Here is a 57,671-nt window from a genome sequence, read left to right as displayed (position 1 = left end):
AATTCCAATTGTTCTGGATTAATCATTGCAAGTCTTCCAACTTCAACGGTAACTTCATTAACTTCAGTCGCATTATTTGCTTCTGCAGTTTCTAGAACTGCATTGATAATACCCTGAGCCATTGATAATTCGTGCATTTAACTACTCCTTATAAACTTTAATATTTTAATTTTATCGCTATTAATTAATAAAAGTTTTTAATACAAAAAATGAAAATTAGTAATATGGTAGATTTAATTGCAGGAAATTTAATTGCTAATCTAATATTAATCATATCATTAATTCTGATTTCAATTCCAGGACTGATATATTTCAAAAATAGAAAACTAACTAATAATCCATTGATTGTCCCGAATAATATTTCTTTCAACATAGATTTATGTCATTTAAACGGACTTTATCGGGAAAAATTAACTAAAAACAGGGGCATAATCACAACCTACGGATTAGTTATTGAAATAACACGATTAATCAGCTCAGGATATATTTCTGTAGAAATCAATGAAAATGCAAGTACTGCTTATGAAAAAATAACATTAAAAATCAATAATTCAAAAACAAAAAAGCTTAGTTCATCCGATAAATCAATTATAAACATTTTAAAATTATTTGATAATTCAAAAATTAATTTAAAATCGATGGACGATAAATTAAACAATAAGTCAACTATGAAAAAATTCATTAATAGTTATAGGGATTGGTTTTTGAAAGTTGAAAGAAAAAATACTTCTAAATCATATTACATTACAAAATATAGAAATTCATTTGTTTTTTTAACCATTGTGCTCATAATTTATTTGACATTAACAATTATTATTCTTGTAAATGATAATGCTCCTTTTACTTATATTTTAATTCAGTTTTCCACATTACTAACATATATCTTTTATAATTTTAAATTTGATAATATATTCGGACAGTACACCCCTGAAGGAAAAGAATTTTTAAATGTTTTAAATTCTCTTAAAAACTATTTAACATCTCATCCAACAATTGAAAAATATCCTCCAAGAGATTGGAATAGGTTTTTACTTTACAGCGTTTGCTTTGATGTTCATTATGAGTTTTTAGACCATATGAATCAATTGAGGACTTACAAAAAAGAGGATGTGCAAGTATTTATTGAAAATGATGGAATTCAAATTCTAAAAGATATTTTCAAGAAATCCAAAATCAATGAGTATACTTTTAGAAAAGATGAAAATAAAGGTAATGATGATGTGGATGTTTCTGAGTTGATTCCACCGGTGTATTATACTGATGTAATGTTGCTATTCTCAATATTTAAATAATTCAATAATTAAAAAATATCATAAGGAGATAATATTATGACTTACAAATCTAAATTCGGTTTTGGTTGTATGAGATTACCTCTAACCAACGCTGATGACCCAACATCAGTCAATCAGGAACTGTTCAATGAAATGGTTGATATCTATATGGAAAAAGGATTCAACTACTTTGACACTTCCTATGCCTACCATAACGGTACAAGCGAAACAGCCATGAGAAAAGCAATAGTTGAAAGATATCCGCGTGAATCATTTGAAATCTGTGACAAGATACCTACTTGGGCGCTGACAAGTGAAAGCGACAATGAAAAATTCGTTAATGAGATGCTAGAAAGACTGGGAATTGAATACTTTGACGTATTATTTATACACAATATCAATGTTCCATGGTTTAAATTGGCTGAAAAGCACAATTCATTTGAATTTTTAAAAGACATGAAAAAAAAGGGAATTGCCAAAAAAATTGGTTTCAGTTTCCACGACAAGGCAAATCTATTAGAAAAAGTTTTGGACAAATACGGTGAATATCTTGATGTTGTTCAGCTTGAACTTAACTATCTTGACTGGGAAGATGAATCAATCGAATCACACAAATGTTACGATTTATGTACCCAATATGGAATTGATGTCTATGTAATGGAACCACTAAAAGGCGGAGTTATCGTCAATCAATCCGAAGAAATCAACAGGGAATTTGAAAATTTTAATCCTGACAAATCAATTGCAAGCTTTGCATTAAGATTCTGCGCTTCACTTGATAATGTAAAAATGGTTTTATGCGGCATGAACAAGATGGAAGACATGATTGACAACTGCGATACCTTTGAGAATTTTGAAGTTTTAAGTGATGAAGAAAATCAATTTTTAGAAAAAATGGGCTTAAAACTAAAAGAGACTCTTGCTGTACCGTGCAGTGAATGTGGATATTGCATAAAAGAGTGCCCTTCAATGATTCCTATACCTGAATATTTCCATATCTACAATACCAGCAAAAATCAGCCCGAATCAAATATCTACAGATTATATTACGATAAACTGGCAGATGAAAAGGTTCCTGCTGAAGATTGTACATATTGTGGAACCTGTCTGGACTTCTGTACACAAAATATAGACATTCCGGAAGAGCTGGAAAATGTATGTAAACACTTTGAGGAAGGATTCAGCCCATACGGCTAGGAAACCCTCATTTTTAACTCACGGACCATTTCACCATTTTTATTTATTTTTGATGCCTTTTTATAATACTCAATCGCCTTTTGGAAAATGCCTGAATGATAATAAATCAATCCCATCAATGCCAATGCTTCTGAATTTTTATCATCAAAATCCAACAGTTTTTCCAATATTTCTGAGGAAGTTGCAAGATCGCCCTGTTCAAATAAATCATAAGCCTCTTCATATAATGTTTCTATATCATCAAGAGAATTCAGCTTAACTTCCTGTTTTTGGGGCTTATTGGTAAGAAGCACTTCAAGTTCATTTGCCATTTCATTTGACCTATCACATGAAAGTGCCTTTTTGGTAAATACCAATGCTATGTCTCTTTGGTCTTGCTCGTATAAAATCTGCGCCATAAGTGATAGTGCATTGGAGTGTTTATTGTCATGAGCCAAAATTGAATTGAGAACATCTTTTGAAGCGGAATAATCCCCTTTATTATATAATTCAAGGGCATCATCAAACTCATCGGGAATTTCCTCGTTTTCAATAGTGATTTCAGCTTCCACTTCCTCATCACTTCTAGCTATTAAATTCCTCATATATTCCAGAATATATTTAGTGGCATTTTTATGCAACGGCTTATTATCATTTCCACATTTTGGAGAATAAATGCAAGCGGGACAGCCGCTTTGGCATTGGCAATTATCCAATAAATCAATGGTTGAATTTAACAATTCTATAAACACATCAACAGCTTTCTCACAAATACCAATTCCACCTTCATAACCGTCATAAATGAATATTGTAGCTTCCTGTGTGTCTTCATGATAATTGGTTGAAAGTCCACCAATATCAAACCTGTCACACATTGTATGAAGTGGAAAGAGTCCGATTAAAGCATGTTCTGCACCATGCAATCCGCCCGCAAAGACTTCCTCCTCATTTGGAAACATATCCTCCAATGTGTCCTTAACCTGTTTTGGTATTGTAAACCACAATCCTTTGGTATTGAATTTTAATGGCGGCAAATCAAGAGGGTATGTTCCAACCGCCTTAGAAAATTGCATTTTTTTATATTTAAAGTAATCTTCACTAACTGTCAATTCGCCAAAGTGTATTGTCAGCTTGCCATATTTTGTTTTTGACAGTTTCTTTTTAATGTTAATGTCAGTCTGGTTTAAAACCATTGTATGATAATCAACTTCCTGTTTTGATACATTAACAAATCCATTCTTTAAATTAACACTATTTACAACATAAGTGTCCCCTTTGTTGATTAGAATTGCACCTTCATGAGCTTCACGATAGACCTGGGACCTTTCCATAGTTTCAAGAAGTTGACCATTATTCATTACCTTAAACTCTTCAGAAGATATTTGGTCAAGTGAATGGTCCATTGCAGGATTATCGTCGTACGGATAAATAAAGTCCCCTCTATGATTTTCATATAAATCCTTGCGGGAAACTAGCTTATCAACAACATCCTGTGAAATATCAAAGTACTTTTCCGCTTCACCTCTTTGCAAAGGAAGTTCTTTTGCAGCACATAGAAGGTGTGCATCCTGCAATATAGGATTTTTCAAATCAATGATTGCATTTTCATGAGCCTTGTCAAAGAAGAATTTAGGATTATTCATGAAGTATTGGTCAAGCTGGTTTTCAAAGGCAATCAGTACAGCCAGAGATTTTTGATTGCTCCTTCCTGCTCTTCCTGCCTGTTGCCATGTTGAAATCATTGTTCCGGGATATCCTGAGATGATTACAGCATCAAGTGATCCGATGTTTATTCCAAGCTCCAATGCATTGGTACATGTAACTCCAAGATATTTTCCGCTTTTAAGCCCATCTTCGATTTCTCGTCTTTCAGTTGCCTGATAGCCTGCACGGTAGGCTGCAATTCTATGAGCCAATTGCCCCTTTATTTGAGTCATGTCCTTTTTGGCCCACATGGCAATTAGTTCTGTTGTTTTTCTTGAAACGGTAAAACATAATGTCTGGATGTTTTTAAGCATCATGTACATGAATATGTTTTCAGTCTCCATGTGGACAGACGGTGCATTTTGTGTGTTAATCTTTTTTCTAACGTAATTTTTGAATGGATTATACAGGATGAAATCCTTTTCACCGCTTGGAGAGGTGTCATTGTCAACTAGTGCAAATTCTTCACCTGTCAATCTGTTTGCAAGCTCCAACGGATTGGCCAGTGTTGCAGATGATAAAATGAACTGAGGATATGATCCATAAAAGTTTGCAATTCTTTTAAGTCTTTTAATTAAAAATGCAACGTTTGAGCCAAAGACTCCTTTATAGTAATGTGATTCATCAATGACAATGAAACGCAGGTTTTTATAAAATCTTGACCATTGATGATGCCATGACAATATCAAATGAAGCTGATATGGATTTGTCAGTACAATCCTTGAATTTTCACGTATTCCCCTTTTTTCTGTCCTTGGAGTGTCCCCATCATATGTTCGGGGTTTTAGCTTAATGTCCAATTCTTTTTCCAGGTTCTCCAAAACGTGCAGCTGGTCATTTGACAGAGCCTTTGCTGGGTAAATGTAAAGGGCTGTTGCATCCTTATCCTCAATCATTGTCTCCATTATCGGTAGATTGAAAGCAAGAGTTTTACCTGAAGCGGTCGGTGTTGTTATAATTACATTTTCACCGTTTTGGATTGCTTCATATGTCTCGGCTTGGTGCTGGTACAACTTAACGCCTCTGGAATCAAGATAGTCCACTATTTTTTCATTTAAATTATCAACTTTTTTAAAACTAGCTTTTTTAGCTGGTATAGTTTCAATATGGGCAATATTTTCCCTATATCTCACATCATTTTTAAACATATCAATATGGTTTACCTCAGACATAATATCAGCTAAAATTAATTATATCATTATTTTGGTAATTTATTATATTTAAATCAAATCAGAGAGCATTTGAAAAGTAATAAGAATTAGAAATTATTTGAAGTTAGAAGCAATTGCTCCTAACTTATGCATATTATGGAGAAATTATTACCCCATGTTAAATAATTTGTACATCACTATAAATAAATTTTTGGTTAACCTAAATAAACTTTAAATTTAAAAATTACTTTTCAAATGCTCTCTCAATTACTTTATTAAGTATTAACTTAATAAATAAAACCATATTTAATGAGTGAGGGAAAAAATGATTACTCAAGAAGAATTTGAAGAGATTGTAGTGAAAGTACTTGAAAGAGACATTTCTTCAAATGAAGACCAAAAAAAAGCAATTATCGCCAAAGCAAATGAATCATTATTCTTGGTTGCAGGTCCCGGAAGCGGAAAAACTACCGTAATGGTGTTAAAAATATTAAAATTCATATTTGTTGATGACATCAATCCTGAAGAGATTTTTGCAACAACTTTTACAAGAAAAGCGGCAGAAGAATTATATTCAAGAATCCTGGGCTGGGGAGATGAAATTAAAAATCATATATTTGACAGTACAGATGATTTTGACCTGATTGGAGATGTAAATCGGATTGACTTTAACCAGATAAAAGTTGGGACAATCGATAAGTTGGCAGAAGAAATAATGAGGCAAAACAAAGAGCCCGGAACCAACAATCCAATTGTCATAGAAAAATTTGTTTCAAACTCCGCAATGATAAAGATTCTAAGTGAAAATGAATTATATAAAAACGAAGCTCTTCAGGAATTCCTTAAAACACTGACAGGCCGAGAAAAATTTGATGAACCATCAAAAATGAGTGAAATTTTACTTGTAATTAAAGACAGAATCTATCAGGACAAGCTAGACATTGATGAGTTATCTAAAGAGATAACTCATGATAAAGGAATGGAAATCACACTGAATTGCATTAAGAAATATAGGGATTTGCTAATCGAGAGAAATACAATGGATTTTACAATCCTTGAATCTAGATTTTTAACAATGCTTAAAGAAAACAGACTGGATTTATTTTTAGATAATGTTAAAATCGTTTTAATCGATGAATATCAGGACACCAATTTGATTCAGGAAGAAATCTATTTCACAATTGCAAAATCCGCACTTAAAAACAATGGAAATATTACAGTTGTAGGAGACGATGACCAATCCCTTTATCGTTTCAGAGGAGCTACTGTAGATTTATTCACCAATTATAAGCAACGTGCGAATGATAAATTGGGGATTGATGTAGAAGAAATCAATCTTAAAACTAATTACCGTTCAACAGACAACATCATCAACCTTTGCAATCATTTTGTTGAACTCGATGACGATTATCAGCTTGCAAGGGTTAAAAACAAACCAAAAATCATAGCCCCTGATTTTGAAAAGGACACAATGCCAATACTGGGACTTTTTAGAAACAATGTGGAGATGCTGTCAAAATCATTGTCCAACTTACTTTCAAAACTTATCAATGAAGGAGAAGTGCATCCTAAGGTTTTAAAAGTCCTTGATGAAGATTATTTCAGACAAGTTGATGGAAACATTGATATTGCCAGATTACAGCAGATTAATCAGGAGCGTGAAAAGCAGGGAAAAAGAATTGAAAGGCTGACCCTCAAATTAGATGATGAATACGGATCCGCATCAGATGTTGCAATATTGTCATATTCTCCTAAAGAAAAACAGTTTGGGAACAATTCACTTTTATATTACTTGAGAAGACATTTAAAAAAGCAAAGAAATCCAATTGAAGTCTTTAATCCAAGAGGCATTGAACTTCAAAAGGTTGAAATTGTGGAAATATTCTGCGGACTGATGCTTGAATGCATTGACCCTGAAAGCAAAATTCAGTTAAGTGACAAAACTATTCCGAATCTTGCAAAGGTTACAATGACCAGATGGAGAGTCCGTGCACGAGAATACATTAAACTAAACCCAGAACCTCACGAACCGATTAACTTAAGCCAATTTGTCCTTTACTGGCAGAATAGAATTCCAAGGGGAAGTGACAAATGGCCACAAAAAGCCAGCCTAATGGAGCTTGCATACAAACTAGTTACTTGGATTGATGAACTGCAGGATGATGTTGAAGGAATAGTTTATCTTGAAGCGATTACCAAATCCATTACGCAGACCGGTTTTTTCAGCAAATACTATTCAAACATTTCATTTTACAATAAGGAAACTGAAAAGGAATCAATTTTAGAAGCCATCTGGAACATTTTCATTCCACTTGCAAGCGGAGGAATACAAATTGATGAATCATTACTTGAAACTCTGCCTGATGATAGGGTGAATGTTCTGTCAATACACCAGTCAAAAGGATTGGAATTTCCATTAGTAATTGTTGATGTGGGTTCGAAGTTTAAAGACAACAACATCAAAACACAGCACTTAAGATTCCCGAAAAAATCTGCCAAAAACATTACAATCGAAGACACCATACGCAGATACAGTGAATTGGGCGAATCCGAAAGAAGTGAAAAGGACCGCTCGTTCGATGATTTGACACGCCTTTACTTTGTTGCATTTTCAAGAGCAGAAAGTGTATTGCTGTTGGTGGGTTTAAATTCAGCGATTGAAGGATATACACGTAAAAAAGACCACTTCAACATACCTAATGTTGCCGTCGGATGGAGCAGAGATGAAAAATATCACGGATTTAATGAAATTTACTTAATATAGGAGATTAATTATGAAATTACCTTCAAGATCAAAATCATATATAATTCCAGAATACAGTCTAACTGGAGATTTGCTGTCATTTCTCACATGCAATCTGCAATATCGCTATCAAAACAAAGGAACCCTTCCTCCTTCAAAACCTGTTCAAAGATGGTTTGGAGAATTCATTCATGGCGTTTTGGAAGAGGCTTATCTTGAATGGGACACAAACAATAAGGAGTTTCCTTGGAACTGGAAAGAGGATATTCGCCCGATTGAGGACATGATTGACGTTAGATTGCAGGTGGACGGGCTTTACCCTTATGATGAGGATTTGTTTTACAGTCTGATGAATAGCGATTTGACCATTGAGGATTTGAATGAACACGACCATAAGAAATTAGCCAGTGCAAGAGCAGAAAAAGCCATCAATGTTTGGGGACCTCATTTGTTTCCTCTGATTGATTCAACAGAACTTCTGATTAAGGGAATTAGAAAAATGCCAAATTATGATGAAAATGTCAGCAGATCCAACTATTACGGCATTAACGGTGTTGTTGACGTTTTAAGCTCAATGAAAATTAATAAAAATCTTACTCAAAGCAATTTGGATAATTACAATAACAAGATTATAGAATTTCTCAAAAAAGATCCCGAATTCAGAAAAAAAATCACAAATTTCAGCGAAGGGGATGAATACGAAATCATCATTGATTATAAAGGAATGAAAAGACCTCCTGAACAGAGTATCAATAAATTTACCAATCCATGGGAAAATCATAAACAGCAAATCCTAACATATTCATGGCTTAGAAGCCGCCAGGAAGATGCAAAACCTATATTTGCAGGAATAATATTTTATCTAAATGAGCTTGTTCCTTCAAAAGAGGATTTGGTTTTAATACAGGAAGAGATTGCACAGGACAGAACTGATAGTGCTATTGACTACAGTAAATATGCAAATGATGTTGAGTTGATTATGAACTGGAACGAAGATGATAAGGCACCGGAGTTAAGTGAAGAGTTTAAAATTGCAAGGTCAATTCGTATAATCAATATTGACGATAAACAAATCGATGATTCACTTAACAGATTTGATGATGTTGTTTTTGATATTGAAAGTTCCTTAATTAAAGAGATTAAGGGCTGTAAAATTCAGGAGGCCTGGAAAGCAGATTCGGATGAAAGAACCTGTAATGCATGTGATTTTAAAACATTCTGTAAAAATAACAGTGTTAAAACAAAAGATATTAAAATTCCTTAACTAAACATATTATCAAAGGTGATTGTATTGACTAATAATTTAGAGAAAAACAAAAAATATTGTGAAGTAATCGAAAGTAAAATCACTCTTGATGCTAAACCGGTTGCAATGAAATTAGTTAAAACTGAAGATGACCTTCCAGAAGGCATTGAGCTAATCGGTGAAAAAATCAGGCATTGTGAAATGGTTAGAAAAGCTTCATTAGGAGACACTTTCTACTCAACAATTGACCAGCAAATGTGTTTAGGGGGAGCTGGAGCTATTGGACTTAGAGATATGCCTGAAAAACTAGCAAATGGTGAAAAATACTTCTCATTAGGTAGATTTAAAGATATTGAAACTGCAAAAAAATTAACAGCAGATTTATCAATTATTGAAGAGAGATCATGGGCAATAATTTATGCTCCTTTAGATGAAGCTGATTTTGAAGCTGATGTTATTCAAATTATTACAAAACCTGTCGGCGGAATGAAACTTGCACAAAGCCTAGTCTATAAATCCGGTGAAAAAGCCTGCGGATTATTTGCAGGTATTCAATCATTATGTGGCGATGCATTTTCAAAACCTTATCTTGAAGATGGAATTAATTTCACATTAGGTTGTGACGGTTCCAGAAAAGCGGCTGACATCAAGGATGAAGAGATGGCAATAGGCATCAGCAAGGCAAAAATCGAAGAAGTTATTGAAGGACTTGAATCAATCTAAAAGAGTTAGATAATCATCATAATGATTAATATTTAATAACTCTTTTTCATTTTTTTCTTTTATTCCATAAAATATATATCCATCATCAAATATCTTTCTAAGTATTGGATTCAAATTATCATTTTCATTTTCAAGATATTTCATCAGGTTTTTTCTTGGAGCTACAAAAGGCATTCCCAACCCTTCAGCAGTATCCAACAGTCCGGTTTTTCTTCTTCTCAAAATTGATATTGTTTTGTATGGATTTTTTGAGGATTGGCTTACTTCAATCATTTTCTTAAATGTTTCGGCTGAGACTGTCGGCTGGTCGGCGGTAATGCACAAAGCAAAATCAGAAGAAATATTTGAAAGACCATTGTAAAGTGATGTTGATAAACCTACATCAACAGGATTGTTTTCTACAAACTTTACTTCATCTTTATAATTATCAAAAATAGCTTCCTTTATTTCACTGGCATAATGTCCAAGTACTACAATACATTCATCAATATTCAAGGATAATGCATTATCAATTGTGGTCTCTATAACGGTCTTATTGTTAAAAGGTAAAATAAGTTTATTTGTCAACTCGATACCGCGTGAAATCTGATCATTTCTCATACGAGAATTCTTACCAGCAGCAGTAATGATTGTAGAAATAGACATAAAAAAAGAATTTAAAGATATATTCAGTCATTAGGAATATATCTTACGACTTTGGCATAAATACCCATTCCAGTACCTGAGCCTTCAGTCCACATTTTAATTTTTACAGGATAATCATGATTATTATATACAGTGATATCCTGAGCAGGATTGAAACCGAATAAAACTGCATCTTCATCCCAGGTCATACCCACAGGCAAATCAAATCCTTCAGAAGTTACTGCTGCTCTTAAAGCCCTTGCAGATGGACATACTCCGTGTGCAGCACTTCCACCAGGAGCTGAAGCATCACTTGCAGACTCAAAGTATACATAATCCTTACCACTGGATGTGGAATTAGGCGGGATAACAGTTCCATTCCATGCATCAACAAACTGTCTTGCATTGACTTCCCTAATTGAGTCACCATATTCAGGGTGTGAACCTAAAGATGTACCATAAGTTTCACCTGATTCTTCAGTGTAATTTCCGGAATATAATAAAATTGGAGAACCTGTCGGATATTCAGATGCATAATCTACCATTTCTTGACCAAATATTTTAGGCACATCACTTGATGAGATATTATTTCTACCATCAGAAAAGCCAACCATTCCTTTTTCCAAGGTAAATGTTGAACCTACTGCAGCATCATAATTATACCAACTGGCTATAGTGGAAGCATTATAATAATCATTACTATATTCCAAATCCCTAATTTCATCAACAGGAACAGATCTAATCTTTTTACCATCTTCATAAACATCTACACCAGATTCTGTTTTTTCAAGCCATTTATATGGAGCACTATATGCCCATACATAATTATCAGGCTCTTTTACAACCAGTTTATCTCCAGCATAGGTTAAAAATCCAGGACCTTCAACATCAACTACATTTCCATATGAATCAATACCTTCACCTGCAACAGTAGAAAAGTCGAATGGAACAACTCCTGTTGTAAATGCCATCAACATGCCCTGTAAATCAAATGCCTGAAGTTGATGTGTTAAAAATCCGAAATTGCTTATTAAAGGAACTTCTACAGGATCTGTTGTACCTACAATAGATTGATTTTCAAACATTGATTGGCCAATAGGAAGATTGTATTGATTGACTACGGATTCTGCAGTATAATTATTACTTGCAGAAGTAAAAACTGCAAGGAATGCGCATAAAACAATTAATGCTACTAATATTGCAATAGAAATTTTTCTCCAACCGTTACTCATTTAATACACCTAAAAAATATACATATCTAATTATATCAAATCTATTATAAAAAGCTTATTGATTTACAATAGTTTTTCAGATATTTCCTTAATTCTATCCTGAATATCTATAATAACATCCTGACCATTTCCACCGATTAAAATAGCCTCTTCATGAGAATACTCGGCAACCAATTCAATAATTTGGTCAAGAGTGTTAACGGTTATGATATTGCCCATATAACCTAATGAATTAAGTCTGTAAATTGCCAAATCTAAAGTGTCATCAAGACCAGGGAAGAGAACAATTACTTCAGGATTATATTTAACTGCAACATCAAGAATATCCAGCCTGTGTATTTCATTAAGTCTTGGAGTACCTATGAATAACGCATAAAAGTCTTTTTCAGCTAAAACTGAAGCTAATGCATCAGAATTATCCGTTTTTCCAACATACACATCAGCATCATTGATTTTATAAACATCTAATCTGCCTTGAACGGCCTTAAAATTCTCAAGTGTGGATCTGATTACATCTTTTGGGATTTTAAGCTCACGGGCAATGGCAGTTGCAAGTCCTGCATTAAGCAAATTGAACTCACCAACCAATTGAAGCTTATCCTGATAGGCAAAATAAGAAATGCTTTGACTGGCAGATTCCTTAAAATCAGAGTTAAAATCCTGATTAAATGTAGTGAATATTGTTTTATCAGCAAAAAATCTAACAAGAGAGTTTTTATAATTTGCAATGGTCTTGTGAACATCCATATGGTCATTGCCAATATTTGTCAAACCGACCATATCAAAATCAAAACAGTAATTGGCAAAATCCAGTGTCATGTCACAGACTTCAACAAGCAGGATATCATAATCTCCCTCTTCAGCTTCAAGAATCAAATCATAATAACCTGAAAATCCTCCACCACCGTTTCCACCAACCAAAACTTTTTTGCCGGCATTTTCTAAAATACTTTTCAGCATGTGAACAGTGGTTGTTTTACCGTTAGTTCCTGTAATTCCAATAGTGAAAAGATCCTTATGCTTTACTAAAACATCACTTAACAAATCCCCATCTTCCAATAAACGATTAGCAAATGACCCGCCATACATACTAGGGCTAAAAGCTATTGCATCACAACTTTCAATAGCATATGAATTGGTAAATCCCAAATCAACAGTTATCTTTTCCCCAACTATTGAAACTGTTTGTTTTTCCTCAATCATATTCATATCCAATATTGGCAAATTCAAACCGGATAAATCAACATTAATATTCAAATCAGTAGCATAAACTTCCCAACCATGATTTAAAAGAGAGTTTACCGCCTTTTTACCTTCTACCCCTAATCCAATTACAGCCGCTTTCATAAAAAATAATTCCTAAATAATTCTATTATAATCTTAAATTTTTAAATTAATAAATATTTTTATAATAGGAGAGTTATATTTAAAGCAAAGGTGGTTAAATGTTTGAAGACGAAAGAGATGACAAAATTTATAATTTAATAATCACTAACGGTTTTGATAAAAATAAGGAATACGGCCAGTTTACCGAAAAATTATATTCTAAAACTGATTTTCTATGGAAAGAATCCATGTCTGGAGCTTATGCTAGTGCAGGTGAAGAGTTTTACCAAAAAGTTGACAGGATAATAATGTTAGCCGGTCTTTACAGCGACAATAAGGAGCTGTTTGATGATTTGTTAAATGCAAGTAAAAAATATGACATTCCGATTGTACTTGTAAGACCTATTGGTGTTGAAGAAGTACCAGAAGTCCTTGAAGAAAATGCGGCAACCATTGTAGGGTGGAATGCTAATTGCATAATCGACTCAATTAAAGATGCACCGGAAACAATGTAAAAAAAAATAATGTAATAATGTGATTACATTATTACTTTTGAAATACCATTTTCTTTTTCTACCTTAATCAGATTATCTGCAGCATTTTCCAGTTGCGCTTCATGAGTTACAATAATCATTTGAGGCAATGAAGACATTTCCTTTAACAGATTGATCAGTTCATGTTTTCTTGAAGCATCCAAATGAATTGTAGGCTCATCTAATAAGATAGTATCCAATTCACCATTGGCTAAAGCCTGAGTAATACCCAATCTTAAAGCAAGAGCAATAGCTATTTTTTCACCACCACTAACCATACTGATTGATGATTCTCCTCAGGACCATAAACAGTCACTTCATAATCATCATCAATAGTTAAATCAGAGTAGTTGAAATTAAACTCTTTAAAGAACTCTTTTGTGTGTTTTTGAATTGTAGGACGTGAAATCTTTCTTAATTCTTTTTGAATTCCTCCACGACTATAAATTTCACGAATATGTTTTAAAAGACTGATATAATCATCTACATTATCATATTCCTGTTTGAACTTATTGGCGGTTTTGATTTTTTCAGTCACATCCTGAAGTGCAGCAATTGATTCTTTTGCCTGTCCTTTAATAGTGAAAAGTTCCTCATTGAAATTGGTTTTTCTTCTCTCATAACGTTCAAAATTGTATAAAATTTGCTCATATTTATCTGCATCATATAAAGAAGCATTTAATTTATTTTCAATAATGTCTTTTTGATTAATTGAAACACCAATATCCTCTTTAATTGAATCCAATTGAGTCAGCAATGAATTTTTATTTTGAATGAATCCCTTAAGTTGGTTGAACTCCTCATTTTTCTGTTTCAAATCATCCATACGATTTTTAAGCTCAGCAGTGCTGATATCACCGCTTAAATGAGGATCCTGTTCAATGGCCAATTTGATATTGGCAACATGATTGTCAATTTCATTTTGAACCTGTTTTAGTTTATATTGGGCTTCAGTTTCACTACCTAAAACATCCAAAGCACCTTTAGATTGAATATATGAATCATGGTCCTGTTTAAATGATTCACGTTCTTCTTTTTTATTGGCAATGACCAATATCAACTCACCAAGTTTATTGCTGATATATTCTTTTGCTTCCAATTCCTCATCCATCTTATTTAACTGGATTAACTCGTTTTGCAAATGTTCGAATTTGTGTTTATATTCAATGATATCTTTAGACAACTCTGTGAGTTTATCCAATTTTTCCTCAAAGCTATTCTTGTTTTTAGTAAGCAAACGGACATTTTCTTCATTTTCTGAAATTAATTTTTGATTTTCCTTAATTTCACTATTGTAATGCTTGGTTAATTCCTTTTTCTTATAGGAGCTGATGTCTGACTGGCAAACAGGACACTTATTGTCAATGCCTTCCAGGTCAACTAAAGGTTTTTCACATGCCTTGATATTCTGTTTATAAACAACAATGTCTTCGTTTTTGGCAACGATTTCTTTTGTTAAATCATCAATCTTTGTGGAAGTTTCATCTCTAAACTCCTCAGTTGATTTTTCAAGATGATTGAAATCATCGATTTTACCCAATTTTTCCTGGTCAAGACCATAATCATCCAATTTATCTTTAGATTTGGAGAAGAAACTTTCAATATCATTCCTTTCATCTTCAATGTTTTTTAACAAATCTTTTTTATCCTTTTCAAGTTTAGCCATTGTTGCCAATTCTTTTTCAAAATTATTCTTTTTATCGTTTAATTTGTTAATTTCTTCATCTGAAGATAAATATTTATTATAACCCTCTTTTTTATTTAAAAGTAATTCTTTTTGCTCAGAAATGGAATCTAATTTGTCAAATATATCCTGTTCTTCCTGTTTTAATCTTTGAATGCTGTTGACAGATTTTTCAAAGTCAAGATAAACATCCAATTTGGAAACGTATTTTTCAAGCCTTTCAATTTTTTCTTCAGCTTCACGGATTTGATCCAAACCTTCCTGAACTCTGTGTTTGTCTTCTTCCAATTTAGCAAATGTTTTTTTCTCCATTTCTAAATTGTTAAGTTGAGTTTCATAGATTTCTTTTTCCCGTTCCATGTTACGTTTACTTTCAGAAATTTCTTTAATTAGTGAATCGACTTCAGTAATCTGTTCCTCCAATTCATGACCTCTTTGCTTTAACTCTTCCAATTCGGCCTTTTTGTGCTTATAACTTTCCATCAATTCAGCAGAGTTAAACAGTTTGCCTCTAAGTTCTGATCGTTGAGATTCATAATCTGTGATGAAAGGAAGTAAACTCTTCCAGGCTTTCTCTAATGAATCGATTCCCAATAGTTTACCGATCAATTGTTTTTTCTCGGAAGGAGTTTTGTCTACCAATTCTGCGATTTCACCTTGCCTAATATAAATTGCATTCAAGAACAAGTCAGAATCGATATCCAATATTTGACGGATTTCATTAGCCACTTCCCGGTCACCTGTACAAACATGGACATATCCTCCTTCTGAAGATGTTCTTTTAAATAAAGATGATTTTAAACTGGATTTTTTCACACGGATTATTTTATAATCCCTGTTGTTGGAAGTGAATTCCAACTCCACAGACATTGAATTGGCATTGTTTCTAACTAAATCATCAATTTTTTTACCAGTATGCTGTTTGAATAAAGCAAAGCTGATTGCTTCGAGTATTGTTGATTTTCCAGCACCATTCTCACCAACAATAACACTTATTCCCTTATCAAATGATATGACTGTGTGTTCATGTGATTTGAAATTATTTAACTTTAACCTAGTGAAAATCATTCTGAAACCTCCTTGCTAAATGTTACTTGTACATCCTCTTTTTCCTCCGGAGGTTGTGGTTTTTTAACTTCCTCTGTTTTAAATTCAACATCTTCAACTACATTACTGTAATGTGCATCAAAGTATTGGTTTATAATCTCCTGTGATTCATCGAGCTTGTCTTTTGAAAGCAGATGATATAAATCGATAGCAAGTGTAGTGACTTCACTATTGCCATATCCTTCTAGAGATTTTTCTATGAGCTGTTCTGGACCTAATTTTTTAGATTCAACATCAATTGGTTCAATCTCCTCACCAGCCATTATAAAAGTAGGCCTGATCATTAAAGACAAATCGCCCAATTCCTCTTTGATGATTTCATATACTCTGCTGGTATCTGATTCAACATCCTTAATTGTTAATTTCAATATCGGTTTTTTATCGAAACCTTTTATAGTATCTTTAATTGCTGCAATATCTGTTTCCAAATTATTATAGTTTAAATTCCTTTCTATGAATTCACGGGGAATATCAACAGTTACCCTTTTAACAATTGGTTTTGTGCCATCGAAATCAACAACCACAAATCCCTTACCGTTCTTTTTATAATCCGGAAGTTCGGATGTTTTCCAGATTTCACCTGAACCAGGATACACCAATCTGCCTTTACCGTAAGTGTCATTTACATACTTATGGATATGGCCTAAAGCATAGTAATCAAAATTGTCAGGTATTTCACCAAGTTCCAGTTCATAGTTTAAATTGAAGTATTGGTCAATTCCCTGGTGAAGGACAAGTATTGACTTTTCATGGTGGGTTGCCTTTTCGGAAAGCTCTGCCAGTTTGCTTTTTAATGCTTTTCCATGGGATGCAGGATAATATGGAAGACCTGCGATAAATATGTCCCCATGAATGTAGGTAGGATTGATTGTACTTATCACTTTCAGTCCCATTTTTTTAAAGATTACATGTGGCGGGATGGATCCCTTACGCATTACAACATCATGGTTTCCTGCAATTGCATACATTGGAATTCCTGCACCTTTAAGTTTCAATAACCCCTTCTGGAAAGTCAAAAGTGCCATAGGTGAAGGTCTTGCGGTTTCAAATAAGTCACCACTATGTACTACAAAGTCTACTTTTTCTTCAATTATTTTATCTATAACCTTATCAAACACTTCATAAAAGTCTTTTTCCCGTTCAAATAATCCATATTGACGGTAACCTAAATGAGTGTCTGCTAAATGTGCAAATTTCATTATATTACCTTTTTTATTTTTTGTATTATAACCAATTTAAACACTTTAACAAGCATTTAATGTGTAATAATTTATACTAATTTATATTTAATAGTTTTGCAAGAGAGCATTTGAAAAGTAATCAATATTGATTTTAACTTGTAAAAATCTAATAAAATTTTAAAAAATTAGCATATGTAATTTAATTTCTAAATCACTTTGATTCAAACTTAAATCAAAATTAAAAAAAGAAAGTTTAAAATGAGGAGCTTTTAAACATTCCATAAATTATAATTTTAACTGCAAAATATGCGCCTAAAAGATTTATCTCCTCAAATCCTTAAAGCGTTTTATCATACTGCAAGTAATCAAATCAAAATCCAATTTAAATACATATATGAATTAAATGTCTTTTTTAATTTCTTTGAGATATTCAATAGAAAAACCAGTTAAAGCAGAAATAATATTCAAATCTAAACCTTTAAGAATACCATTTCTAGCAATTTCAATTTTAGCATCATATTTTCCATCAAAATATATCAAATCATATCCTTGACCATATTTTTCAATAATACGCATTCTTTCTGGATTTTCAGATTCAAGTTTTAACATTTCCACCATTTCTGACAATTCTTTTTTTTTCAAAAAATCTTTTGAGCACTTGAATTAAACAGTCTTTCAAGTCATTTTTGAAATTTAAATCTGAGATGATAGAATTACTAATTAAAAAGCAAATAACCCTCATAAGTACTTTTTTTGGTAATTCTATCTCCATATCTGGCAACATCAACAAATCAATTGCTTCATCATCAGACAATTCTTCTTGTGTAATCACTTTGTAGATTAATCTATTTAAAACTTCCCATCCATCCCTATTTTTTGTAAATATGATTTCTGGTTGGAAAATGATATTATCATCCACAATAATTTGACGTTTTCCATGATTAGGATTAGCGAAACTAAACACTCCACTTTTAACACCATAACCTTGATAGTTTACATCACATCGAATGGATTCATGATAATCATACATGGCAGACAGTTTATCTTCATTTAAAGCAGCAGACATGAATTCTGTAATGCGAATATGATCATCATCGACCTTGACAGTCATGTCCCGTAGTTGGCCAGTTTCCGGAATCTCAGTATCAATGAATTCAATTTCATTTCCTTCTTGGTAAAGATATCTATGAAATTTAATGCCCAAACGTTTGTATATGAACTTGTTAGCTTTGTCAGCGGCATGATATGTGCTAACCTGCATAATGAACCATATACCAATTTTTTGATATTGACCAATATCTTTGCTTAAGCAGTATGATATTAAATTTTAAGATATATAAATCGTTCAGTTATAAATTAAAGCGATTTAAAAGAGTTATATCAATTTTATAAGTTTAAAACAATTTTTTAAAAAAAATAAAATGGAATATTAATACTCATATCCCATATCCATAAGTTCATCTTCTTGCCTTTCAATCTCTTCGGCTTCCCTTTTTATTGAATCTTTAAAATAAGATACAATATCCATGTCATCACCGTGAGTACGACCCTTAAACTTGTCTATTTTAACAAGAGTAGGAACTTTGCTCATCAAACCCAAAACAATGGCTTCACCGACGTTGAGTGAAGGCAATTGATTTACCAGGTCCTGTGACAGGCTTTCACTTGCTGACTGTACGTGTCTCTGGTCTTCAGGCTCGACAAGTCTTAATATTATCATATTGTTCATCTGAGAGAGGGCATCATGGTCTACAGTTTTTGGAGATTGGCTTACCAAGCATAAACCAAGACCGAATTTACGGCCTTCTCTTGCAACTCTTTGAATCCATCGTTTAGAATCGCTGTCACGTTTGTTTGGAGCTAGAATGTGTGCTTCCTCTAAAATATAGAATACTGAGTTGTCAAGCAATTCATCTTTGTTTCCACTATGAGCTGCATTTTTGGAACGTTTCAAAGAATTTCTAAGTATATGACTTACAAGCACACTTGCAACTGACTCATCAACTTGACTTAAATCCAATACATTGACATGAGCTTTTTTAATGCTGGTTAAAATATTTCCGGTGTACTGGTCGAAGAGATTGGAGTACTTGTCCATTGAATCGTCAATCTTGTTCATTACATCAACGATTCTTTTATCTGAGCCTTCTTCCATTGATTCAAACTCTAAAATATCATACATTAACTGCAAGAAATTTTTTTCATGGGCTGTTCCATCCTCTACTTTCTTTTTAGCTTCCTTGAATGCTTTTCTGAAGTAGCGTTCCTGAAGATATGCATTTGTTGGAATGTTTACAAGCTTTTTTATCTCCAGAAATGACATGTATGTTGGATTTATTTTCGGTTTGATGACATTCACGTCACCATTTGGAAATTCCGCTCCCTTGTACTCGCCATGCATGTCAAATACGAATACAGGCACATTATATCCGAGCAGCTGATCTATCAGTACTGATACTGTGTTTGATTTACCTGCTCCAGTCATTGCAAGAATTGCCAAATGCCTTGAAAGAATCGGATTTGCATCAACATTTACATCCACATCGCTTTGATTAACCAATGTTCCCAGTTTGATAGGATTTGTAACCTTAAATATTTCATTTAGGATTTCTGCATCAGCATGCTGAATTTCTGTTCCTGGAAGCACAGGTGTTCTTGGCAGTTTAAGGTTATCGTTTACATCTCCAAGGATTTTGACTTTACCACGGATGTAGTTGTCCTCAACACCTATTTTTGAGATTTTCTGGATTGCCTTGAAGTCGTTGATGTCAACATTCAACGCATCGTTTCCTCTCACCAGATTTTCAACCATACCCAATACTTTTTTACCGTCATATTCTATTGTGACATATTGACCAACTTGTGGCATTTTATCAGAAATAAATGTTACTTCATTTAAATTAGTTTCTCCTACACAGATTCCCACTACCATGACATCACTTCCCTGTTTGTTGTCTCGTAAATCTTAGCTATTTTCATCAGTTCCTTCATGTTCCCGCCGGTTATCACCACATCATTATGGGCCTTGTTTAAAAGATAAGGATAACCCTGAACAGACAGCACATTAATCTTACGTATAATCTCAAATACCTCTTCTTTTGTTGCCTTATACGGCAATTCCACTTTCAGCACATTCTTATTATCCTGCAGACGTACATAAAATACGGTAAAAGTCAAGCTTTTAAAGAAATCATTGAAATATTGAAAAGGAGCATTCTCGTGAACATTCCTATACTTTATAATTGTCATTCCCTGCTTTTTGGTGAACTTGTCAAGAAATGCAATGTCCGGAATATTCCAATTGAACAGCTCATTGTCCGAAGAGGTTTTGGAAATTGAAATTATTCTTTTTCTAAACTGCAAAATCTCCTTTAATAGAATAATTTTCTCAACAGCAGCCAAATGAAGATTATACTCTTCGGTTTTGTTTACATCCTCTTTTGGAAGTTCCATCAGTTTCAATGAATCCCTGAGTTCTGGAAAAACCAGCCCATATTTTCGAACGCTCAATCTCCTTTCAAATTCCGCAAGAAGAGAATCATCCAAATTATCCTTAAGTTTAATAGGCAGCTTTGCCCCTCTTGGAAAAGCGTTCTGCAAGTCTCCTAAAATTGAACCGTCAAACATGTAATAGTCAGCACCGTATTCCTTAATAGCCCTCAGGCCACATTTCAGTTCATATATTGCCATATATGTACTCAAAAGTTCATCAAGAAAAGTTACATGTGATATATCGAAAATATCTGAATCATCTATCTTTTTAATTTCACCATCATATATGATTGATTCTGCACCTACCGCACAGAAGTTGGTTGTCAGAAATTTCTTTTTGTTGAAACTACCGTCTCCGGCTGCAATGGAAAATTCCTTCGTACTTTCACCAATTGGTCTTTCAAACCATTTATACTCCAGTTGCGAATCAATATCCTTTTCAGGAGCGACTTCACGGATAAATCCTCTTTTAGCGATGGCTTTTTCATATAATGAATTTAACATAATATCACTCTTATTAAACACATTAATTTAAAAAATGCCCTAGTGGGCAATAATAAATGCTAATCATATATTAGTCTTGATAATATTTAAATCAAACGAGAGAGCATTTGAAAAGTAATAAAAAAAAGTTTAAGAGCAGAAAAAACTACTCTTTTGAAGCCTTAAGGATAGCTCCAGTTAATTCTTGAATTTTAGCTTGAACATCATCTACTTCTTCAACGACAGTACCGGTTACAATGATGTCCCCACCTGCTTTTGCAGCCATATAAGCAGCCTTGCCATCACGGATTCCTCCACCCACAACAATACTCATATTTTCAGTTGCTTTTTTGGAATATGCAACCATTTCAGGAGGAATAGGTTTATCCGCACCGGAACCTGCTTCAAGGTAGAAGAATTTCATACCGAACATTTCAGCAGACATTGCATAAATTGCAGGTATTTTCGGCTTATTTCTAGGTACCAGTTTAGCGTCTCCAACCCAACCGACAGTTCCACCAGGTTCTGCAACCATATAAGCCATTGATAAAATTTCAATTCCAGATGCCTTAACAGCAGGAGCTGCAAGAGCCTGTGCACCGTTAATCCAATATGGGTTTGTAGAGTTAACATAACTCATATAGAATATTCCGTCAGCATATTTGCTTACGCTGCTGGTGTTTCCAGGGAAAATGATAATAGGCACTGCAATGTTTTCAGACAATATTTTACAGGTATTGTCAACATCATCACCATTGACAGTGGATCCTCCAATCATAATACCATCAGTTCCACCTTCAATAGCTTGAGTAGCAATTTTTAAAGCTTCTTCAGGTGTCTGTTCGTCAGGATCAATTAAAGTAAAATGAAGTTTACGTGTTTTTAAAATTTCTCTGATATAATTTTCTACGTCTTTCATAAGAATACCTAAAAATAGTTTTGTTAAAAATAATATTTAATTGTTTATAAAAAAAATAGTAAAATAAAAGAGAATAAAATTATCCTCTTTGTTCTTTTGCTTTAAATCTTAAACCTTTGTAACCGCATTTTCTACAAGTTGTAGCACCAGCAGGGTTACGAGCATTACATTTTAAGCAGATTTTTACATTGAACATTCTGTTTTCTGCTTCTTCAAATCTTGCCATTAATAACTCCTCCTTATAATCATGAAAAACTAATAAAACTAATTGTTATGAATACATAACTATTAATTAATTATTTTAATTTAATAGTATTTAAAGGTTTAGTTAAAATTGGTTAAAATAAGAAAAAGTGCATATAAAAAAATAAAAAGAAGAGATTTAAAATATATTAAATCTCAACATAACTAAAACCAAAAGTCACTGTAGCCTCCACCACTAGATCCACAACATTAATAACACCACTTGGCCGGAACTTCCAGCCACATATTTTATGCTTAAAGGCAAGATTTTAATCTTGTGTTTGCCAGCGACATCTTGTTTGTTCAAAACCTGTCACACTTTAACACCTGCGGACTTTCAATTATCACTTCATCAGTACCATCCGATGCTATCAAATCTCCTGTTGAGTTGTCAGCGATTTCTTCTGTACTGATATGTGAAATTGCACAGATGCTTACAAAAATTAGTAAAAAGAAAATTAGTTTTCCATTCATTTAAATTCACCTACAGTTAATCATTTGTTAAAAAATAATATAACTGAGATAAATGTGAAACTTTCAACAAGAACCTGATTATTTTTTTGATTCTAAAAATTCATTTTGAACTTTAACGACTTCGGCACTGGTATCCACTTCACTGTATGCTTCAAGCAAGTCATGATTCAACTCTAAAAACGTATGACCCCATTTAAAGCCATCCATTAAATCCCGAGCTTCATCCTTAAAACGGGTGATATATAATGTCGCACTGATTGCCTCTACTGTGGACAATATGCATGCCTTTCCATAATTTACCGGATTGGTCGCAATTAAAAAAGGAAGTGAGCGATGGTATTTTGACAGAGAAAAGAATTTTTTAGAACTTGACACCTCATTCCATGAGCAGTCAAGTCCTACAACTCCTCTTCTTTGCACATATCGGTAGTCTTCATAAGATACAGCCTTTTCAGCATATGGGTTTAGAACGATTGCACCTGATGGAATCTTATTGATATTTGTTACCAATTTGCATTTTCCCATTTTAGCCAATTTAATAGCTGTGCATTTTTTCTTATCACACTCATTTGCATGAAAAACTGTAACTCTCATTTTATCCAGAAATTTGTTGAATAGCAGATTGATTTCCTGCTTTTACCTGTTGGATTAAATCCATTTGTTCTGCAAACTGATCTTCAGTTAAACCGAATTCCTCATAGATTTTTGGAACATTTTTACTTTCTTTCAGAGTGATACTGTTAAGTAAAGGTTCTACAAAGTCTGTGTAGGACTCACCATAGGTATTCAATGTAGCATTCACTTTTGAGTCAGCATCAATAATCATGTATATCAAATATCCTTGTTTTTCTGCCTGTGATTGACAGATGATAATATTCATAGTTTCATTTGAAGTCTCAGTGTCATTGCCCTCAACAGCCTGAGTAAAGTAGATATTCCAATCATTACCATTAAAATTACGTTTTTCAGGATTCATTACACCCTGCAGATAATATATATCCATCAGTGCATCTGAATCATCAACAGTTGAGATGTTATATGTAATCTTATTAGCCTTATCTCTGTAGGAATGCATGAATTTTTCCTTATCGTCTACGAGCTTTACCTTTCCTGCGAAACTACCATCCATGAATTCAGTTTCAAATGGAGTAGTTTCCATATTTTCATTAGTATTATCATTATTCAATATTCCAGTGGCAAAAACGCCAATAACTGCAATTATCACAATTGCCACCGCAATGATTATAATATTTTTAGTTTCCATTAAAAGTACTCCATATAATCTTTGTTAATATATTTTTAGTAAAAAGTCTTTAATATAAGTTTAGTTAGATATTTAATATATTAAAAGAAAATTAGGTCATTTTATGAATAAAAAAATTCAATATCAAATACTACTTATTATTCTAATAATTATCGTAGTAATTAATTTATCATTCATTGTAAGCGAGGTTACTAAAAGTCCCGATAATACTTATAATGTCACTACCGTAGGCAGCAATGCAAATGGTACTGTTTACAAGATTGTAGCCGGCAATATGTCTTCCGATGATACTGTCGGCATCATTTTAGGAGTTCATCCAAGAGAACACGAGATTCATGAAAAGGTCAATGACACAATCTATAATATAACATCTGAAAACGGTACTCAGAATTTAACCAAAAAGTATGTTATTTATTATGTTAAAACCATTGATAACTTAACTTCCCGTGAGGATACACGTCCTGCAGGTGAAGAGCTGGCAAATAAATTCATTGTTCCAAATATTGCCAAGGACAATCCGTTTATCGTGATTGACGTTCATGAAATCAATCCGGATTATGAGTATTCCAATTTCATATTCTCACTTTCAAATAAAAGCGATAAGATTGATTCTTATATATCAAAATTGACAAATGACGTTAATCTGGTCGAATATGATTTTAGTTCCGAGGGAACCAGTCCTGAAAAGGTAACAAAACCTATTGCAAATAAAGGAATCAATACCTTTTTAATGGAAACATCAATTACCGATGCCTTAACTCAAAAGCAGCATACAGCTGAAAATCTTATTAAAAGTCTTGATAGTTTAAGTCCGTGATATTATGCAGAAAGTTCGTGGTATTTTAATTGGAAGAATGCAGCCTGTTCATAATGGTCATATGCAGGTCATTAACAAGATTCTGGAAGAAGTTGACGAAATCATCATTGGAATCGGTAGTGCACAGTTAAGTCATGAGATAAAAGATCCTTTTACTGCAGGTGAAAGGATTGTCATGATGAGTCAGGCTTTAGCCGATGGAGGCGTTGATCCTTCAAGGTACTATATTATTCCGATGCAGGACATTAATTTCAATGCTATTTGGGTGTCTCATGTTAAAATGCTGACACCACCGTTCAGCATTGTCTATTCCGGAAATCCGCTGGTGAAGCAGTTGTTTTCAGAGGAAGGTTTTGAGGTAAGACAACCTCCGTTATATGACCGTTTGCATCTGTCAGGTACTGAAGTTAGAAAACGTATTCTCAATGATGATGATTGGCAGGAATTGGTTCCTAATGCCACTGTTGAATTGTTAAGAGAAATCAATGGTGTGGAGAGAATTAAAAACTTATCTATGAAAGAAATAAGTGACATATAACAATAGTTATATATGTGTTTGTTATAATTATAATATGGAGATGAAACAATGGTTGTAAAAGTCATTGAAGCAAAAGAAGATAAAATAACAACAGCTGATTTAATAGCTGACATCAAAAAAAGTACAAAAATAGATTACTCTGGTGCAATATTTACATTTGAAGGGATTGTACGTGGAAAAGAAGAAAATATGAACCTTCAAAAATTAATATTAAGCACTCCAGACAAACAAAAAACCCAGGAAGAAATCGAAAAAATAGTTGAAAACGCAAAAATCAAATATAATGTTCATGAAATATCAGTGATTCACTATGTCGGTGAGTTCTACACTGGAGATATGTTATTCTTAGTTGCAGTTTTAGGAGCACACCGTTCAGAAACACTCGATGCACTAAAAGAAGTTATTGAAACTGTAAAATACGAAGTTGAATTTAAAAAAGAAGAAATTTCCAATGAGGGTACAAAAACAATCCTTGCAGGAGGATAAACTTTGACCCTTCTTTTTATTTTTAAATTATTATTATTGTTTATAATTGTCTATGCTATCGTTAAACACTTAAAAACAATTCTAAAAATAGCTGTAATCTTATTTTTAATATCAATAGTATTAGGAATATTAGGATTTTAATCCTATTATTCAATTAAACCCCAAAAAATAGTCTTTTTATTTACCAACAATTACTTCAGTTGATTTGATAATTGCAGTAACGTCATCGCCTTCAGCTAAACCTAATTTTTCAGCAGACTCTTTAGTAATGACTGCAGTGATTACATCAGGATTAGTGATTTCGATTTTAATGTTTGCCATTACGGCACCTTTGTCTACACTTACTACTTTTCCTTCTAATTGATTTCTTGCACTTAACTGCATATTCTCACCTATTTACCTATAATTACTTCAGTAGACTTGATGATTGCACATACATCATCGCCTTCAGCTAAACCTAATTTTTCAGCAGACTCTTTAGTAATAACAGCTGTAATAGTGTTAGGTTCTGAAATTTCTATTTTAATGTTAGCCATGACAGCTCCAAGTTCGACATTAGTAATTTTACCATTCAATTGATTTCTTGCACTAAGTTCCATCATTTTCACCTCAATATGTTTTGACATTATTATCTTGTATCGAATTGTATATAAATGTTTCGTTTTTTAGCAATTAAAGGATTTTTAAATCGATTACCGAAAATGTTATATATCGAATAAATGCTATAATTTAATAAGTATTAAAACGAATATAATAACCATGAATATTGAATTAGAATCAATCGGTACAATACATACACAGTTTACAGAAATAGAAGGAATGCCTATTCAACCAACAGGAGCAAAAGGAATTGAAGGAACCATAGAAATAAAAGAAAAATATGCCGAGGGTCTAAAAGACCTAGACGGTTTTTCACATATTCATTTAATATATCTGCTTCACAAGGTAGACGGCTATATGCTTGAGGTAAAGCCGTTCATGGACAACACCACCCACGGAGTATTTGCAACAAGATCACCCAAAAGGCCAAACCGCATCGGAATGAGTGTATGTAAAGTCAACAAAGTGGAAGATAATAAGATCTACATTGAAAATGTTGACATCCTGGACGGAACACCATTACTTGACATCAAACCATATGTACCTCAATTATACGAAGACACAATTGATGAGTTAAAAATAGGATGGTTTGAAAACAATCATAAAAAAGCAAAATCACAAAAATCTGATGACAGATTCAAATAAAAAGAAAAAAAGAAAAGCTATAATTCATTTATAGCTTCAGTAATTAATTGAATAGTATATTCAATATCTTCCATACTGCATACACTTACTGGAGTGTGTATGTAACGGGTAGGAACAGATAAAACACCGGTAGGAATTCCTTCACGAGTCAAGTGAATTGCAGTACCGTCTGTGGTTCCACCATCACTAACTTCTAACTGATATGGAATTTCATTATCGTCACCCGCTTTAATAAGCATGTCTTTAACTGATTGTTGAGTCAAGATACCTCTTCCGCTTGCATCAGCTAAAATTATAGCAGGACCTTTGCCCATTACCACAGGCGCCTCATCCGGTTTAATTCCAGGATGGTCACCAGATAAAGTAACATCCAATGCTATTGCCAAATCAGGGTTTAATTTAAATGCAGAAGTTTTAGCTCCTTTAAGGCCGACTTCTTCCTGTACAGTACCTACACCATAAACGGTTGCTCTGGTATCTACTCTTTTTAATACTTCCATCATTACATAACAACCTACACGATTGTCTAATGCTTTACCCATGATTCTTTTATTTGGATATTCTTCAAAGAGTGCGTTGAAGGTCATTTTGTCTCCGACTCTGACCATTTTTTCTGCTTCTTCTTTGTCTTTTGCTCCAATATCAATAAACATGTCTTTAGCTTTAACAACCTTGTTTCTTTCTTCAGGAGTTGTTACATGAGGTGGTTTTGAACCGATAACACCAACAACAGGTTCTCCAATTGAAGAGTGAATTGTTACAGTTTGGTTCATTAACATTTGATCGTTGATTCCACCGATTGTTGAAAAGTTAATAAATCCGTTATCATCAATATATCTGACCATCAAACCGATTTCATCCATGTGAGCTGCTAACATTACAGTAGGAGCCTTTTTTTGACCTTTTTTAGTTGCAATTAAGTTTCCCATACTGTCTGTTTCGATTTTATCAGCCACATCTTTTAATTCACGTGTAATAATTTTAGCTATTTCCTCTTCTGAACCAGATACACCTGGTGCTAAAGATAGCTCTCTCATTAATTCCATCGTATCACCAAATTATTTTATTATCTTAATGATATTTAAAAATTATTAATTATAAATTAATTCTCTTTTTGGCAACTTCCCTTACATATTCATTTTCATCATTTAGAGAAATTTCTTTAAGGATTTTTTTACTAACTATTTTTTTAACCGCCACTTCACGAACTCTCCATTCAGATGAGTTTTTTGCAACATCAGTCAGCATCTTCTGATTTTTGATTAAGGAAACCGCACGGACAGATATGTTTTCGGAAATTCCCTGTTCATAGATTTTAAACAAGCATTTTTCAACTTTAATCTTATTCAATGCCTTAAGTGAAAATTCTTCATCCTCATTAGCCAGAACGATACGAATCAATGTTTCCAAATCATCAATGTTGTCTAAAGTTGCATGCCTAATTGATGTGATTTTAGCATTCTTTAAAATATCAATGAAGTTGTTCTCATCAGTTATATGAGTTAATGCTTCATTTGCAACATCCTCATGGGTTGAATTAATCGCAAGATATTTAAAATCATCTTCATTTTCTATTGAAGGATTTGTAATTGCATGAGTTCGGACAAACTGATCTTCATCTTCAAGAGCGATTTTGATTAAATCCTTAGGATCAGTTATATTTTTTACTGCAATTTGGCGGACAAAACGATCATCATCGTTGTTAATAACTTCCAATAATACAGCCTCATCGGTGATTTTTTTAACAGCTTCGCTTCTGACAATCTTATCCAAATCATTTAATGCAATTTTTTTAAGTAAATCTTCATCCTCAAGTTTATTTACCAAATCAAGTCTTACATCAGCTTTCTTGGAGTTTAATGCAATATTCTGCAAAATTTCTATATTTCCAATTTTATCGAAAATCATCGCCCTGATTTTTGCATTATCTTCTGTTAGAGCAATATTCGCCAGATTTTCTTCATTTTTAATCTTTTTAACTGCAGCCATTTTTACTTGCTCATCCTTATCTTCAATTGCGACTTTCTGAAGAATATCTTCACTGATAAAAGAATTTTTATTGACACATGCTTTTCTAATTGAATTATCATTCGCTTTAAAGACCAAATCATACAATACGTCGGAATTTTCAATTTTTTCAACTGCACTGTTTCTATATCTTTTATCCTGTGCATCCTGTGCAATCCATGAAAGGGTCTCCTCATCCACTACCTTTTCAAAGATTTCATCTACCTGAGGATTCTTTTTTGTGTTTATTACAACTTCAGCAATTGATTTGTTATTTTCACCAAGCCTTTCCCATGCAAAGCTTCTAACATCAAAAAACTGTGAATTTTCTGCCGCATCACGAAGCAATCTTTCATCTTTGACCTTGTTGATTGCAATCAATCTTATTGCACGGTCCTTGATATTTTTTGATAAATCCAAAGCAACATACTGGTCTGTTATTTGGTCAGCTGCAGCTGCCCTTTCATATCTGTCCTTACTGTTTGTTGCTATATCTTTTAAAAGCAATTGATCCTCATCAATTTCCAAATCATCAGGAATGACTTTTTCTTTTTTTGGTTTTTCTTTTTTATTGTCGCTTTTTTTGAATCTGTCAAATAATCCCATTTTAATTTACATCCCTATACATTTTCTCCAAAAAACTTGCTAGCGAGATAATATCCTGTGCATTATGCTCAATAATCGGCACTACCGGCCCTATATTATCCTCTTGTAAATAAGTATCATAATATCCTGGAATATACTGTCCCGGAACATCTCCAACACGTTTTATTCCAAATAATTCTTTTTCAATTGTTTGCAGTTGACAATTAGGTAACTTTTCACCCCACAGACTCTTTGCAAAATACATCAAATCCAAATGAGCCAAATCCAAGTCTGCATCAATCCTATTATAAACACATCTATTTTTTATAAATGGTACATCAAATGTTTTTCCATTGAATGTAACATGCACAGAATCTTCATCCAAGTGAGACAGATATGCATCAATTATATTTGCCTCTTCGGTATAATCTCTGAGGAAGTACTGTGAAGCAATAATATTTTTTCCTTTTATTTCTGCTATGCCTATCAGTATTATCGGAACATTGGATAATCCTTTTGTTTCAATGTCCATGAATTTGAAGTTTTCTGTGTCAGTTAGACTAATGCTTTTTAAAATATTGTCCCTGCATTTTCTTGAATATTTATTGTTATCCAGCAGATCAATTATTTCACAGTATGACATTTCATCCATTTTTTCAATTAGCTTTGATGCTGAATCCCCATATCGGTCATGATTTCTCAGAGATTCAATTGTTGAATAACCTTTATTTTTAAGATTTTCTTCTGTTTTAAGACCTATCTTAGGCAATAATTTTAAATTAGTATTCATCTGTTGCTTAAAATTATTATTTTCAATCTTAAAGTCTATTTTTTCTTTTTTGGTAATTTTTAATACCTCTCCAAATGAAGTGGAAACTGCTTTGCAGTCCATCACATCATTAAGAGATTTATTCTGATATTTATCGATAAGTTTTTCTTTTAAATCCTCATAATATGATGGAGACAGTTTTCTAGCTTTATTTTTAGCATTTTCAGATGGATTTTGTGAACTTATTGAATTTGATAATGCTTTTCTCAAATATTCTTCAAAATTATAATCCTCATTCATTCAATTAAACTTTATCAATCCAACAATATAAAACTTTTTGATAAAGTATACTTGAATTTTTATAAAATATAATAACATTTATATATAGCTAATACCATATAATAATATTGGCTACCTCGTAGCCAGAGAGATAGATAAAAACAGCCAAATTTTAAAATTCATTTCTCTAAAGCTTGTAAACACAAGTCGTTAGGTAGTTAATATAAATTATTATCTACCTAACAACCCAAAACTATTTTTGAAAATTAACAAAAGTTAGAAAAGTATTTAATATTTTAAACTAAAAATATTAACAATTAATATTTTAGGTTTAAAAATGAAAATAAAACTAGCGATTATATCAGGAATTTTAATATGGATTATATCCACAATTTTAACAGAAATTTTTAACCCAATATTCAATTCAAATCTACCACACGTTAATATTATCGTACCAATAATCACCATTATGGTAACAGGATTCTTTGGAATAATTTATATCAGAAACATTGACAATAACGAAGTTTTAGAAGGAATTCTAGTTGGAATAATCTTCGTCATCATAGACATTATTCTAGATACAATTGTTTTCATTTTACCAAAATCACAAAACTTAATCATAGGCGATTATCCCTTACACGTTATTTCCATAACAGTCATTACAATGCTGATAACTACATTTTTAGGATATTTAGCTCAAATGAAAATTGATTTAAAATAGGAGAAAAGAATATGATCCCAAAATCCCATCCACGATACGAATCATTACTTTTAAGAGACAAAATAGTTAAAGCTTCAAAGGAAGGATATTTAGCAGACTCTGCAATGATAGCTCATGGCAGAGGAGAAGCTTTTGATTACTTAATTGGAGAAAAAACAACATACCCTGCCAAAAGAGCAATGTATGTTGCAGTAGCAGCATTACTTTTATCAAATAATCCCGTAATATCCGTTAATGGAAATGCAACCGCTCTTGCTTGTGATGAAATAATCGAACTTGCAAAAAGCGTTAATGCAAAAATTGAAATCAATCTGTTTTATAGAACTGACGATAGAGTAAAAATAATTACAAAATTATACAAAGATCATGGATATAAGGATATCCTAGGCACATTGGATGATGACATTGAATATCTGGACGATATAAAAAATAATAGAGCTTCAGCAAGCAAAACTGGGATATATTCAGCAGATACAATATTAATACCATTAGAAGATGGCGACAGAGCTGAAATATTAAAGAAAAGCGGTAAAAATATATTAACAATCGATTTGAATCCGCTTTCAAGAACTTCAAAAATGTCTGACGTTTCAATTATGGACAATATTGTTCGCGCAATACCTTTCATGACAAAAATAGCTGAAGATTTAAAAACTCAAGACAAAGCAATTTTAATTGATTTAGTCAATGAATTTGATAATGAAGAAAACCTTAAAGAATCATTGGAACAAATAAGAGTAAAAGAGTGAATATAATGCAAGTAATGGGAATATCCGGTTTACCTGGTTCTGGAAAAAGTTTAGTTTCTGATATGGCCACCACAAAAGGTGCAATCATCGTGAGCATGGGCGACATCATTCGTGAAGAAGCTAAAAAAAGAGGAGAAAGCACTAAAGAAACCGCTCAAAATTTAAGAGCAGAACACGGGCAGTACATTGTATCTGAACTAACAATCAAAAAGATTAAAAAGCTACAAGAGGACGGTAATGAAAATACCATTATTGTAGAAGGCATTAGAAGCCCTCATGAAGTCGACATGTTTAAAGAAAACTTTGAAAACTTCATTATACTTTCAATCTTTGCAAATCCGACCCTACGTTTTGAAAGATTACAAAAAAGAATGAGAGAAGATGATTCTCAAGACTATAATGAATTTAAAAAAAGAGATCAGATGGAATTGGATTTCGGAATCGGTACTGTTATTGCACTTTCAGATAAAATCATAATCAACGAAAGTGATTTGGAAAGCTATACTGAAAAAATTCATGAGTTTTTAGCTGAAGTTAACTTATAATTATTTTTCTTTTAAAATTGCATCTTCGATAATGAAAACACCACTGTCAAGGTGCCATTCTTTTTTATATTTTAAAATTTCGATTCTTTTTTTAAAAATAGGACCATCAATGGCCAATGTTTCAGCTTCACCGCCTTCAAAAGCAATATCAACATAATATTTTTCATGAATCTTAATCAATTCATCAATGGTTTCATCATCAATGATTCTCCCCAGCCATGATTCATCTAATCCCCATGCTGCAACGCCACAAATCATTATTTTAAAACCTAAAGAGACAATTTTTCTCATGTATTCCAATTCATCAACATGCCAATATGGAGAAATAATTTTAAGCCCTGTCTCCTCACCCAGTTTTTCAATCCTTGATTTTTGATAGACTGAATAAAGGGCTCCAGTGTATATTGCCTCAACACCTAAATTTTTTAAATCAACAAAAGCAGATTTTAAATCTTCAAGTTCCTCTTCTTTAATACCGTCAGTTTCAACAGACATTATAGGAATTTCAAGTGCCTGTGAAAGCAAATCGGTAATATGAATGTTGGGAACATGAAACATGTATGATTCATCATTTCTAGATTTGACAGAAAGAAGATATTTCACATCTTCTTTCGCTTCTAATGCAGCGTAAATAGCCATAGTACTGTCCTTGCCGCCTGAAAATAAAACTGCAACATCCATATTATCTTTTACGTTTGGTGTTCATGAATTTCTTAAATCTTCTGTATGCAGGAACAACAGAATCCATATAAATACCAATCAAGGCAACTATAACACCTACACATCCGCAGACCAATGTAAATTCAACATTTGACAACATTGAGGAGTTTGTATTGTTTATACTGTCCTGAATTGGTCCATCAACACTGCTTGCAACAATTCCCTTATTAAGCAATGCCTGTTCAAAATTATCTAACTGAGAAGAATCAACAACTAGAACCGCTTGAATTTGCGCATAAGAAATTGTTTCGCCATAAACTAATTTATACCAGTCTGAAAATGATTTTAAAGCTTCAGATGCAGTAAAATTATCTTCAAGTTCAATATTAATTTTATCAGAAGTTACATTGTAGTTTTTATAATGAGTGTTAATATTGCCAACTATTGAATCAAAATAATCATGCTCTTTTTGATTAAAATTCCACATCGGAATCGAAATGGATGTTTCATCAAATGATTTAAAACCTTCCATGGAAGACAACTCTTCCCTCAAGCTATCAGTATCAACAGAAGAGGACAAATCAAGATATAAACTTTCCTCATTATTTGGCATATTCCTCTCAACAATGCTTGCCATGTTTGGCAATTCCTCATAAATAGGTTCTAAAAAGAAGGCTCCTCCAATAGAACCTATCAAAAAAGCCACCGCAAGAACTAACAGGACTTCACGTTTTGGCATATATTGTTTTAGCATTCCAATTGAAAAGACAAATACCATCATTATAATAAATAAAACAATATAAATAACTGCAGTTATTATATCCATATATTTCACACGCCATAATTAACTATATGATTAAATATTAAATAATAATAGTTAAAAAAACTTTGTATATTATTGGCTCATTTTACATATATCTGCATGTTTTCACTATTTATCGGCCATTCTACAATTATCGAATTAACCCCCTTACCAATATACAAATTTGATTTTTTAAGGCTGGATTTGAAATATATTTTTTCATTCCTTTTCGTTGAATCTTTAAGATTGATGTCTGAAGAAATGTAATTGTCTGCAACAGTTATCTTAAATTCCTTGGATGAATCTATGCTGATCGTTTGTTTTGATCCCTGACCTTGACCGTAAACCTTTTCTATAGCCTGAGCTATTTTTGACAAATCAGATTTAATCTTCAGTGTATCGGAAACATCCAATGTATTTTCAATTGCAAACTGGCTCAAAGGCAAGGTAAACATGATTAGAAGAATTAAAGAAATCGTAAAAATCAGCAGGTACTCCAGTGAAATTTGCCCTTTATTGTCGACCATCATATCACCAAAACCAAATTCTTTGTAAATAGCATCATGATATCACCATAAAAGACTGCAATCAATAATCCTGCAAATATTGCAGGAGTAAAAGGATAGGTAATCTTAATTGAAATGTCTTTTCCGATGAATTCCTGTGCACTTAGTATTTTTATTAAATACATGTCCTTTCTGGTGATTCCTCCAGCACTCATGGACTTAAAATAATATTTGCCTTTCTCGTCTTTACATTCAAATACCTCAAGATTTCCATCATTTTCTTTAATTAACTCATTAATGTATTCATTGTCAAAATAATAATCATTAACAATATTTCCTTCCTTTAAATCTTTGATAGGTATTGTTTTATTTAAAGTATTATGAATTAAATTTCTTAAATTCTCAATATTAAGAAGGGATATCCAGTATGTCGGATGTCCTTTAAATATCTCATTTTTAATGAGCAAATGAATGAAAAACACCATTAAAAACGGAAATGAAACCAATATGCTGTTTACAACTACGCTGAATGCAAATGGATATACTGACAATTGCGGGAAAATATTTAAAAAATCAATATTAAGACCATTTGGTATTACTGTGGCAATAGCAGTGAATAGCATTACATCACCACCACCCCACATTTTTAATTTCCACAACAAATATGTAATGACATATGTGATAAACATTGAAATAAATGAAGCTAAAATGAATTTAATGTTATTTGAAAAAATTGATAAAATCAAATTGGAAACCAATCCAAAAAATAACAGGACATAAGTTAACTTTTCCGGAACATAATTGTTTCGAATATCACAAATTGATGCCAAAACACAAAAAGATACTGTAATAATTATTTGAATCAAAAATATAGTACTGAAATTCATAATACTATTATTAAAATTCAGAATATATTAATTAGATAGAAAATAAGCTCGTTAAATTGATTTCAACTTGAAAAATTGCAGTGAAAATAAAAAAAATTAATTTTTAGAAAACTCATAAATAGCTTCTAAAAATGATTTAAATAATGGATGAGGCCTATTAGGTCTTGATTTAAATTCCGGATGGAACTGACAACCAATAGCCCATGGATGATTTGGCAATTCAACAATTTCTACTAAAAAGTCATCTGGACTGGTACCGGAAATTATTAAGCCCTTATCCTGTAAATCCTGTCTGAAATCATTGTTGAACTCATATCTGTGCCTGTGACGCTCTTCAATATCAACTTCACCATAAGCTTCAAAGGTTTTAGTTCCCTCAATGATTTTACAGTCATATGAACCTAAACGCATAGTTCCGCCCATGTTCTTGATTTTCTTTTGCTCTTCCATCATATCAATAACAGGGAATTCAAGATTATCATCAAATTCAGAACTGTTTGCATCAGGATAACCATTTCTTCTTGCAAATTGGGTTACCATAGACTGCATTCCAAGACAGATTCCAAACAAAGGAACATTGTTTTCGATTGCATAATCAATTGCATCAAGTTTTCCTTCAAAACCACGTTCACCGAATCCTCCAGGAATTAAAATACCATCAAATTCTTTTAAAGCGGATTCATCCAACTGCTCAACATCAGAACTTAAATATCTGATATTTGCCTTTACCCCAATACTTGCTGCAGCATGTAAAAGAGATTCACGAATACTGATGTATGAATCTTCAAGCTCAACATATTTTCCAACAATACCAATGGTAACTTCAGGATCGCTAGTTTTAAGGGATTTTACTATTTCAGCCCATTCATTTAATTTGGATGAATCAGGTTCAATGCCCAAACCGATTCTGTTAACTATCAATTCACCGATATTGTTTTCCTCTAAAACCAGAGGAACTTCATAGATTGTTCCGGCATCAGGAGTATTTACAACAGCATTAACATCCACATCACAGAAATGTGCAACTTTTCCAAGCAATGCATCATCAATGTGTTCCTGTGATCTGCATACAATAACATCAGGATTTATTCCGACACTTCTTAATTCTTTTGTGGAATGTTGGGTTGGTTTGGTTTTGAATTCTCCAGCTGCATTTAGGTAGGGAATAAATGTAACATGGACAAACATAACATTTTCTCGACCTTCCTCATTTCTGAGTTGTCTTAATGCTTCAAGGAAAGGTTGGCTTTCAATATCTCCGACAGTACCACCAAGTTCAACCAATACCACATCATAATCTGCGCTTTCGGAATTTGCCCTAATCATTTCTTTGATACGATTAGTGATGTGAGGAATTACCTGTACACATTCTCCCAAGTATCCTCCTTCTCTTTCCTTAGCGATTACAGATTCATAAACTTTACCGGTAGTGATATTAGCCATTCCATCAAGTTCAACATCCAAAAATCTTTCATAGTGACCAAGGTCTAAATCTGTTTCCATCCCATCATGAGTTACGAATACTTCCCCATGCTGATAAGGATTGAGTGTTCCAGAATCCCAGTTTAAATACGGGTCTATTTTGATAGCTGAAACTTTTAAACCATAAGATCTTAAAATTCTACCCATAGATGCTGATGTTATTCCTTTACCTATAGAACTTACTACCCCACCAGTTATAATAATATACTTTGTCAGAAAAATCCTCTCCTTATTTAATAATAATATAATTTTAGTTTTTACTAATATATAAAAATTATATCGACCTTATAAACTACCTGTTATTTCTCCAGTGGCTCAACTTATTTGAAATATTCCTTGATGTTTCATCAAATTGATATTGTCCTGCATCACCATAGTTTGCAAAATGATGTGATTGAACAAAGTCACTGCAAGAGTCGCCAGGACCATCTGTCGGATATCCTCTTCTGCATACCATACCATGTGAAGCACCATATGGACTTACGCTCCAGTAGGTGCAATTTAGACAAATGTTATCTCCATTATTAACCATTGAATCATAATCCGGTTCTTTAAAATAAGAATCATCATTAGAATCTGCACTGTCTTTACTTACAGACCTTCCGCACTCATAACAGTAGTATTCATTCATCAAATCACCCAATTCACTGCCGCAGGTCGGACATCTAGGACAAATTACCTCATCCTCACTGAACATACCTCCTCCGCATTCATGGCAGAGATAACCACCAATTACTTCAGTCAGATTTGCACCGCACTTTGGACACAGTTTTACCATTTTCCACCTACAATGTCTTAATGAATTCCTTAACGTATCTATCACAGAACTCCCAAGTGTGCTCTCCTTTACCTTGTGTAAAAGTAGCAGAAACATTTTTTGAGTTCAGATACCTGTAAAAATCAGCATTTTTTTCAAACAAGAAATCATCAATACCGCAAGCCATGTAAATATCTGGAATGTCAGGGCAATTTTCAATCAGATATTTCGGATCCATGTCAGAACCTTTTAATTCATCCAAATTTCCAAAAATAGATTCATAAAAATCCCTTGACCTCAATACATTGTCATCACTAGTGTAATTTACAATGTCATCCGTTATCAGTGCCGCTGAAATCATACCTATCTTTGAGAAGTTCTCATAATACTTCAGTCCATTTCTGATTGCACCATATCCTCCCATTGAAAAACCTGCAATGAAAGTGTCCTCTCTTTTATGTGACAATGGAAAAATGTTTCTTGTTATATCCAATAATTCCTGGCCGACATATTCACCGTAGTATGCATGGGCCTTTTCATTGTCCACATAAAAGCTGTTTTCACCGCATGGTATGACAATGGCAATTCCATTATCCTCTGCAAACTTCTGGATTGAAGTGTTAGCAAGGAATATGTCATCACTGCCGTACAAGCCGTGAAGCAGATACAATGTCTTATAGGGCTGAGGAACAATTTCTTCCGAATCATTTAAAAAATGTATATTGTCTGCAGGCAAGATAACACTAACTGTTGTTCTTCTCTGCAGACTCTTGCACTTAACATCTCCTCTAAACAAAACCATTGCAAACACCTATTTTGACAGCTCATCTAATTTTGAATTCAATTCAGCCAACTGTTTGGATAATCTTTCCTGATTTTTTAAAATCAAATTCTGGTTATCGACAATCACATTGAAATGTGCATCGTTTAAATTCACAAGACCGACCAATTTATTGTAGATATCATCATTATCAATCACTTTAACACCTCCTAGTTTTCCAATTCAGTTATAAATAAAGCGCGTTTATCCTCCTGCTTTTCAAAACCGCAGTACTCATAGAATTTAATATTTTCATTTAGACATATCACAATAATTTTTAAATAATCGTTATAATGTTTTTTAACTCTTTCAACTAGCTGTTTTCCAATTCCCTTTAACTGATAATCAGGATGCACCAGCAAGTAATGGATATAAGCATTCATTATCCCATCATCCATTGCACAAATCATGCCTACGAGTTTATCCTCATCCCATGCTGAGAAAACACAATCAAAGTTCTTCATAGCTATGGCTAATTTTTCTGGATATTCACCTGAAGACCACTCCACAGACAAAAATAATTCTCCAAGTTCCTTTTTACTAAAGTTATGTATATTTTTATATTTAATTTCTGGCCTAATTTATACCACCCTATATTCTGTCCATTTATTTGAAAAGTATCTGTAAATGTAAATTCCTGCACGTACAAACCAGTCAATAAACATTGCAATCCATGTTCCAAACACTCCGACATGCATCCAATCTGCAATAACATATGCAAGAGCAATTCTGCATGTAAACATGACAATCAGACTAATATACATTACTGATTTTGAGTCCCCTGCACCTCTGAATGTTGCCGGTATTGTAAATGCCAACGGCCAGACTATCATTGCAAATATTCCATGCCATATTATCATTTCACTTGCCATTACAGCGGTTTGATCAGACAGATTATAAATTCCTAAAATCATAGGCAATATTGCAAAAATGACCAGGTTAATGGCAATGTGAGATACATATACTAAGATTAGGCATTTCCTGTTATAATATCTTGCCTGTTCATAGTCATCAGCACCGACGCAATTTGATATCACTGCAGTCAAACCTAGATTTATTGCAAAGCCCGGCAGTACTGAAAATATTCCTATTGCATAACCTACAGAGTTTGCTGCAATAGCCATTGTACCGAATGTTGAAACCAGACTCAAAATCAGGACTCTTCCAAGCTGGAACAGTCCGTTTTCAATACCATATGGAATGCCGACCTGCAGTACCTTTTTAAGTATTTTAGTGTCGAACCTATGTTTTAATGTTCTCTTGATATGTAACTTATAGTCTTCATCAACAACAAAGTACAATACTAAAAGTGCTGCCAACACTCTTGAAATTACTGTTGGAATTGCCACTCCACGAACATCCCATCCGAGATAATAAATGCAGAAGGCATTGCCCAAAATGTTTAAAATGTCACAGACAAACATTATTTTCATAGGCAATGTCGCATCATTGGTTGTTCTAAAAATTGCTGCTCCTGAATTATATATTGCAATGAATGGAATGGATAATGCAACAATATACAAATACAATTCTGCATTTGACCAGACATCCGCTTCAATCTGACCGAATAGCACACCAATCAGCATTTGTTTTAAAATAATTACCAAAACCATTAAAACTATGGATAAAATTGTTGAAAACCATACCAATTGAGTTGCTGAATTTTGAGCCTTGCCAATCTGTTTATCACCCAAGTATTGACCGGCTACAACTGCTCCACCCGTTGCAAGAGCAGAAAATGAAAAAATAAGTAGTTGCATCAGAAAATCAACTAAAGAAACACCTGAAATTGCAGCTTCACCAAGTGATGCAACCATGACTGAATCTGCAAAACCTACAAAAAATTCCAGTGCATATTCTATTAAAAGAGGAATGAATAAAGCAAGTAATGCTTTATTTGAATATAGATAACCTTCAGGTGTTTTGAAAATATTAATATTAAAATTCACAATATAATTATTTGAAAATTATATTATTTTAATCTATTTAATTTGGCAAAAAATAGGCTCAACTATTTTTCATTAGCCTTATCGGATGATTTTGCAACCTGTCAATGATTAAAAAAATTTCATTAACAACCTTTTGAGAGGATTTAACTGAAAAACTTTGTGATTTGGAATTATAATCTGCACGATTTCTTAATCGTCTTAAATGCTTAAATTTCAATCCCAACTGTTGTTCTTCAAAGAAAGGAGAATTAATTAGTTCTTCAATTAGTATACTGTGAGCATTATCAGATGGAAGTATTCTACGAAATGCCTGTTCATAATATTTCTTTGCTGGACCAAAACAAGAATAATAGAATCTATTAATAGCAGAACGTTGATATTCTTCATTTGATGAAAAATTCATCAAATGTATTCCTACATTGTTATTTTTCCTCCAGTCAAACTGTTTCATATTAACCACAGATCCACAGAAATTAATCCTTTTGTTTTTCTTGAAAAATTATCAATTTCAAATAGTTCCCTTTGGAGTTTATCTAATTTTTGCCAATTGCTATCAAATGAAGACTCTTTGCATGTAACATATACAACAATATCATTCAACCTAGAAAATTCAGGGTCTTCACAAAAAGTTAGGCATTTTAAGTGATTTGGAAAATAATTTTCAATTATAGGTGTTATAACATGAATATAATCAATCAGATGATTATGTTTTTTAATGAAATTTTTAACCTGACTTTTATGATGCAACTTATATATTTCTGATAATTTTTCAAAATTATTATCAAAATTCGAAATATTTAACCCAACATATCCATTTTCTTGAGAGATTTGCATATTCTGCCTTAAAGAGAAATTTTTTTGCATAATTTTTAACCTCCAGAAATTTATTAAAAACTAAAAAATAGTTTATATCTTACTTTATTTAAATATTTCTAAATAAATCTAAGGCAATTTAATAAACTAACATAAATATTATAATTATACTAAAATATAATCATTTAAAATCAAAATTGTTTTCAATAAGAGAAAATCTAAGAAAAATACTTGATAGTATTTTTCTAAAAAAAAAGTTATCTTATAAAGTTAAAAGCTATTTTTGGTTCCTCTTCAGGAACTAATCCTTCTTTTTTACCTGCTTCAATACATTTTAAGAAATATGCCATGTTTCTTCCAAGCTGTCTCATGGTTGCAAGACCTTCCTTATCCTGTTTGACTTCTTCAGGAGTGTTTCCATGAACCATATTCCAATAGAATGATGATACAATAGGCATCTGGGAAATTCCCAAATATTTATTTAACTGATCATAAGTTGCAGTTGTTCCTGCACGTCTTGCAGAACAAATTACAGATGCAGGTTTGTGTTTAAATGCTTCAAGTCCAGTCCCATGGGAATTGGAATAAAATGCCCTATCCATAAATGCAGTCATGGCCCCCGCAGCACCTGCATAATAAACCGGTGAGCCGAATATGAATCCGTCAGCATCATATGCTTTTTTGACAAATTCATTAACCACATCATTGTCAAATGTACAGACTCCTTTTTCACCGCATTTAAAGCATGCTGTACAACCTATAATAGGTTTTGTTCCAATCCAAAATATTTCTGTGTCAATTCCTGCTTCATTTAAAGTTTCTTCAACATATGTCAGTGCAGTATAAGTGCATCCGTTTTTATTCGGACTGCCGTTTACTAATATTACTTTCATTTCAATAATCTCCATCAATTAATCTTTGAACTAATAAATGTCCTTTTTTGAATTCCAGTGAACCTTTTTTGACTCCTTCCTCATCGAATGATTCACATTCATCACCTTCACGTTCGGAATCAAAGATGATTATTGGTACATTATCCCGTGTATGGGTTCCGATGCTGATTGGGGTTGGATGGTCGGGTAATATTGCTCCTCTGAATTTTTGACCTTCCAGACTTTCAATGATTGGTCCGACAATGAATTCATCAATTCTTTCCAATGCTTTAACTTTTTCAGTGGTGTTTTGAGCATGTCCTGCCTCATCAGGAGCTTCAATGTGAATCAATAATAAGTCAGTTTCCTTTAAGGCATTGATTCCATATTCTCCTTTTTGCCTGTAATCAGTGTCGAAGTATCCTGTAGCTCCCGGAACATCCACAATATTCATTCCTGCGAAGTTACCGATTCCTTTAAGTAAATCTACACCAGTTATTACTGAAGCGGTTATTCCATAGGTTTCCTCGAAGTTTGGTAAACTTGGTGTTACGCCTTGTCCCCATAGCCAGATCATGTTTGCTGGAATTTCCCTTTTTTCATTTACAGGATGATTTTTAAGATATTCTCTTGCTTCAAACATTATTAATTGCATCTCTTCTGCCAGTTCACATTCACCAAATAGATTATCAACAAGTTTTTCGCCGGAAATGTCATGCGGAGGCATTGTTTTGATGCTTGAGAGTATTTCAGCATCCTCGACGCTGTCACATGAGTAGATGAACAGGTGTCTGTAGCTTACTCCAGTGTAGAATTTGCCTTTAAAATCAGGATATTTTTCTGTGAAGTATTCGTTTAATCCTTTCATCAGTTCATCTGCTTCAGCTGTGGTGATGTGGCCTGCATTGAAGTCATCCATTGCATCACTTTCACTGAATATAGTGTTGCATCTGAAAATCACATCTTCAGGTTCTGTTGGAATTCCTTCGCTTCCTGCTTCCAATGGTCCACGACCAGTATAGTAATCGGCAGGATTGAATCCGAAAATACTCATGTTGGCAACGTCTGAGCCTGGAGTGTACTGTTCAGGAACGTTATTTGTGAATCCTCCAAAACCCATTTTTGCTAATTTATCAATGTTTGGAGTTTTTGCAACCATTAAAGGAGTTTTTCCATCTAATTCATCTACAGGGTAATCACTGGAACCGTCAGGGATAAAAATTACATATTTCATATTATCAAAAAAAAGTATAAAAGGAATTAGTATTTTTTGTTTAAAATACTAATCAAGTCAGTCAACATTGCAGAAGCAGTTTCAAGGGAACCTGCTCCAAGCCCGATTACGGAAACTTCATCAGCCAAATCAGTTTTGATTGTAGCCATGTTCAAGGTTCCGCTTACATCATAGGAACTTCCTCTTTTAACCAAACGAGGAGATACCTGTAAGTTATCAGGAGATACTTCAGCTATCAGTTTAATTAAGTAATCATCCTTTTTGGCGAGTTCAATAGCCTGTGAATTAATGTTTGAAATACCTTCAACTTTAACGTCACTGTAGGTTGCATCAATTCCTAAAAGGGAATTTGCCAGGATTACTGTCTTACATGCTGCATCAATACCTTCAACATCCTGTGTAGGGTCAGTTTCTGCTATTCCAAGTTCCTGAGACTCTTTTAAAATAACTTCATAGTCTGAGCCTTCAGAAGTCATTCTTGAAAGGATATAGTTTGTGGTACCGTTTAAAATTCCTTTGATTGATTTGATATCACATGATGAGAGTGTGTCTTTTGTGAAATTGATGATTGGCATTGATCCGCCAACGCTGGCTTCATATTTGAATTCCACACCAGCTTTTTCTGCTGCACCAACTACTTCCTTGAATTTTAATGCTAAATGTCCTTTGTTTGATGTTACTACATCTTTTCCTTGTTCGAATGCCTTGAGTGTTAAAGATAATGCAGGTTCTGCATCAACGATATTTGTAGGAGTTGCTTCTATAAGACAATCATATTCAACAGCATCTAAAATATCTGCACCATTCTTATCAGATCCGAATTCTGGATATGCTGATAATTTTCCTTCATTTTTCTTTGTTTCAACAAGGAGTTTTTCATCTAATCCATCCTGTGATATTGCAGAGGTAGATGAATCAGCTGCAGCTACAATTTTAACATTAACTCCAGTTTTATCCTTTATTAAATCCTTCTTCATGGAAAGTGCATTGGCAACACCCTGGCCAACTGAACCAAATCCCATGATAATGACTTTACATTCATCCATAATAATCATCACTTAAACTTCATTAATCACAAGTAATTCTTTTTCTTCAGCAATTTCTGCAATTCTATTAAATACTATTTGTTTTTTACCCACATCGGCTTCAATGTTAATTAATGCTGTGGATTTTTCTTCACCGTTCAATTTAATGTCAAATGCAACTATTACAACACCTTCAAGTTCATTGATTCTGTCCATGGTGTCCCTTAAGTCCTGATCCACAATGTGGCCGAAGAAAATAGTGGTGATTTTTTCCTTTTTAACTACACCATCCATTTCTATAATGGTAAATCCCAAATCTTCAAATCTTTGAATCAATCTCTGCAAATCTTCCTGTTCGCCTTCCAAAGTGAGCTGAACTGGAACATTACCGTTTTCATTTTTATAGTCCCTTTTGTGAATGACAGTTACTAAGTTTACGCCAACGCCACTTATTGGCTCTAAAGCTTTTACTAACTGTCCCGGAACATCTAAAAGTTCTAGAACTAAGTTTATTCTCATATGAATCACTCTTAATTAGTCCAATCTGCTCTTTTTACAATAAGATTGCCGTCTTTGTCAATATTAGCGTTTCTCAATATTTTTTCAGGATTTTTCTCATGTGATTTGTCTTCACGGGTTAGGTTTAAATTATCTGTAATGTACCAGGTTTCATCTGAATCCGGAATGTCTTCTAAAATCTTTGAGAATTTTTCTATAATATCTTCTGCATCTTTTTCGATTGTCATAAAATAACTCCTTAAATATTAATTAATAATATAATTATTTTGTTTTTTAATATTAATAAAGTTAAAGATTGAAAATGAGATAAAATAAAAAAAATGAAAAAAAGAATAAGTAAAAATTTAGTTATTAATAATATTTCTGTATTCCTTTAACGTAACGGTAAGTGAATATTAACTGTATCAGGCTTCCAACGAAGTTAGCAATGACAATACCCCAGTATACACCATTTTCACCCATCCAAAGCAATAGCCAAATGAATACCAGTGTCAAGATGATTTGTTTGAAGAATGTGAATCCTAAACTCAAATCTCCCCGTCCGAAACTCTGCAGGATACAACCTGAGATGATACTCCAACTTGCAAATACCACATAAGGACACAAGAGAATTGTTACGCTTGCAATCTCATCATTAAGTCCTGCTCCACCAAAGAGCATTGCAAGGTATGGTGAAAACACAGCTAAAATCACTGCCATTGCAATTGATCCGATAAAACCGATTTTATGAATATAGCTGAATGATTCCATAATGGATTCTGTTTTTCTTGCACCGAATAATGCTCCGAATACACTGATTCCACCTGTTCCGAATCCTACAGGAAGCATCACACCAATACTTATCAGTCTCCAAACGGTAGTATAAACTGCAACGGAATCTGTTGTTGCAACCCATACAAGGATTACATTTACAACCATTGAAAATAGTGACATTATGATTTGTTCTGCGCTTGCCGGAACTCCAACAGAGATAATGTCCTTATAGATTGCCATGTTTCTTGAATAGCTTCTCACATCGATTGTATTGTCATTTTTAACATATGACCAGTACAGGTACATCAAAAGACCTATGAAATTTGAAAGCACTGTTGCTATTGCCGCTCCTGCAACGCCCATGTTGAGATTATATATGAATATTGGGTCAAGGATAATGTTTAGTGCCGCTGCCACTCCAATCGGAAGTGTTGCCTTAACGCCCTTGTTTTCTGATCTGAATATTCCGCAGTAGATGTTTTGGATAATGATAGTAAATCCACCGGAAATAATCCATACACCATATTCATGAGCGAGTCCCAAAACGTTTGCTCCACCTATTGCTATTAAAAGCGGGTCGAGGAACAATACTATAAGTCCTGGAATGATTATACTTACGATTATGCTTAGTATTACACCGTGTGTTGCACTGTTTCCTGCGTTTTTCATGTCCCCTCTTCCGATGAAACGTGCAACTGATGAGTTAACACCGGCAGATAATCCTATTCCCAATCCGATGATTATGATGAATAGCGGTGTTACGATACCTATTGCTGCCAGTGCATCTGAACCTAATCCTGATACCCACATTGCATCAGCCAGGTTGTTAATCATTGTTAAAAACAATGACAATATCATTGGTATGCTTAAACCGATGATACTCTTTTTAGGATTTGTAATTAATTGTTCTACTTTCATAGAGCACCCTCTCTAAAATAAATAATAATACCTCCAAATAATAAAAAAATAGTATATAAAGTGCTGCAAAAGAAAAATATTCTTTGTGAGTCATTTAATACCGAAACGACTGTATTCTTATAAAAAATAATCTTATATAAAATAAGCCATATTTAATTAATTGAAAAGAAGTATATAAATGTTTCTAATTTGAAAAATAGCAATATATAAAAGAAAAAAAAATATAAAATGTATGGAATAATTTACAATATTTTGAAAATCATTCTAAATATTCGGACAAATCAGTGTCTTTTAATATTTTCTTTCTCAGGATTTTGTCAATTCCGGTTCCATACTGGGCAGCTTTTTTTGGCCTGTAGGCTATTTCATAGTCAAGTCCCTCTTCAAAGGCCAATTTTCTCAATATGCTTTTTCGCATGTCATCATGCATTGACACTATCTTTTTGTTGTCTGGAATGTTTAAAACCAGTTCAACCAGTTTCTTGTCTAAAAACGGCAGTCTCAACTCTACTGAATTGAGCATTGCACAGGAGCCATCCCTTTCAAGGTTTACGTGATACATGTTTGCAATGTCATTTCTGATATCGTAATTGAGTGTGTCGTTTACGAAACCTTCAAGGTATCGTTTGTATCCTCCGAATAACTCATCGGCACCCTGACCGGAGATTGCAACTTTTATTCCGTCTTCAGCTACCATTTTTGTTGCAAAGTAAGTTGTAAGGCCAACACCTACCTTCATCAGATTATCGTCACCGATTGCCCTGATGACGCTTGGCAGTGCATCGCGAATCATCTCTTCTGTTATCTCGCAGATTTCCAAATCAAGGTTCAGGAATTTGGCAGCGTATTTTGCAGCTTCAATGTCATGAGCATCTTCCTTTCCCACCGCATAGAGTTTTATTTTAAGTCCGATGTTTTCGGATATTTCCTTTAAAAGCAGTGCCAAATATGAACTGTCAAGGCCCCCTGAAAATATTACACCTACCTCGTATAATTCTTCAACTCTCATGCCGACACTTAGTTTTAATAGCTTGTCTATTTTACTTACATCGCCTTCAAGGATTTTTTCATGTAATGCCTGTGCCGGAGCTACATCATCCCAATTATATAGGATGTGTTCAGGTTTTAATGTTTCAATGTCGGTAAAACCTGCTTCAGATAATGCCTGCCTGTTTGATGCAAAACCGCATAAATCATCAGTTTTTGAATAAAACAATGGTTTGACTCCCAATTGATCACGGACAATTGCCAGATTTTCACCATCCCAGACGCTGAATGCATAATCACCATCTATGAATTTAGTCACCATCTGAATGGCGTTAAGCAGATCTCCCTTGTTGTAAAAATCAATCAGGTACAATAATGCTTCGGCATCTGATTTGATTTCAGCTTCAATACCAACCTTCTGAACAAGGTTCCTGATTGTCTTAAAATTGTATAATACTCCATCGAATGTCAAAACAAGATTGCCGTTTCTTACAGGTTGAGGCAGGGATTGCCTGTCCTCACTATCATATACTGACAATGAATTATGACCAAAAGCTATTTCATATTCATTATCATCATCAAACTCATCCAGATTGATGTTTAATTTAATATCATCCAGATATACTCCTGATGCATCAGGACCATAATGTTTTGAGGTTTTTAGCATTTTTATAATTTCATTTCCTTTGAATTTACCTTGAAGACCAACTATTGAAGACATTTTTTGACTCTCCATTAAAAAAAATCAACTACACACAATACTGCAATTGATGTAAAGTATCTGTTTAAATATTAATTTATTATAATACTTAAAATTTAATAAAAAAAAGTGTGAATAAAAAAAATAAATGAGAATTAACAGTTTAATTCTCATTGAATGAAGCTGTTTCAGCCATTGATTTTAATGAATTCAAATCATTTCCGAATATGACAACAACTTCATCATTGGCATTGTTTTTCAAAAATAAATAATAATCTAAGTTTACAAAATTTGAATCAATATCATCAGAAATCTCCATGGATTCATCATCTGATGAGGAATCACCGGAAACACTTATTCCATCTGATGATATGGATACGTTTTCACCACCAGCATCTGAAACCTTTAAGCCTTCATCTGAAAGTGAAACTGAATTGCCGTCAGCGGAAATATTTACACCATTACCTAATGAAAATATATTCTCAGCAAAGCCTAGCACATTGTCAAATCCGCTTGGAAAATCAAAATCATTGGAATTTTCAGTTGTTTTGAATACGGTATATTTGTCAGTCTCTTCAACTTTTTGCCCATCATCTTCCAAATCTTTGATGAATTTATTAATACTGTTTTTGTCATGTGTTGAATCCTTAAAGTAGATTATTGTGTTCACATCATCAGAATTGTTTCCGGAATTTTCTAAAATCACCCAATTGATATCATCCATGCTGATATTTGTATTTTCATTGAAATCTGCTCCTGAAAGAACATCGATTCCAAAATCATTCACCAAATCAACTGCGCTTGCAGTTGAAATTACAAGGGCAATAACCAGTAATGCTAAAAAAGCACCTAAAATTTTTGAATTGAATTTCAAATTACCACCTATTTAATTGATTCCCTGTAAATTGATCCTAATACTCTGTTGTAGAATACTCCTGCATAGGAGTTTACAATCACACCTTCTATTACTCCCACGATTGCTGATAGGATTAATGCCTGATTGACAGCAATTGCAAGAACTGCAGTTAAAAGACTCAATATGAATCCTACGGCGACCATTATTATCATAAATACGATTATTGTGAATAGGATTGTTCCTATATATTTTCCCCATCCGAGATTTGATATTTTGCCAGTTATTTCCTTAAAGTCAAATGCCTTTGCAAGTTCATCATGTGCAATCATATTGTTCAGCGCCATAATCAGGAGGAAGTATGCGATTATGAACAGTACTGTTGAAATGAAAATCAATATGAGTCCATATGATTCATTAATACCTAATACTCCTGCAATCATCAATATTGCTGGAATGATATTATAAGCGAGCACTACAATGAAATATTTTATTCCTTTGATTAACATTCCTGCGATATCATTGAATCCCGGAAGGTCATCTTTTTTATCGATTGAGAATTTAACCACATTGTACTGATATCCCATTATGAAGAGCATGACAATGAAACTGATGATTGCAAGAACAATCATGATGCCGATGTCTGTTTGTGGCATCTGTGAGAACTTAAACATCATTGTGTCGCCGGGAGCCTTTGAGAATGCCCTGACAATATCTATGCTTTTAGCGCCACGTGCAATTCCCAACAGGTTAAGAACTGCAAACAACACTCCGAATCCTAAAAGTTTTTTAACATCATTGAAGGGATATTTCAATCCCTCAACGACACAGTCTGTTATGCTTGCCATCATATCACCTTAAATCTGCATAGTATATAACAATCCGATGGATCTTGCGTTAAAGATGCTTAAGTAAGGTCCGACAATGAACATTGCTATCATGGAGTTTATGAATGCTCCTAAGACAAATATTCCTGATGGGTCAGCACCTAAAACAGCTCCTGAAATTCCAAATGCAGCAAATATCAATCCAATAATACCTGTTACAACAACAGATAGGACTATAGTTATTATAATTAAACCTAAATAGGTTATGATGCATTCAAACCATCCGATTTCATCGATGACTTCCTTGATTTCTGATATTGCAAATGCTTTTGTGAATGCTCCGTCATTATATGCCATGTGACAAAGTGCCATTTGACTCATCAAGCATGCAACCACCAATGCAACAAAGGTTATTAATCCTCCAATAATCATTAGTGCAGAGGATGCAACGCCTGTGAGCTGTCCTGCAATGATTGCAAATATTAAAAATATTAGGAATGGTACAATCAGATAGACTATTTGGACTATTACGACTTTCACCCCATCAACGAACATGTCAATGACATCATTGAAATCAGGCAACGGATCTCTTCCGTTAATTATTCCATGAACTGCAGTGTTGATAACTCTGTAATTGTAACCTGTAATTAAAAAGACTGGGAGCAATAAAAAGCTGAATAAACAGATAACACCTAATATTACTAGTGTTTTCCAGTCCTTTGCTGAATATTCTAGTGAATCCTTGTATATATCTAGTATCATTTTTTTAACCTCTAATAGTAATCATCGTCAAAGATGAATATTTCTTCCATTACGAAATATTTTTCCCGATCACCTTTGAATATCATTTTATTGAAAACTTGAGTTATTTCATATGCTAAAAACAAGGAGGGATTATATCTACCATTTTCCAGCGCATTAATGGTTTGACGGGTGACTCCAACCTTGTCCCCAAGTTCTTTTTGGCTCATTTTGAGCTCTTGTCTTAAATATTTAATCATGGTTCTCATAGTAATCCACAAATTAATTCATTTTTGCAAAAAGTATTTAAGTACTTAAGTAATTATGTTAAAATCTAATTACTTATGTTAATGTTACATTACATAGTATATAAAGTTAACTGTTTTTAAAAAAATAAATAATTAAACCTTAAATTAACTAAATTAAAATAAAAATAGTTTAATAAATTTAATATTGTATAATAATTTAAAAAATAATAATTTAATAATTATTAATCTAAATATTAAAATTTAATGAATAATAATTAGAATTTAGTATGAAAATAAAAAACGAAAAATTTATATAGTAGGTAATCAATCTTTAACATATGTAACATAACTATAACAGATTATGTTGCAAAAAAAGTTCCAAGCAGAAAATCAAAATTATATTTTATCAACCCATTTTCCTCTAAATACGTCTGCTTGGAATTATAACCTTAATAATGACAATATTTTTTCCTTATATCTGTTTATGATTAATGCACCTACCAAACCAACAACAGCACCAGCTAAAATGTCACCAGGATAATGGACTCCAACATACATTCTTGAAAACGGAATTAACACTGCAAATATAACTAAAGCAATGTCAGCAATCAAGTAATACTTTTTGACCAGTTCCTTCATGTTTAAAATTAAGCTTGTAACAATAGCTACGGTACATGTAGTGTGGCCTGACGGGAATGAATTCAAATCATCTTCGCTTATAAGCAGATGCACATTATCCAAAGCCATAAACGGTCTAGGCTCATGAACCATATGTTTTAGGACAAATGCAATTGCACCTGAAAACAATAAGGCAATAAATGTTATAATAGCCACTTTTTTAAGAGTGTTTCTATTGGTTAAGTGAGCATACAGAATAATAGCTATGAATATCAAAACCAGAAATTTAAAACCGCCAAAATGAGTAAAAATCGGCATTACACCATCCAAAATGGGGTTTTGCAAACCATGATTGAAAAAATTAAAAACATCAGCATTAACATTACCTAACAAAATCTCACCACAAATAAAATAGTTATTTCATCCACCTTTTCAGTTTAGGAAACATCTCTTCAGACATTTTTCTTGCTTCCTCTTCGCTCATGCCAGTGGCTTCAGCTGTTTTTGGAACGCAGAAGTCAATCATCTCTTCCATAGTCACATCACTTGTAAACTCACCATCTTGATAGCAGTATTTACAGTAATCCTGACTTTTTGATCCATCCTTTTCAGTTCCGAAATCTCCATCATTCATTGGCATGGCACAAGATTGACAAAAAACCATATCTTCAAAATTCATCCAAATCACCATAATTCTATTGAATTATCTCCAATATATACTTTGTCTAAAAGAAAGGGACAATGGAATAAACTGCAATCAAAATCACCACAGTCAATATTACAATAGCACCCATTGGTACTTTCTTCCAGGCAAGTCCAGCAGCTACAACTGCACCGATTAAACCGATATACCATAACTGATTGTCAACTGTCAGTACTCCAGGACATATCAATGCAGCCAGTGCAGTATATGGAATAAGATTCAGAAATTTCTCTGCTTTAGGAGGGAAATCCAACTTGTCAATGAATAATGCTGGAATTAACCTTGGAATAAATGTCACCAGCGTACATCCAAGAACAACTAACATCATATAATCCATTATGCATCACCTGAAAGCAAATATTCATCATCAACTATATACATTCCAATTCCAGCTCCAATAAGAGTTGACACAATCAATGACCAGTTTCCTAAAAACTGGCTTAGAATAATATTTAAAACTGCAGTTATCAGGACCAATAATGCAATTTGTTTATTTTCTTTAATCGCAGGAGTCAAAATAGCTACAAATAGTGCATAAAGTGAAATATTAAAACTATTTGTTACAATAACCGGAAGCAAATCCAGAGCGAATACTCCAATTGCCGCTCCTAAACACCATGATAAGTATGCTGTAATTGCAATACCCAAATATATCCAAATGCTTGAGTCTTCACTAAGAGAAAACATTGCAAATGACTCATCAACAGTTACATGAGCTGCAAGTATATTTAATGGTAAATTGGAATCCTCAACCTGATTTAAAACACATGTTGACATTACAAAGTATCTCAAATTCACAACAAAATTTGTCAATATTATTGCTATTGCAGTTGCACCACTTAAAACCATAGAAGCTGCAATGATTTGACCTGCACCAGCATAAACTAGGAAAGACATTGAAATTGTCTCAAGTGGAGTCATTCCTGCTTTTATTGCAATTGCTGCATATCCAATACCCATAGGAATGTAACCAAAAGTGATAGGTATGCCTTTCTTACAACCTTCAATAAATTTTTCTCCCCTAGACAAATAAAGACTCCAATATAATAATTTATAAAAAAATAGTAAATATAGTAATTTAACTAAGTAAATTACTAATTTGGTCTGTTGTAATCAAACCTAAGACTTTCATATCATCATCAACAACCGGCAGACATGAAATATCAAATTTCCTCATCTTACGAGCTATATCCTCAATACTTTCATGTGCATGACAATACTTAACAGTTGTTGTCATGATATCTCTTAACTGATTAGAATTGGTTGCTATTGATTTGGATAAATCCCAACTTGTAACAATTCCTATAAGTTTAAAATCATCAGTTACAACTGGAATATGAGTTATATGTTTATCCAGCATCAATTTTGCTGCATCCTGAACATTTGCATTTTCACGGATAGTAGCTACCTTTTCCATCATCAAATCTTCAACTATGCTTTCAGATAGGAATTTTGACAATATGAAATTTAACTGACCTTTTTCAAGTAAAAATGCATCATGACCATAATTAGATTTAATTTCTGAAAAAGAAACTTCAATATCATTAGCATTTAATGCAGTTACAATCTCCGTACTCTGTTCAGTAGGGTATAACCAGTCTGAATCAACTGATATCACTTTGACCTTACATTCGATATTTTTAAATCCGTCAATTAAGGAATCATTGCGGGATAAATCAAATAAATCAACCGCTTTTGTAATAAACAGATAGCTATTCGCATCAAAACGTTTGACAAATGATTCACCTTGATGTTTTAAATAGCTTTCAACTTGAAAATCAACTGAAAAGTCATAGCTAATTTCATCTTTATCCTGAAGACCTCTTCCAAATTTAATATCCATTGATTCATCACTTAAATATGTAATGTGTGCAATCATGCGGGCAAGAGACAATCCATTTCCCGGTTTTTTACCGGTTTCATAGTAATTGCCCATATTCCAATTAGGATCTGAAAATATTGCTTGACGACCCACATCATTAAATGCGATTTGCTGTGGAGATGAACTTGCAGTGGTTGCTATCGGAATTGCTTTTTTCATCATTTCAGGATAGGTCACCATCCATTCAAGAACTTGCATTCCACCCATTGACCCTCCAATGACTGCTGCCAATTGACTGATTCCAAATGAATCCACCAATTTCTTTTGAACCCTGACCATATCACCTATTGTGATTACCGGAAAATCCAAACCATACTCTTTTCCTGTCTTTGGATTTATTGAACTTGGACCAGTGGTACCTTTACATCCTCCCAAAACATTGGAACATATTATAAAGTATTTTTCACTATCCAATGCTTTTCCGGGACCTATTACAATTTCCCACCAACCTGGCTTTCTATCCCCTTCATGCCATCCTGCTGCATGTGCATCACCAGTCAATGCATGACAAATTAAAATAGCGTTGGATTTTTCCTTGTTAAGTTCACCATATGTTTCATAAGCCACATTGACTTCTTCTAGAACTTCACCAATATCTAATTTAATCGGTACATCTATGTGGAAATTTTTTGTCTCTACAATACCTATAGACTCTTTATTCATTTATTTTCTCCCGATTCGTAATTTGCGCATTGCACCTTTTGCGGCAGATTGTTCTGCTTCTTTTTTATTTTTTCCTCTTCCAACACCCATTTCTTTACCATCAATCAGACATGCCATGATGAAAGTCTTGTCGTGTGGAACACCATACTCTTTTAATATTTTATATTCAATCACAAGTTCCTCTGCATCACCATATTCTTTAATTGCTGATTTATAATCTTCAAAGAACACTCTTTCTTGATCAATATATTTGAATATCCAATCAGATATGAATTTTTTTGCAAATTCTATACCCTGGTCGATGAATATCGCACCCAAAAATGATTCAAATATGTCTGCAGTTATAGATATAACTTCATTTTTAGTTAAATTAGACTCTTCAGCTGCAACATAAAGATAATCCTTTAACTTCAACTTCTGAGAGTAATATATTAATGCATTCTGACAAACATAATTTGACCTTTTCTTTGTTAGCTCCCCTTCCTCAAATTGAGGGTATTTTTTATATAAATACTCGGATACAATTAAACTTAAAACAGAATCTCCTAAAAACTCTAATCTTTCATAATTGTAATCTAAACCATGAAGAGTAGAATATGAAGCATGAGTAAATGCAATTTCATATAAATGTTCATTTTCAGTTTCTATATTAAATTTTTCAAACAAATTCATATTTAAAGCCCAGACATTATTAATAATATTATTAATTATGTAAATGAACTTATATATAATTATTATATAACAATAGTTATATATATTACTTTTCAAATGCTCTCTCACACTTCCCATTTATATATCAAATCCCAAATTAAAAACAAGGATTTGGTAAAAATGATAATTAATTGGCAAGAAGAAATAACAAAAATAGACCCTGATATAAAATTCAGAGCACAAGGAGGATGGTTAAAAACTGTCGAACAAGTAGATAAAACCGTAAAAAACGGTTATTCATTAGTTGGCGACTTTGTACAAGCAGGTGACTTCGAACATGAATACGACGAAGGAATATATCTTGACTGCAACAAAGAAGGAACAGCTAAAAAAACACAACAGGACTACAGATTAATTAGATTCAGAGATGGAAAAGTAAGATTACTGGATATGGTAATCGACGGCAAACAAGGTTGGGCAGTTGATTTATGGGATGCATTAGAGGGAGAACTCTAATCACCCAAAACGTTCTTCAGGAGTTACAAACCTTGAAAAACCTGTTACCTGAACATTCATTCTCGGATCCAGAAATTTTGGCTCTTGCAAAAGAATAATCTTATGGTCCAGATTTTGAGGGAAATTTTTTCCTTTTCCTTCAACAATTCCCCTAAAGCTTACCTTAAAATCACCAGTTCCACCAATATCCATCATTAAATTTTCAGAAGAAAGAACATCATCAAAAAAGTTTTCTAAATCCATGGATTCAAAAACAGGAGCAACATAACTCATGCCCATTAAGCCATTTTCGTTTTCACGAATTTTGACTCTTCTTTGGTCTAATTCAATGTTTTCTCCATTATTTTTTGTTATTTTAATCTTATTTGAAAATTCACAATCAATCATGATACACCTACTAATCAATGTGACAGAATTCACAGCATGCACAGGTCGGTGCGAAATAAGAGTCATCAGGTTCAACAATTGCTTTTTGTGCAAATAATGTGATATTGAATTTCGGATGATATTCAGAACTAACTTCTTTGGTCATTGGAGACAATCCACGATAATAAACAGGCCTATAACCAGTCTGTGAAATATCAAAATAGAATTTTTCACCAGTGGTGAATTTACTAAAGTATTCTTCAAGTTTTAATGCTTGTTTTGGAGCAATTGAAAATGTAAATCCCATTGTATCATCACTTCTTTGTCTGATACCCGCATTGGAAATGTCCACTGCTAAAATATCATCGTTTCCTCTTACAAAAACAACACAATTTTCTAAATCTACATCATTTTCTTTAGCTATATCTTTTAATTCAGTCATGAATAGACCTCCTAGAAATTATTTATAGTTTTTCTCTAAAAGTTTATACCATTTAGTTCAAGCCAATTTTCATAAAATGATTTTGATTCGATAATGTCATAGAATTTTTCTTCAAACAAGTTTATTAATTCTTTTGTGGAATTATAAGTTGTTTTGTAGA

General features: G+C 33.1%; 67 protein-coding genes (1 of these 67 running past the window's edge). 14 read left to right on the top strand and 53 right to left on the bottom strand.

What is annotated here, in order from left to right; translation table 11 throughout:
* On the bottom strand, nt 1-137 hold the beginning of the coding sequence (gene hypA / locus IJ258_RS05000; protein WP_292803839.1) for a hydrogenase maturation nickel metallochaperone HypA. 241 nt of this gene lie to the left of the window's left edge; the window shows 137 of its 378 coding nt (coding positions 1-137); it begins with the start codon at nt 135-137; the stop codon falls past the left edge of the window.
* 87 nt (nt 138-224) lie between these two features.
* Here hypA and IJ258_RS04995 point away from each other — a divergent pair, with 87 nt between their 5' ends.
* The gene (locus IJ258_RS04995) at nt 225-1,292 is read left to right on the top strand and encodes a DUF2207 family protein (protein WP_292803836.1); all 1,068 of its coding nucleotides are present in this window, start codon (nt 225-227) and stop codon (nt 1,290-1,292) included.
* 36 nt (nt 1,293-1,328) lie between these two features.
* Nucleotides 1,329-2,468: an aldo/keto reductase gene (locus IJ258_RS04990; RefSeq protein ID WP_292803833.1), complete on the top strand. Its 1,140-nt coding sequence runs from the start codon at nt 1,329-1,331 to the stop codon at nt 2,466-2,468.
* Here the strand turns inward: IJ258_RS04990 and IJ258_RS04985 are convergent.
* Nucleotides 2,465-5,323 carry a DEAD/DEAH box helicase gene (locus IJ258_RS04985; RefSeq protein ID WP_292803830.1) on the bottom strand — a complete coding sequence of 953 codons (2,859 nt, stop codon included), beginning with the start codon at nt 5,321-5,323 and terminating at the stop codon, nt 2,465-2,467. The two genes, IJ258_RS04990 and IJ258_RS04985, sit on opposite strands and share 4 nt — an antisense overlap.
* 304 nt (nt 5,324-5,627) lie before the next feature.
* On the opposite strand from IJ258_RS04985, the gene IJ258_RS04980 reads away from it, so the two are divergent.
* The 3 genes from IJ258_RS04980 to IJ258_RS04970 are packed head-to-tail and all read left to right on the top strand — an operon-like array spanning nt 5,628 to nt 10,014.
* Nucleotides 5,628-8,066, top strand: coding sequence for a DEAD/DEAH box helicase (locus tag IJ258_RS04980; RefSeq protein WP_292803827.1), 2,439 nt, complete (start codon nt 5,628-5,630; stop codon nt 8,064-8,066).
* 10 nt (nt 8,067-8,076) lie between these two features.
* Nucleotides 8,077-9,309, top strand: coding sequence for a PD-(D/E)XK nuclease family protein (locus IJ258_RS04975; RefSeq protein ID WP_292803824.1), 1,233 nt, complete (start codon nt 8,077-8,079; stop codon nt 9,307-9,309).
* Nucleotides 9,310-9,336: 27 nt separating this feature from the next.
* The gene (locus IJ258_RS04970) at nt 9,337-10,014 is read left to right on the top strand and encodes a DUF169 domain-containing protein (RefSeq protein WP_292803821.1); all 678 of its coding nucleotides are present in this window, start codon (nt 9,337-9,339) and stop codon (nt 10,012-10,014) included.
* Here the strand turns inward: IJ258_RS04970 and IJ258_RS04965 are convergent.
* The 3 genes from IJ258_RS04965 to IJ258_RS04955 all read right to left on the bottom strand — a co-directional run bounded on the left by IJ258_RS04965 (nt 10,006) and on the right by IJ258_RS04955 (nt 13,217).
* Nucleotides 10,006-10,659, bottom strand: a complete 654-nt coding sequence (locus tag IJ258_RS04965; RefSeq protein ID WP_292803818.1) for an NTP transferase domain-containing protein — start codon at nt 10,657-10,659, stop codon at nt 10,006-10,008. The genes IJ258_RS04970 and IJ258_RS04965 overlap by 9 nt on opposite strands.
* Nucleotides 10,660-10,682: 23 nt before the next feature.
* Nucleotides 10,683-11,870 (bottom strand): hypothetical protein, encoded by a 1,188-nt coding sequence (locus tag IJ258_RS04960; protein ID WP_292803815.1) that lies wholly within the window; start codon nt 11,868-11,870, stop codon nt 10,683-10,685.
* 63 nt (nt 11,871-11,933) lie between these two features.
* Nucleotides 11,934-13,217, bottom strand: a complete 1,284-nt coding sequence (locus IJ258_RS04955; protein ID WP_292803812.1) for a Mur ligase family protein — start codon at nt 13,215-13,217, stop codon at nt 11,934-11,936.
* A 98-nt stretch (nt 13,218-13,315) separates the two neighbouring features.
* On the opposite strand from IJ258_RS04955, the gene IJ258_RS04950 reads away from it, so the two are divergent.
* Nucleotides 13,316-13,711 carry a nuclease gene (locus IJ258_RS04950; protein WP_292803810.1) on the top strand — a complete coding sequence of 132 codons (396 nt, stop codon included), beginning with the start codon at nt 13,316-13,318 and terminating at the stop codon, nt 13,709-13,711.
* Nucleotides 13,712-13,734: 23 nt separating this feature from the next.
* Here the strand turns inward: IJ258_RS04950 and IJ258_RS04945 are convergent, their stop codons facing one another.
* From IJ258_RS04945 to IJ258_RS04890, 12 genes are all read right to left on the bottom strand, one after another.
* Nucleotides 13,735-14,007, bottom strand: coding sequence for an AAA family ATPase (locus IJ258_RS04945; protein ID WP_292803807.1), 273 nt, complete (start codon nt 14,005-14,007; stop codon nt 13,735-13,737).
* The gene (locus IJ258_RS04940; RefSeq protein WP_292803804.1) at nt 13,983-16,481 is read right to left on the bottom strand and encodes an SMC family ATPase; all 2,499 of its coding nucleotides are present in this window, start codon (nt 16,479-16,481) and stop codon (nt 13,983-13,985) included. The genes IJ258_RS04945 and IJ258_RS04940 overlap by 25 nt, the downstream gene beginning before the upstream one ends.
* Nucleotides 16,478-17,719, bottom strand: a complete 1,242-nt coding sequence (locus IJ258_RS04935) for an exonuclease SbcCD subunit D (protein ID WP_292803801.1) — start codon at nt 17,717-17,719, stop codon at nt 16,478-16,480. Before IJ258_RS04935 ends, IJ258_RS04940 begins: the two co-directional genes overlap by 4 nt.
* A 381-nt stretch (nt 17,720-18,100) precedes the next feature.
* Nucleotides 18,101-18,310 (bottom strand): hypothetical protein, encoded by a 210-nt coding sequence (locus tag IJ258_RS04930; protein ID WP_292803798.1) that lies wholly within the window; start codon nt 18,308-18,310, stop codon nt 18,101-18,103.
* Entirely contained in the window at nt 18,297-18,962 is a 666-nt protein-coding gene (locus IJ258_RS04925; protein WP_292803795.1) for a hypothetical protein, read from the bottom strand. The genes IJ258_RS04930 and IJ258_RS04925 overlap by 14 nt, the downstream gene beginning before the upstream one ends.
* A gap of 168 nt (nt 18,963-19,130) precedes the next feature.
* Nucleotides 19,131-20,633 (bottom strand): ATP-binding protein, encoded by a 1,503-nt coding sequence (locus tag IJ258_RS04920; RefSeq protein WP_292803792.1) that lies wholly within the window; start codon nt 20,631-20,633, stop codon nt 19,131-19,133.
* A complete protein-coding gene (locus IJ258_RS04915; RefSeq protein ID WP_292803789.1) occupies nt 20,627-21,697 on the bottom strand; it encodes a DNA double-strand break repair nuclease NurA in 1,071 nt (356 codons plus the stop codon). The genes IJ258_RS04920 and IJ258_RS04915 overlap by 7 nt, the downstream gene beginning before the upstream one ends.
* 145 nt (nt 21,698-21,842) lie before the next feature.
* Nucleotides 21,843-22,595: a geranylgeranylglyceryl/heptaprenylglyceryl phosphate synthase gene (locus tag IJ258_RS04910; protein ID WP_292803786.1), complete on the bottom strand. Its 753-nt coding sequence runs from the start codon at nt 22,593-22,595 to the stop codon at nt 21,843-21,845.
* A 79-nt stretch (nt 22,596-22,674) separates the two neighbouring features.
* Nucleotides 22,675-22,821 carry a 50S ribosomal protein L40e gene (locus IJ258_RS04905; RefSeq protein ID WP_116591610.1) on the bottom strand — a complete coding sequence of 49 codons (147 nt, stop codon included), beginning with the start codon at nt 22,819-22,821 and terminating at the stop codon, nt 22,675-22,677.
* Between the two features lie 320 nt (nt 22,822-23,141).
* A complete protein-coding gene (locus IJ258_RS04900) occupies nt 23,142-23,312 on the bottom strand; it encodes a hypothetical protein (RefSeq protein WP_292803783.1) in 171 nt (56 codons plus the stop codon).
* A gap of 78 nt (nt 23,313-23,390) precedes the next feature.
* Entirely contained in the window at nt 23,391-23,906 is a 516-nt protein-coding gene (locus tag IJ258_RS04895; protein ID WP_292803780.1) for a DUF367 family protein, read from the bottom strand.
* A gap of 1 nt (nt 23,907) precedes the next feature.
* A complete protein-coding gene (locus IJ258_RS04890; protein ID WP_292803777.1) occupies nt 23,908-24,576 on the bottom strand; it encodes a hypothetical protein in 669 nt (222 codons plus the stop codon).
* 103 nt (nt 24,577-24,679) lie between these two features.
* Between IJ258_RS04890 and IJ258_RS04885 the strand changes: the two genes are divergently transcribed.
* Genes IJ258_RS04885 through IJ258_RS04875 form a run of 3 tightly spaced genes read left to right on the top strand, consistent with a single transcriptional unit; the run spans nt 24,680 to nt 26,417 of the window.
* The gene (locus tag IJ258_RS04885; RefSeq protein WP_292803774.1) at nt 24,680-25,393 is read left to right on the top strand and encodes a hypothetical protein; all 714 of its coding nucleotides are present in this window, start codon (nt 24,680-24,682) and stop codon (nt 25,391-25,393) included.
* 4 nt (nt 25,394-25,397) lie between these two features.
* Nucleotides 25,398-25,931 (top strand): nicotinamide-nucleotide adenylyltransferase, encoded by a 534-nt coding sequence (locus IJ258_RS04880; protein WP_292803771.1) that lies wholly within the window; start codon nt 25,398-25,400, stop codon nt 25,929-25,931.
* A 48-nt stretch (nt 25,932-25,979) separates the two neighbouring features.
* Nucleotides 25,980-26,417 (top strand): molybdenum cofactor biosynthesis protein MoaE, encoded by a 438-nt coding sequence (locus tag IJ258_RS04875; protein WP_292803768.1) that lies wholly within the window; start codon nt 25,980-25,982, stop codon nt 26,415-26,417.
* 177 nt (nt 26,418-26,594) lie between these two features.
* On the opposite strand, the gene IJ258_RS04870 is transcribed toward IJ258_RS04875, so the two are convergent.
* Nucleotides 26,595-26,801, bottom strand: coding sequence for a molybdopterin-binding protein (locus tag IJ258_RS04870; protein ID WP_292803765.1), 207 nt, complete (start codon nt 26,799-26,801; stop codon nt 26,595-26,597).
* An 8-nt stretch (nt 26,802-26,809) separates the two neighbouring features.
* A complete protein-coding gene (locus IJ258_RS04865) occupies nt 26,810-27,019 on the bottom strand; it encodes a molybdopterin-binding protein (protein ID WP_394355652.1) in 210 nt (69 codons plus the stop codon).
* Nucleotides 27,020-27,176: 157 nt separating this feature from the next.
* Here IJ258_RS04865 and tsaA point away from each other — a divergent pair, with 157 nt between their 5' ends.
* Entirely contained in the window at nt 27,177-27,662 is a 486-nt protein-coding gene (gene tsaA / locus IJ258_RS04860) for a tRNA (N6-threonylcarbamoyladenosine(37)-N6)-methyltransferase TrmO (protein WP_292803762.1), read from the top strand.
* Between the two features lie 17 nt (nt 27,663-27,679).
* Here the strand turns inward: tsaA and IJ258_RS04855 are convergent, their stop codons facing one another.
* From IJ258_RS04855 to IJ258_RS04845, 3 genes are read right to left on the bottom strand one after another with little or no spacing between them, the layout of a single operon-like run.
* Nucleotides 27,680-28,708, bottom strand: a complete 1,029-nt coding sequence (locus IJ258_RS04855) for a M42 family metallopeptidase (protein ID WP_292803759.1) — start codon at nt 28,706-28,708, stop codon at nt 27,680-27,682.
* 49 nt (nt 28,709-28,757) lie between these two features.
* Nucleotides 28,758-30,275, bottom strand: coding sequence for a HEAT repeat domain-containing protein (locus tag IJ258_RS04850; protein WP_292803756.1), 1,518 nt, complete (start codon nt 30,273-30,275; stop codon nt 28,758-28,760).
* Between the two features lies 1 nt (nt 30,276).
* Nucleotides 30,277-31,323 carry a ribonuclease H-like domain-containing protein gene (locus tag IJ258_RS04845; RefSeq protein WP_292803753.1) on the bottom strand — a complete coding sequence of 349 codons (1,047 nt, stop codon included), beginning with the start codon at nt 31,321-31,323 and terminating at the stop codon, nt 30,277-30,279.
* Between the two features lie 316 nt (nt 31,324-31,639).
* Between IJ258_RS04845 and IJ258_RS04840 the strand changes: the two genes are divergently transcribed.
* Genes IJ258_RS04840 through IJ258_RS04830 form a run of 3 tightly spaced genes read left to right on the top strand, consistent with a single transcriptional unit; the run spans nt 31,640 to nt 33,317 of the window.
* Nucleotides 31,640-32,023 carry a hypothetical protein gene (locus tag IJ258_RS04840; protein ID WP_292803750.1) on the top strand — a complete coding sequence of 128 codons (384 nt, stop codon included), beginning with the start codon at nt 31,640-31,642 and terminating at the stop codon, nt 32,021-32,023.
* 11 nt (nt 32,024-32,034) lie between these two features.
* On the top strand, nt 32,035-32,772 hold the full coding sequence (locus IJ258_RS04835; protein WP_292803747.1) for a phosphopantothenate/pantothenate synthetase: 738 nt from the start codon (nt 32,035-32,037) through the stop codon (nt 32,770-32,772).
* 5 nt (nt 32,773-32,777) lie between these two features.
* Nucleotides 32,778-33,317, top strand: coding sequence for a nucleoside monophosphate kinase (locus IJ258_RS04830; protein WP_292803744.1), 540 nt, complete (start codon nt 32,778-32,780; stop codon nt 33,315-33,317).
* On the opposite strand, the gene IJ258_RS04825 is transcribed toward IJ258_RS04830, so the two are convergent.
* From IJ258_RS04825 to rnc, 29 genes are all read right to left on the bottom strand, one after another.
* Nucleotides 33,318-33,998 carry a TIGR00289 family protein gene (locus IJ258_RS04825; RefSeq protein WP_292803740.1) on the bottom strand — a complete coding sequence of 227 codons (681 nt, stop codon included), beginning with the start codon at nt 33,996-33,998 and terminating at the stop codon, nt 33,318-33,320.
* A 1-nt stretch (nt 33,999) separates the two neighbouring features.
* Nucleotides 34,000-34,803, bottom strand: a complete 804-nt coding sequence (locus IJ258_RS04820; protein WP_292803737.1) for a hypothetical protein — start codon at nt 34,801-34,803, stop codon at nt 34,000-34,002.
* Nucleotides 34,804-34,880: 77 nt separating this feature from the next.
* On the bottom strand, nt 34,881-35,306 hold the full coding sequence (locus IJ258_RS04815; RefSeq protein ID WP_292803734.1) for a class III signal peptide-containing protein: 426 nt from the start codon (nt 35,304-35,306) through the stop codon (nt 34,881-34,883).
* Nucleotides 35,306-36,172, bottom strand: coding sequence for a prepilin peptidase (locus tag IJ258_RS04810; protein ID WP_292803730.1), 867 nt, complete (start codon nt 36,170-36,172; stop codon nt 35,306-35,308). The genes IJ258_RS04815 and IJ258_RS04810 overlap by 1 nt, the downstream gene beginning before the upstream one ends.
* A gap of 96 nt (nt 36,173-36,268) precedes the next feature.
* On the bottom strand, nt 36,269-37,900 hold the full coding sequence (locus IJ258_RS04805) for a CTP synthase (RefSeq protein ID WP_292803870.1): 1,632 nt from the start codon (nt 37,898-37,900) through the stop codon (nt 36,269-36,271).
* Nucleotides 37,901-37,946: 46 nt separating this feature from the next.
* Nucleotides 37,947-38,432, bottom strand: coding sequence for a hypothetical protein (locus IJ258_RS04800; protein WP_292803727.1), 486 nt, complete (start codon nt 38,430-38,432; stop codon nt 37,947-37,949).
* Between the two features lie 7 nt (nt 38,433-38,439).
* A complete protein-coding gene (locus IJ258_RS04795) occupies nt 38,440-39,213 on the bottom strand; it encodes an alpha/beta hydrolase family protein (RefSeq protein WP_292803724.1) in 774 nt (257 codons plus the stop codon).
* A 9-nt stretch (nt 39,214-39,222) separates the two neighbouring features.
* A complete protein-coding gene (locus tag IJ258_RS04790) occupies nt 39,223-39,390 on the bottom strand; it encodes a hypothetical protein (RefSeq protein WP_292803721.1) in 168 nt (55 codons plus the stop codon).
* Nucleotides 39,391-39,401: 11 nt separating this feature from the next.
* A complete protein-coding gene (locus tag IJ258_RS04785; RefSeq protein WP_292803867.1) occupies nt 39,402-39,740 on the bottom strand; it encodes a GNAT family N-acetyltransferase in 339 nt (112 codons plus the stop codon).
* Between the two features lie 72 nt (nt 39,741-39,812).
* A complete protein-coding gene (locus IJ258_RS04780) occupies nt 39,813-41,180 on the bottom strand; it encodes an MATE family efflux transporter (RefSeq protein ID WP_292803718.1) in 1,368 nt (455 codons plus the stop codon).
* A gap of 58 nt (nt 41,181-41,238) precedes the next feature.
* A complete protein-coding gene (locus IJ258_RS04775) occupies nt 41,239-41,583 on the bottom strand; it encodes a hypothetical protein (RefSeq protein ID WP_292803715.1) in 345 nt (114 codons plus the stop codon).
* A gap of 44 nt (nt 41,584-41,627) precedes the next feature.
* On the bottom strand, nt 41,628-42,044 hold the full coding sequence (locus IJ258_RS04770; protein ID WP_292803712.1) for a hypothetical protein: 417 nt from the start codon (nt 42,042-42,044) through the stop codon (nt 41,628-41,630).
* A gap of 206 nt (nt 42,045-42,250) precedes the next feature.
* A complete protein-coding gene (locus IJ258_RS04765) occupies nt 42,251-42,886 on the bottom strand; it encodes a flavodoxin family protein (RefSeq protein WP_292803709.1) in 636 nt (211 codons plus the stop codon).
* Nucleotide 42,887: 1 nt separating this feature from the next.
* On the bottom strand, nt 42,888-44,099 hold the full coding sequence (locus tag IJ258_RS04760) for a cofactor-independent phosphoglycerate mutase (protein ID WP_292803706.1): 1,212 nt from the start codon (nt 44,097-44,099) through the stop codon (nt 42,888-42,890).
* 26 nt (nt 44,100-44,125) lie between these two features.
* Entirely contained in the window at nt 44,126-45,145 is a 1,020-nt protein-coding gene (locus tag IJ258_RS04755; RefSeq protein WP_292803703.1) for a homoserine dehydrogenase, read from the bottom strand.
* A gap of 12 nt (nt 45,146-45,157) precedes the next feature.
* A complete protein-coding gene (locus IJ258_RS04750; protein WP_292803700.1) occupies nt 45,158-45,643 on the bottom strand; it encodes an amino acid-binding protein in 486 nt (161 codons plus the stop codon).
* Nucleotides 45,644-45,654: 11 nt separating this feature from the next.
* Nucleotides 45,655-45,870, bottom strand: coding sequence for an Asp-tRNA(Asn) amidotransferase subunit GatC (gatC, locus tag IJ258_RS04745; protein ID WP_292803697.1), 216 nt, complete (start codon nt 45,868-45,870; stop codon nt 45,655-45,657).
* Nucleotides 45,871-45,994: 124 nt separating this feature from the next.
* Entirely contained in the window at nt 45,995-47,314 is a 1,320-nt protein-coding gene (locus IJ258_RS04740; protein WP_292803694.1) for an MATE family efflux transporter, read from the bottom strand.
* A gap of 259 nt (nt 47,315-47,573) precedes the next feature.
* Complete coding sequence (locus tag IJ258_RS04735; RefSeq protein WP_292803692.1) at nt 47,574-49,022, bottom strand: asparagine synthase-related protein; 1,449 nt, start codon at nt 49,020-49,022, stop codon at nt 47,574-47,576.
* 142 nt (nt 49,023-49,164) lie between these two features.
* The gene (locus IJ258_RS04730) at nt 49,165-49,875 is read right to left on the bottom strand and encodes a hypothetical protein (RefSeq protein WP_292803689.1); all 711 of its coding nucleotides are present in this window, start codon (nt 49,873-49,875) and stop codon (nt 49,165-49,167) included.
* An 8-nt stretch (nt 49,876-49,883) separates the two neighbouring features.
* Nucleotides 49,884-50,702 carry a DUF4013 domain-containing protein gene (locus IJ258_RS04725; RefSeq protein ID WP_292803686.1) on the bottom strand — a complete coding sequence of 273 codons (819 nt, stop codon included), beginning with the start codon at nt 50,700-50,702 and terminating at the stop codon, nt 49,884-49,886.
* A 9-nt stretch (nt 50,703-50,711) separates the two neighbouring features.
* Nucleotides 50,712-51,443, bottom strand: a complete 732-nt coding sequence (locus tag IJ258_RS04720; RefSeq protein WP_292803683.1) for a DUF4013 domain-containing protein — start codon at nt 51,441-51,443, stop codon at nt 50,712-50,714.
* Nucleotides 51,444-51,454: 11 nt separating this feature from the next.
* Entirely contained in the window at nt 51,455-51,691 is a 237-nt protein-coding gene (locus IJ258_RS04715; protein ID WP_292803680.1) for a helix-turn-helix transcriptional regulator, read from the bottom strand.
* 420 nt (nt 51,692-52,111) lie between these two features.
* Nucleotides 52,112-52,681, bottom strand: coding sequence for a phosphatase PAP2 family protein (locus tag IJ258_RS04710; protein WP_292803677.1), 570 nt, complete (start codon nt 52,679-52,681; stop codon nt 52,112-52,114).
* A gap of 22 nt (nt 52,682-52,703) precedes the next feature.
* Nucleotides 52,704-52,967: a zinc ribbon domain-containing protein gene (locus IJ258_RS04705; protein ID WP_292803674.1), complete on the bottom strand. Its 264-nt coding sequence runs from the start codon at nt 52,965-52,967 to the stop codon at nt 52,704-52,706.
* A 46-nt stretch (nt 52,968-53,013) separates the two neighbouring features.
* Nucleotides 53,014-53,328: an AzlD domain-containing protein gene (locus tag IJ258_RS04700; protein ID WP_292803671.1), complete on the bottom strand. Its 315-nt coding sequence runs from the start codon at nt 53,326-53,328 to the stop codon at nt 53,014-53,016.
* Nucleotides 53,328-54,020 (bottom strand): AzlC family ABC transporter permease, encoded by a 693-nt coding sequence (locus tag IJ258_RS04695; RefSeq protein WP_292803668.1) that lies wholly within the window; start codon nt 54,018-54,020, stop codon nt 53,328-53,330. Before IJ258_RS04695 ends, IJ258_RS04700 begins: the two co-directional genes overlap by 1 nt.
* Nucleotides 54,021-54,069: 49 nt before the next feature.
* Nucleotides 54,070-55,536 (bottom strand): homoserine O-acetyltransferase, encoded by a 1,467-nt coding sequence (locus tag IJ258_RS04690; RefSeq protein WP_292803665.1) that lies wholly within the window; start codon nt 55,534-55,536, stop codon nt 54,070-54,072.
* Nucleotides 55,537-56,208 carry a ribonuclease III gene (gene rnc / locus IJ258_RS04685; protein WP_292803661.1) on the bottom strand — a complete coding sequence of 224 codons (672 nt, stop codon included), beginning with the start codon at nt 56,206-56,208 and terminating at the stop codon, nt 55,537-55,539.
* A gap of 159 nt (nt 56,209-56,367) precedes the next feature.
* On the opposite strand from rnc, the gene IJ258_RS04680 reads away from it, so the two are divergent.
* Nucleotides 56,368-56,703: a hypothetical protein gene (locus IJ258_RS04680; RefSeq protein ID WP_292803658.1), complete on the top strand. Its 336-nt coding sequence runs from the start codon at nt 56,368-56,370 to the stop codon at nt 56,701-56,703.
* Here the strand turns inward: IJ258_RS04680 and IJ258_RS04675 are convergent, their stop codons facing one another.
* Nucleotides 56,704-57,090, bottom strand: coding sequence for a hypothetical protein (locus IJ258_RS04675; protein ID WP_292803655.1), 387 nt, complete (start codon nt 57,088-57,090; stop codon nt 56,704-56,706). It lies immediately after the preceding gene.
* 10 nt (nt 57,091-57,100) lie between these two features.
* Nucleotides 57,101-57,511 carry a hypothetical protein gene (locus IJ258_RS04670; protein ID WP_292803652.1) on the bottom strand — a complete coding sequence of 137 codons (411 nt, stop codon included), beginning with the start codon at nt 57,509-57,511 and terminating at the stop codon, nt 57,101-57,103.
* Between the last annotated feature and the right edge of the window lie 160 nt (nt 57,512-57,671).

The organism is Methanobrevibacter sp. (genome assembly GCF_017468685.1).
Lineage (GTDB): Archaea > Methanobacteriota > Methanobacteria > Methanobacteriales > Methanobacteriaceae > Methanocatella.
Note: the sequence above shows the minus strand (reverse complement) of the source record. Positions and strands in the feature narration are given on the sequence as shown.

What these genes read in the sequence shown, in the direction of transcription:
- IJ258_RS04750 (WP_292803700.1), bottom strand. Translation starts at nt 45,643, where the DNA reads ATGAGAATAAACTTAGTTCTAGAACTTTTAGATGTTCCGGGACAGTTA.
- IJ258_RS04865 (WP_394355652.1), bottom strand. Translation starts at nt 27,019, where the DNA reads ATGATGGAACTTAGTGCAAGAAATCAATTGAATGGTAAAATTACTAAT.
- IJ258_RS04975 (WP_292803824.1), top strand. Translation starts at nt 8,077, where the DNA reads ATGAAATTACCTTCAAGATCAAAATCATATATAATTCCAGAATACAGT.
- IJ258_RS04985 (WP_292803830.1), bottom strand. Translation starts at nt 5,323, where the DNA reads ATGTCTGAGGTAAACCATATTGATATGTTTAAAAATGATGTGAGATAT.
- IJ258_RS04680 (WP_292803658.1), top strand. Translation starts at nt 56,368, where the DNA reads ATGATAATTAATTGGCAAGAAGAAATAACAAAAATAGACCCTGATATA.
- IJ258_RS04725 (WP_292803686.1), bottom strand. Translation starts at nt 50,702, where the DNA reads ATGGCAAGCATAACAGACTGTGTCGTTGAGGGATTGAAATATCCCTTC.
- IJ258_RS04840 (WP_292803750.1), top strand. Translation starts at nt 31,640, where the DNA reads ATGAAAATAAAACTAGCGATTATATCAGGAATTTTAATATGGATTATA.
- IJ258_RS04920 (WP_292803792.1), bottom strand. Translation starts at nt 20,633, where the DNA reads ATGGTAGTGGGAATCTGTGTAGGAGAAACTAATTTAAATGAAGTAACA.
- IJ258_RS04765 (WP_292803709.1), bottom strand. Translation starts at nt 42,886, where the DNA reads ATGAAAGTAATATTAGTAAACGGCAGTCCGAATAAAAACGGATGCACT.
- IJ258_RS04850 (WP_292803756.1), bottom strand. Translation starts at nt 30,275, where the DNA reads ATGGGATTATTTGACAGATTCAAAAAAAGCGACAATAAAAAAGAAAAA.
- IJ258_RS04990 (WP_292803833.1), top strand. Translation starts at nt 1,329, where the DNA reads ATGACTTACAAATCTAAATTCGGTTTTGGTTGTATGAGATTACCTCTA.
- IJ258_RS04900 (WP_292803783.1), bottom strand. Translation starts at nt 23,312, where the DNA reads ATGAATGGAAAACTAATTTTCTTTTTACTAATTTTTGTAAGCATCTGT.
- IJ258_RS04690 (WP_292803665.1), bottom strand. Translation starts at nt 55,536, where the DNA reads ATGAATAAAGAGTCTATAGGTATTGTAGAGACAAAAAATTTCCACATA.
- IJ258_RS04795 (WP_292803724.1), bottom strand. Translation starts at nt 39,213, where the DNA reads ATGGTTTTGTTTAGAGGAGATGTTAAGTGCAAGAGTCTGCAGAGAAGA.
- IJ258_RS04945 (WP_292803807.1), bottom strand. Translation starts at nt 14,007, where the DNA reads ATGGTTAGTGGTGGTGAAAAAATAGCTATTGCTCTTGCTTTAAGATTG.
- IJ258_RS04980 (WP_292803827.1), top strand. Translation starts at nt 5,628, where the DNA reads ATGATTACTCAAGAAGAATTTGAAGAGATTGTAGTGAAAGTACTTGAA.
- IJ258_RS04815 (WP_292803734.1), bottom strand. Translation starts at nt 35,306, where the DNA reads ATGGTCGACAATAAAGGGCAAATTTCACTGGAGTACCTGCTGATTTTT.
- IJ258_RS04925 (WP_292803795.1), bottom strand. Translation starts at nt 18,962, where the DNA reads ATGCAGGTTAGCACATATCATGCCGCTGACAAAGCTAACAAGTTCATA.
- IJ258_RS04705 (WP_292803674.1), bottom strand. Translation starts at nt 52,967, where the DNA reads ATGAATTTTGAAGATATGGTTTTTTGTCAATCTTGTGCCATGCCAATG.
- IJ258_RS04835 (WP_292803747.1), top strand. Translation starts at nt 32,035, where the DNA reads ATGATCCCAAAATCCCATCCACGATACGAATCATTACTTTTAAGAGAC.
- IJ258_RS04950 (WP_292803810.1), top strand. Translation starts at nt 13,316, where the DNA reads ATGTTTGAAGACGAAAGAGATGACAAAATTTATAATTTAATAATCACT.
- IJ258_RS04720 (WP_292803683.1), bottom strand. Translation starts at nt 51,443, where the DNA reads ATGATACTAGATATATACAAGGATTCACTAGAATATTCAGCAAAGGAC.
- IJ258_RS04775 (WP_292803715.1), bottom strand. Translation starts at nt 41,583, where the DNA reads ATGAATTTTTCATCAAATGAAGAATATCAACGTTCTGCTATTAATAGA.
- IJ258_RS04825 (WP_292803740.1), bottom strand. Translation starts at nt 33,998, where the DNA reads ATGGATGTTGCAGTTTTATTTTCAGGCGGCAAGGACAGTACTATGGCT.
- IJ258_RS04700 (WP_292803671.1), bottom strand. Translation starts at nt 53,328, where the DNA reads ATGGATTATATGATGTTAGTTGTTCTTGGATGTACGCTGGTGACATTT.
- IJ258_RS04885 (WP_292803774.1), top strand. Translation starts at nt 24,680, where the DNA reads ATGAATAAAAAAATTCAATATCAAATACTACTTATTATTCTAATAATT.
- IJ258_RS04940 (WP_292803804.1), bottom strand. Translation starts at nt 16,481, where the DNA reads ATGATTTTCACTAGGTTAAAGTTAAATAATTTCAAATCACATGAACAC.
- IJ258_RS04895 (WP_292803780.1), bottom strand. Translation starts at nt 23,906, where the DNA reads ATGAGAGTTACAGTTTTTCATGCAAATGAGTGTGATAAGAAAAAATGC.
- IJ258_RS04845 (WP_292803753.1), bottom strand. Translation starts at nt 31,323, where the DNA reads ATGAATGAGGATTATAATTTTGAAGAATATTTGAGAAAAGCATTATCA.
- IJ258_RS04770 (WP_292803712.1), bottom strand. Translation starts at nt 42,044, where the DNA reads ATGCAAAAAAATTTCTCTTTAAGGCAGAATATGCAAATCTCTCAAGAA.
- IJ258_RS04760 (WP_292803706.1), bottom strand. Translation starts at nt 44,099, where the DNA reads ATGAAATATGTAATTTTTATCCCTGACGGTTCCAGTGATTACCCTGTA.
- IJ258_RS04905 (WP_116591610.1), bottom strand. Translation starts at nt 22,821, where the DNA reads ATGGCAAGATTTGAAGAAGCAGAAAACAGAATGTTCAATGTAAAAATC.
- IJ258_RS04735 (WP_292803692.1), bottom strand. Translation starts at nt 49,022, where the DNA reads ATGTCTTCAATAGTTGGTCTTCAAGGTAAATTCAAAGGAAATGAAATT.
- IJ258_RS04670 (WP_292803652.1), bottom strand. Translation starts at nt 57,511, where the DNA reads ATGACTGAATTAAAAGATATAGCTAAAGAAAATGATGTAGATTTAGAA.
- IJ258_RS04930 (WP_292803798.1), bottom strand. Translation starts at nt 18,310, where the DNA reads ATGTTAAAACTTGAATCTGAAAATCCAGAAAGAATGCGTATTATTGAA.
- IJ258_RS04855 (WP_292803759.1), bottom strand. Translation starts at nt 28,708, where the DNA reads ATGGAATTAATGAGAGAGCTATCTTTAGCACCAGGTGTATCTGGTTCA.
- rnc (WP_292803661.1), bottom strand. Translation starts at nt 56,208, where the DNA reads ATGAATTTGTTTGAAAAATTTAATATAGAAACTGAAAATGAACATTTA.
- IJ258_RS04875 (WP_292803768.1), top strand. Translation starts at nt 25,980, where the DNA reads ATGGTTGTAAAAGTCATTGAAGCAAAAGAAGATAAAATAACAACAGCT.
- IJ258_RS04740 (WP_292803694.1), bottom strand. Translation starts at nt 47,314, where the DNA reads ATGAAAGTAGAACAATTAATTACAAATCCTAAAAAGAGTATCATCGGT.
- IJ258_RS04755 (WP_292803703.1), bottom strand. Translation starts at nt 45,145, where the DNA reads ATGGATGAATGTAAAGTCATTATCATGGGATTTGGTTCAGTTGGCCAG.
- IJ258_RS04715 (WP_292803680.1), bottom strand. Translation starts at nt 51,691, where the DNA reads ATGAGAACCATGATTAAATATTTAAGACAAGAGCTCAAAATGAGCCAA.
- IJ258_RS04935 (WP_292803801.1), bottom strand. Translation starts at nt 17,719, where the DNA reads ATGAAATTTGCACATTTAGCAGACACTCATTTAGGTTACCGTCAATAT.
- IJ258_RS04870 (WP_292803765.1), bottom strand. Translation starts at nt 26,801, where the DNA reads ATGCAGTTAAGTGCAAGAAATCAATTAGAAGGAAAAGTAGTAAGTGTA.
- IJ258_RS04820 (WP_292803737.1), bottom strand. Translation starts at nt 34,803, where the DNA reads ATGGATATAATAACTGCAGTTATTTATATTGTTTTATTTATTATAATG.
- IJ258_RS04910 (WP_292803786.1), bottom strand. Translation starts at nt 22,595, where the DNA reads ATGAAAGACGTAGAAAATTATATCAGAGAAATTTTAAAAACACGTAAA.
- IJ258_RS04675 (WP_292803655.1), bottom strand. Translation starts at nt 57,090, where the DNA reads ATGATTGATTGTGAATTTTCAAATAAGATTAAAATAACAAAAAATAAT.
- IJ258_RS04800 (WP_292803727.1), bottom strand. Translation starts at nt 38,432, where the DNA reads ATGGTAAAACTGTGTCCAAAGTGCGGTGCAAATCTGACTGAAGTAATT.
- IJ258_RS04955 (WP_292803812.1), bottom strand. Translation starts at nt 13,217, where the DNA reads ATGAAAGCGGCTGTAATTGGATTAGGGGTAGAAGGTAAAAAGGCGGTA.
- IJ258_RS04830 (WP_292803744.1), top strand. Translation starts at nt 32,778, where the DNA reads ATGCAAGTAATGGGAATATCCGGTTTACCTGGTTCTGGAAAAAGTTTA.
- IJ258_RS04965 (WP_292803818.1), bottom strand. Translation starts at nt 10,659, where the DNA reads ATGTCTATTTCTACAATCATTACTGCTGCTGGTAAGAATTCTCGTATG.
- IJ258_RS04995 (WP_292803836.1), top strand. Translation starts at nt 225, where the DNA reads ATGGTAGATTTAATTGCAGGAAATTTAATTGCTAATCTAATATTAATC.
- tsaA (WP_292803762.1), top strand. Translation starts at nt 27,177, where the DNA reads ATGAATATTGAATTAGAATCAATCGGTACAATACATACACAGTTTACA.
- IJ258_RS04810 (WP_292803730.1), bottom strand. Translation starts at nt 36,172, where the DNA reads ATGAATTTCAGTACTATATTTTTGATTCAAATAATTATTACAGTATCT.
- IJ258_RS04960 (WP_292803815.1), bottom strand. Translation starts at nt 11,870, where the DNA reads ATGAGTAACGGTTGGAGAAAAATTTCTATTGCAATATTAGTAGCATTA.
- IJ258_RS04890 (WP_292803777.1), bottom strand. Translation starts at nt 24,576, where the DNA reads ATGGAAACTAAAAATATTATAATCATTGCGGTGGCAATTGTGATAATT.
- IJ258_RS04880 (WP_292803771.1), top strand. Translation starts at nt 25,398, where the DNA reads ATGCAGAAAGTTCGTGGTATTTTAATTGGAAGAATGCAGCCTGTTCAT.
- gatC (WP_292803697.1), bottom strand. Translation starts at nt 45,870, where the DNA reads ATGACAATCGAAAAAGATGCAGAAGATATTATAGAAAAATTCTCAAAG.
- IJ258_RS04915 (WP_292803789.1), bottom strand. Translation starts at nt 21,697, where the DNA reads ATGTTAAATTCATTATATGAAAAAGCCATCGCTAAAAGAGGATTTATC.